This is a genomic window from Serratia sp. ME47 (assembly GCF_903970925.1).
In the GTDB taxonomy this organism is placed as follows: Bacteria; Pseudomonadota; Gammaproteobacteria; order Enterobacterales; family Enterobacteriaceae; genus Serratia; species Serratia ureilytica.
The window spans coordinates 1-57671 of the sequence record NZ_CAJCKE010000012.1 but is presented as its reverse complement, the minus strand read 5'-3'; the positions used below and the strand labels follow the sequence as shown (position 1 = coordinate 57671).

The window sequence follows — 57671 nt, the reverse complement described above, 5'->3', positions numbered from 1 at the left end:
CAGCTGGAACACCACGCTCGACATGATAACGCCGATAAACACCGCTTTAATCGAGATCAGGTTGTAGCGAAACTGCGGCCGCATCTCTTCGATGATAAACAGAATGCCGGCCAGCGGCGCGTTGAACGCGGCGGACAGCCCGGCGGCGGCCCCGGTCGCCAGCAGCGAATGGCGCGCCTCGGCGCCGCGAATGCGCAGCACGTCCAATACCATGCGCCCGACGTTGCCGCCCATCTGCACCGTAGGCCCTTCGCGCCCCAGCACCATGCCCGCCCCCAGCGTTCCCATGCCGCCGATGAATTTCACCGGTATCACGCGCCACCAGCGCACCGGCCGCAGCTCCTCCAGCGCGCCTTCGATCTCCGGGATGCCCGAACCGCCCGCCTCAGGCGCAAAGCGCCGCACCAGGTAATAACCCAGCGCCGCCAGCGCGGCGGACAAGATAAACGCCAGCGGCCACACCAGGATCCAGAAGTCGGCGACCTGCGCCAGCGAAGCCAGCCGCTGCTGCTGCACCCACTCAACCGCTTTATCGAAGGCCACGCCGAGCAAACCGGCCAGCGTCCCCACCAACGCGGCCATCAACAGGATCGCCACCGGCGTTTTATCGCGGCGGATAAACTGGCGCACCGCATCGCTGCGGCTAAGACGCGGGCTCAACGTCCCGACTGGCTGTGATTGTGATTCTGTCATCGCGAGTGATTCGTCAGGTAATTTGTAATACAAATAGGCAGGGCGATAATTCTACCCCAACCCGGCGGCGGGCGCTGCCGTTAATGGTATCTGACTGTGATCGTTTCATAACGCGGCGCTCTCCTCTAGAATAGCGCGGTCAAATCATTCAAAAGAGAATCCAGGAGCCGATTTATGAGCCTACACAGCAAGTCCGAAAGTCTGTACGCCCAGGCGCAACAGTTGATCCCCGGCGGGGTAAACTCTCCGGTGCGTGCATTCACCGGCGTGGGCGGTGTGCCGCTGTTTATCGAGCGTGCAGACGGGGCTTACCTGTTCGATGCCGACGGCAAGGCCTATATCGACTATGTCGGTTCCTGGGGACCGATGGTGCTGGGGCATAACCACCCGGCGATCCGCGACGCGGTGATCGAAGCGGCGCAGCGCGGCCTGAGCTTCGGCGCGCCGACCGAGATGGAAGTCAAAATGGCGCAGCTGGTCACCGAGCTGGTGCCGACGATGGATATGGTGCGCATGGTGAACTCGGGCACCGAAGCCACCATGAGCGCCATCCGCCTGGCGCGCGGCTATACCAACCGCGATAAAATCATCAAGTTCGAAGGCTGCTACCACGGCCACGCCGACTGCCTGCTGGTGAAAGCCGGCTCCGGCGCGCTGACCCTCGGCCAGCCGAACTCACCGGGCGTGCCGGCCGACTTCGCCAAACACACCCTGACCTGCACCTATAACGATCTGGATTCGGTGCGCGCCGCCTTCGAACAGTACCCGTCCGAGATCGCCTGTATCATCGTCGAGCCGGTCGCCGGCAACATGAACTGCGTGCCGCCGCTGCCGGAATTCCTGCCGGGCCTGCGCGCCCTGTGCGACAAGTACGGCGCGCTCTTGATCATCGACGAAGTGATGACCGGCTTCCGCGTCGCGCTGGCCGGCGCGCAATCCTATTACGGCGTCGAGCCGGATCTGACCTGCCTCGGCAAAATCATCGGCGGCGGCATGCCGGTGGGCGCCTTCGGCGGCCGTCGCGAGGTGATGGACGCGCTGGCGCCCACCGGCCCGGTCTACCAGGCGGGCACCCTGTCCGGCAACCCGATCGCCATGGCGGCGGGCTACGCTTGCCTGACCGAAGTGTCGCAGGTCGGCGTGCATCAGACGCTGACCGAACTGACCGAGATGCTGGCCGCTGGCCTGCTGCACGCGGCGCAGGAAGAGAATATTCCGTTGGTGGTCAACAACGTCGGCGGCATGTTTGGCCTGTTCTTCACCGACGCGCCGGCGGTCACCTGCTACCAGGACGTGATGCAGTGCGACGTGGAACGCTTCAAGCGCTTCTTCCACCTGATGCTGGAAGAGGGGGTGTATCTCGCGCCGTCCGCCTTCGAAGCGGGTTTCATGTCCGTGGCGCACAGCAAGGAAGACATCCAGCGCACCATCGACGCCGCGCGTCGCTGCTTCGCCAAGCTGTAATCCCGGCCGGATGGCCAAAAAGAAACGGGCGCCGAGGCGCCCGTTTTGTTTTTCACGGCGGTTTACAGCAGCGTGCCGTAAATGGTCAACAGCGCCACCACCACCACGATGATCATCGTCACCTTGCGCGCCAGCGTCACCGCCGCCCGCGGCGTTTGCACCGGATCCATATGCGGATCGCGCGCCAGCGAGAACTGCGCCAGCCGCGTCAACACCTGATACGACGACGAATGCCGATCGCCGAGCGAGGCGAACCAGGCCGGCAACGCGCGCTCGCCGTGGCCGAACAACGCATAGGCCACCCCGGCCAAACGCACCGGGATCCAGTCCAGCCAGTTCAGCAGATGATCGATGCCCGACTGCGAACGCTCCAGCGGCGTATTGTGGCGCGCCAGCCAGGTTTGATAGGCGCGAAGGAAGGCATATCCCGCCAGCGCGATCGGCCCGTACGGCCCAAAGACCACGAACCAGAACAGCGGCGCCAGGTAATAACGGAAGTTGACCCACAGCAGCGCGTTTTGCAGCTCGCGCAGACGCAGCTCTTCACTGCAGTCCACCGGCAAACCGTGGATCAACGCCAGCTCTTCCGCCATCTGATCGCTGGCATGGGTATCCCCCTGCCGCGCCGCTTTCAGGTAGGCGCGATAGTGTTTGCGCTTGATGCCGGCGCCGACGCACAGCAGATCGATGACGATCCACAGCAGCAGCGTCACCACGCCGAAGAATAACCCGTGCGACAACCACAGAACGCCCCAGACGATCACCATCCAGGCGGCGGTCATCGCCAGCGTCTGCGCCAGCGAAACCCGATGCAGCCGCTGAAATACCACTTCGAGGCGATGATCCAGCTGCCAGTGTTCCCCCAGCTTGAACAGGCGCTCCCAGGCCAAAACCAGCAACAGCGTAAACAGCGTCATTAGCGATTCCTCTCCCTTTTTCTTGTCTCAAGCATAGCGTCGGCGGGCGCGCCGCGTTGTTCCAGAGATGCCAGATAGCGATCCCAATCGAACGCCGGCCCGGGATCGGTTTTGCGGCCGGGGGCGATATCGCAATGCCCGGCGATATGCGCCGCCAACGGCGGATAATGTTCGGCCAGCAGCGCGGTGACCGCCTGCAGCGTGCGATATTGCGCCTCGGTGTAGGCTAACTGGTCGGTGCCTTCCAGCTCGATGCCGATGGAGAAATCGTTGCACCGTTCGCGCCCCTGATACAGAGAAACGCCCGCGTGCCACGCGCGCTGGTCGAAGGGCACATACTGCACGATCTCCCCGTCGCGGCGGATCAGGCAGTGCGCAGACACTCGCAGCTGATGGATCTCGGCGAAATAAGGGTGCTGCGCGGGATCGAGCGTGCCGGTGAACAGCTGGTCGATATAGGGGCCACCGAATTCGCCGGGCGGCAGGCTGATGTTATGGATGACCAGCAGCGAGGGCGGCTCGTCATCCGGGCGCCGATCGCAGTGCGGCGAAACCACTCGCGTCACCCCGACAATCCAGCCATTTTCCAACTGCATCAGACACCTCTCTGCGGTGGTACTTATTCCTGCAACAGAGTAGCATGTTCCCCTACGAACTAACCGTCCATTTCGGAGTTTTCCATGCCGACACGCCGCTACAGTGCCGACCGTCGCCGCACCGAGCTTCTTGAACGTATTGAAAGTGATATTCCCTATTCCGTCGCCCAGGCGCTGCGCGAAGACCTGGGAGGTGAAGTTGACGCCGGGCGCGATATTACCGCGCAATTGTTACCGGCGGACAAGCAGGCCGAAGCCACCGTCATTACCCGCGAAGCCGGCGTGTTCTGCGGCCGCCGCTGGCTGAACGAAGTCTTTATTCAGTTGGGCAACCAGGTGCAGGTGGAGTGGCTGGTGGCAGACGGCGACCGTCTGATACCGAACCAACCGCTTTGCCGTCTGCGCGGCCCTGCGCGGGTGCTGTTGACCGGCGAGCGCACCGCGCTGAACTTTGTGCAGATGCTCTCCGGCGTGGCGACCGAGGTCAGCCGCTACGTGGCTCTGCTGGAAGGCACCCAGACTCGCCTGCTCGATACCCGCAAGACCTTGCCCGGCCTGCGCACCGCGCTGAAATACGCCGTGCTGTGCGGGGGCGGCAGCAACCACCGGCTGGGGCTGTCCGATGCCTTCCTGATCAAGGAAAACCACATCATCGCCTCCGGCTCGATCAAAAACGCGGTGGAAAAAGCCTTCTGGCTGCACGCCGACGTGCCGGTGGAAGTGGAAGTCGAGTCGCTCGATGAGCTGCAGCAGGCGCTGGACGCCGGCGCCGACATCATCATGCTGGACAACTTCAGCGTCGAGATGATGCGTCAGGCGGTCGCCCAAACCCAGGGCCGCGCCCAGCTGGAGGTGTCCGGCAACGTCACCAGCGAGACGCTGCGCACCTTCGCCGAGACCGGCGTGGATTACATTTCGGTCGGCGCGCTGACCAAACATGTGACCGCGCTCGATCTGTCGATGCGCTTCAAATGATCCCCTCGCCCCCGGCCGCCGCCGGGGGCGTTACCGCAGATTTGCGAAGCCCCTCGCACCGTTTTTCCCTCCGCTGCAAACGACATCAATACTGATGGAAGCACGCCGAGAAACGCGTAAAACCCGCTCGCCGTTCCCCCGCGCAAACCGCTACCGTTGTTTTCCACACCCTTATGGAGGAAACAACGCATGGAAACGCAACGCGGCTTTAGCCTGATCGAACTGATGGTGGTGATCGCCATCATCGCCATCCTCAGCGCCATCGGCATTCCCGCCTACCAGCGCTACATCCAGAAAGCGGCGATGACCGACATGCTGCAAACCATGGCGCCATATAAGCTGGCGGTCGAGTTGTGCGTGCTGGATGAAGGCGCGCCCGCCGGCTGTGAAGCCGGCAGCAAAGGCATTCCCAGCGGCGGCGCGTCGCGTTACGTCAGCGGGGTGAAAGTCGTTAAAGGCGTCATCACGTTGACCGGCGCCCAAACGCTGCAGGGGCTGGCGGTGGCGTTAACCCCCAAGTCGAACGCCGATGGGCTGACCCGCTGGACCCGGCTGTGCAGCAGCGAAAACGCGACGCTGGTTGAGGTGTGCCGGGAAGTCTTCCGCTTCGACGACGCGGCGGAGTAACGGCGATGAACGCGCAAATCAGCGAAGAGGTTCACACCCTGTGTCGGCGCTATCAGGCGCTGGCGTTGAGCGAGGACCCGACCACCCTGACGGTCGCGCTCAGCGAAGAAGCGCCACAGGGGCTGCTGGCGGCGCTGCGTTTCGCCACCGGCAAACGCATCCATCTGGAACAATGGCCGGCGGCCAGGTTGGAGCTGGCGCTTAACCAGCGCCACGAACCGCTCTCGGCGCCGCTGGCGGCCGAAGAGGACACAACCGACATCGCCTACCCCGACGACGGCGATGCGCCGGTGGTGCAATTCATCAACCAGACGCTGCGCCTGGCCATCCAGCGCCGCGCCTCGGACATCCACTTCGAGCCTTTTCGGCAGCATTTTCGCATTCGTCTGCGCATCGACGGCGTGCTGCAAACCCTCACCTCACCGCCGCCGCAGCTGGCCGCGCGCCTCATCGCCCGGCTGAAGATCCTCGGCCAGTTGGATATCGCCGAGCGCCGTCAGCCTCAGGACGGGCAGCTCAGCCTGACGCTGGACAGCGCGCGCTATGCCATGCGTATCGCCACTCTGCCGACGCTGCACGGCGAAAAGGTTGTGCTGCGCGTTCAGCAGGGCGAGCAACAAGAACTGCCGCTGGATCAGTTAGGCATGAGCCGGGCGGATCTGGCGCGCTACGCGACGGCGCTGGCTTGCCCGCAAGGGTTGATCCTGGTGACCGGCCCGACCGGCAGCGGCAAAACGGTGACGCTGTACAGCGGTCTGCGCCAGTTGAACGATGCGCAGAGCAACCTGTGCAGCGTCGAGGATCCGGTCGAGATCCCGCTGTTCGGCGTTAATCAGACCCAGATCAACGCCAAAACCGAGCTGAGCTTCGCCCGGGTGTTGCGCGCCCTGCTGCGCCAGGATCCGGACGTCATCATGGTCGGCGAGATCCGCGATGCGGAAACCGCCGAGATCGCGGTCAAGGCCGCGCAAACCGGCCACCTGGTGCTGTCGACGCTGCATACCAACTCCACCGGCGAAACCCTGACGCGGCTGATGCACATGGGGATCCCCGGCTACCTGCTCGCCGGCTGTCTGAAGCTGATCGTCGCGCAGCGGTTGGTGCGCAGACTGTGCCGCCACTGCCGCTATCCGCACAGCCAGCCGACGCATTTTCCCAGTGCGATCTGGCCGGAACCGCTGACCGTCTGGCGCGCCGATGGCTGCGAGCATTGCTTCGGCGGTTACTATGGGCGCATCGGCGTGTATGAACTGTTGGCCATTACGCCGGAAATACAGGCGGCATTGCTGGTGAACGCCGCTCCCAGTCTGCTGGCGGATATCGCCCGCGAACAGGGGCAGCTTTCGCTGCTGCAGGCGGGCCTGGCGCTGGCAGCCGAAGGCACGACCTCGCTGGAAGAACTGTACCGCGTGATCGACGTCGTCCAGCCTGGCATAGCCGCACCATGAAAGCGCGCCGGCTGTTTCTTTGGCAGGCTTTCGACGCGCAGGGCGCCTTACGCCACGGCGAACTGATGAGCGAGGAAAAACGGCAGGTGAGCCGGTTGCTGATCGAACAAGGCCTGCAACCGTGCCGAATCGGGCACGGCAAACGCGTTACGCCCGGCCAATGGCGTGGAGAACCGTTAATCCACTTCACCCGCCAGCTCGCCACTCTGCTGCAGGCGGGGTTGCCGCTGGTCAATGCGCTGCAGTTGCTGGCAGCAGAGCATCCTTCGGCAGCCTGGCGCTGCCTGTTGCGCCAGCTGGCCGACCAGGTGCGCGAAGGGCAACCGCTTTCCGAAACCCTCGCCGAACAACCGGGGATTTTTCCCCTGATCTATCGCCAGCTGATCGCCATCGGTGAACTGACCGGCAACCTCGATCGCTGCTGCCTGCAGCTGGCGCAACAACAGGAGGCCCAGTTGCTGCTGCGCCGCAAGGTGACCAAAGCGCTGCGTTATCCCCTCTTCATCTGCGCAGTGGCGCTGATGGTCAGCGTGTTGATGCTGGTGATGGTGCTGCCGGAATTCGCCAAGGTTTATCAATCGTTCGATGCGCCGCTGCCCTGGTTTACCCAAGGGTTGCTGGCGTTGTCTGCGCAGTTGATCGCCACCGGCCCCTATCTGGCGCTGCTGCTGGGCGCGTCGCTGTTCGGCTATGGCCGCTGGCTGCACCCGCGCCCGCCGTGGCGCAGACGTGAACAGGCACTCTTGCTGCGCCTGCCGCTGATCGCCCGGCTGGTGAGCGGCGGCGCGCTGAGCCAAACATTTCGCATCCTGACCATGACCCAACGCGCCGGGCTGACGCTGGTGGAAGGGTTGAACGCGGCGGCGTTGGCGGCTGACCATCTGCTGTACAAACAGGCGCTGGAGCAGATGCAACGGCAGATCGCCGAAGGCGAAGCCTTTCATCATGCCCTGGGCCTGCAACCGCTGTTTCCGCCGCTGTGCCGGCAGCTGGTGCGGGTGGGCGAAGAGTCCGGTTCACTGGACGCCTTGCTGGATAAATTGGCGCAGTGGTATGAACGGCAAACGCACGAGCTGGCCGATACGCTGGCGCAAACGCTGGAGCCGCTGCTGATGCTAGTGGTAGGTGGGATTGTCGGCGCGTTGGTGATCGCCATGTATCTGCCTATCTTTCAACTGGGCAGCGTATTGGGATAAGGGAAAAAGGATAGCGGGCGCCGCGGTGCGCTGCGCCCGAATGCAAGGTGCGGCTTATTTGCTGCCGAAGACGCGGTTTTCCTGCTCCGCCACACGGATAAAGGTGGTGCGCTTGGTCAGCTCTTTCAAACGCTCGGCGCCGACGTAGGTGCAGGCGGAACGCAGGCCGCCGAGGATATCGCGCACGGTGAACTCCACCTCGCCTCGCAGCGGCAGCTTGACGGTTTTGCCTTCGGCCGCGCGATACTCCGCCACGCCGCCGACGTGGCGCTTCATCGCTGACTCGGAGCTCATGCCGTAGAACAGCATGAATTTCTCGCCGTTCTCTTCCACCACGGTGCCTTCGCACTCGTCGTGGCCGGCCAGCATACCGCCCAGCATCACGAAGTCCGCGCCGCCGCCGAAGGCTTTGGCGACATCGCCCGGCACCGAGCAGCCGCCGTCGCTGACGATTTGGCCGCCCAGCCCGTGGGCCGCATCGGCGCATTCGATCACCGCCGACAGCTGCGGATAGCCCACGCCGGTCTTCACGCGGGTGGTGCATACCGATCCCGGCCCGATGCCGACTTTAACGATGTCGGCGCCGGAGAGGATAAGCTCCTCCACCATCTCGCCGGTCACTACGTTGCCGGCGCAGATGACGTGATTCGGGCAGGCTTCGCGCGCTTTCTGCAGGAAGGCGACGAAGTGTTCAGAGTAGCCGTTGGCCACGTCGATACAGATGAATTTCAGTGCCGGAGACAGGGCCAGGATCTGCTGCATTTTGGCGAAGTCGGCTTCGGAGGTGCCGGTGGACACCATCACGTGGCGCAGCACCGATTCCGGCATGCGCTGCACGAAGTCAGCCCATTGCTCGACGCTGTAATGTTTGTGTACGGCGGTGAGAACGTCGAAAGAAGCCAGGGCCTCGGCCATGCGGAAGGTGCCCACCGTGTCCATGTTAGCTGCGATAATCGGCACGCCGGACCAGCTGCAACCTGAATGCTTGAAGGTAAACTGACGTTCCAGTTCAACCTCGGAACGGCTTTTCAACGTGGAACGCTTAGGGCGGATCAACACGTCTTTAAAGCCTAACTTCAAATCTTCTTCAATACGCATGACTTATGATTTCCTGGTTAATGGCGACGGATCGCAAGGAGGATATTCGAACCTCTGCCCGACGGCTTTCCCATGGCGCGGAAAGATGACGGCGAGATTAATGCCAGTTCCAGTGACGTTATAATACGCGCTAATAATCGCCGAACAAGACTGCGAATTCGCCTTTATTTACGCTACAATCCGACAAATTTACCTGCATAATCGCAGTGTGATTGCCCGCTCATTTCTGCCGTGCCGCTGCGCTTTTTCTCGCCGCCCAAACGGGGCCGAGGCGCAAGCGCCGCCTGCCGACTTGCACTTCTGCGCGATCGCTTTATGATTCGTCTATTATTTTTTTATGAACATCGGATGCACCTAACACCATGGCCTACATTGTTGCGTTGACCGGGGGCATAGGCAGCGGCAAAACGACCGTTGCGAACGCCTTTGCGCGCCACGGCGCAGCCATTGTCGATGCCGACGTGATCGCCCGTCAGGTCGTTGAGCCGGGCACCCCTGCTCTGGCCGCGATCGCCGAGCGATTTGGTAATGAAATGTTGCTGCCGGACGGCGCGCTCAACCGCGCTGCGCTGCGTCAGCGTATCTTCAGCCACCCCGATGACAAAACCTGGCTGAACCAACTGCTGCATCCGCTGATACACCGCGAGACCCAACGCCAACTGGCGCAGGTGGCCAGCCCGTACGCGCTGTGGGTCGTGCCGCTGCTGGTGGAAAACGGCCTGCAGGATCGCGCCGATCGGGTGCTGGTGATCGACGTCGACGCCGAAACCCAGTTGGCTCGCACCATCGCGCGCGACGGCATCAGCCGCGAGCAAGCGCAGAGCATTCTCGCCGCCCAGGCCACGCGCCAGCAGCGCCTCGCCGTGGCGGATGACATTATTGACAACAGCGGCGCCGCTCAGGGGATAGAGCCACGGGTCGCCGCACTGCATCGTCGCTACCTTGAACTGGCGGCAACAGCGCCCCAACAGGATTAAACTGCATGAGTGATGTTTCCCCAACCGTTCTCTTTGAACACCCGCTGAACGAAAAAATGCGTACCTGGCTGCGCATCGAGTTTTTACTGCAACAGCTGCACGGCCAGCGCGCCCTGAGCGAAACCGCCATCGCCCTTACCTTTTTCCGCACCGTCTCCGATTTGCTGGACGTACTGGAGCGCGGCGAGGTACGCACCGAACTGCTCAAAGAGCTGGAGCGTCAGCAGCAAAAACTGTTGGCCTGGGCCGATGTGCCGGGCGTGGATATGGCGCTGATCGAGCAGTTGCGCGGCCAGTTGAAGTCGCGTTCATCGGCGCTGATGGCGGCACCGCGCCTCGGTCAGGCACTGCGTGAAGACCGGCTGATCGGCCTGGTGCGCCAGCGTCTGAACATTCCCGGCGGCTGCTGCAGCTTCGATTTGCCGACCCTGCACATGTGGATGCATGCGCCGCAGCAGGATCGCGATGCCGACGTCGCCGCCTGGCTGCAGTCGCTGGATCCGCTGAACCAGGCGCTGATCATGGTGCTGGATCTGATCCGTCAGTCGGGGCCGTTCCGCAATCAAATCAGTCTGAACGGCTTTTTCCAGGACAACGCCGAAGGGGCGGACCTGCTGCGCCTGCGCCTTCATCTGGCGCCGCAGCTTTATCCGCAAATTTCCGGCCACAAGACGCGTTATGCCATTCGTTTCCTGCCGTTGGACAGCGAACATGGCATGGTGCCTGAACGCCTGACGTTCGAACTGGCCTGTTGTTGAACTCATGAAAGCAAGCCTTCTCAGCACCGCCAGAAGGCGTAAGGAACCGTTATGACGACCGTAGTGAAATGCCCAACCTGTGGCACCGGCGTGGTTTGGGGCGAAGTCAGCCCGTTCCGGCCGTTTTGCAGCAAGCGCTGCCAGCTGATCGATCTTGGCGAGTGGGCCGATGAAGAGAAGCGCATTCCGAGCAACAGCGATCTGTCGGAAAGTGAGGACTGGAGCGAACTCGACGACCGCTAATCGCCGATTGAAGGCCTGGCGCACGCCAGGCCGATAGTGTTATTGGGCGGCGCCAGCCTGCGCCACCAGCAGTTGGATAATGCCGGCGTTGGCTTCCGGGAACTCGTCTTCACGCAGCTCCGCCTGTTTTACCCAGCGCATCGGCTGCCCCTCACGGCCAAACGGCTCGCCCGCCCAATGCTCCACCAGATAAAAATTCAGCGTCACGATGCGATCGCTGAAGCGATGTTCCACCACCTCCAGCAGTTCGGCCCGCTCGGCTTCGATACCGGTCTCTTCACGCAGCTCGCGGTTCAGCGCCTGTTCCGGCGTCTCACCCGGTTCGATCTTGCCGCCGGGAAACTCCCAAAATCCGGCCATGTGCGCGTCAGCGGCGCGGCGGGTAATAAAGATCTCCCGTTGAGCATTGCGGATGATGCCCACGGCGATATTCAGATGTTTCATCTCACCCTCCTGATGGGTGCCAAAAAACAGGGGCTCAGCAAGCTGAACCCCCGGGTATTATCGGTCAACCGCGGCCGGCATTACTGCAGGCGGCCGTGGCACTGCTTGTATTTCTTGCCGGAACCGCATGGGCAAGGATCGTTGCGGCCCACTTTGCGCTCGGCGGTCGCCGGCGCGTTCGGATCTTCGGTCACCAGCGCGTTCTCGTCGTGGTGGCTCAGCTGTTGCTGCTGCGCCAGACGCTCGGCCTCTTCACGGCGCTGCTGTTCCAGCGCTTCCACCTCTTCCGGCATCCGCACCTGTACCTTGCTCAGCACGCTGATCACTTCATATTTCAGCGATTCCAGCATGGTGGCGAACATGTTGAAGGATTCGCGCTTGTACTCCTGCTTCGGATCCTTCTGCGCATAGCCGCGCAGGTGGATGCCCTGACGCAGGTAGTCCATCGCCGCCAGGTGCTCTTTCCACAGGGAATCCAGCGTCTGCAGCATCACGCCCTTCTCGAAGTTGCGCATCATTTCGCTGCCGACCACTTCTTCCTTACGCAGGTACTGCTCTTTGGCGTTCTCCAGAATACGTTCGCGCAGCGTCTCTTCGTGCAGCTCCGGCTCTTTGTCCAGCCACTGGGCGATCGGCATCTCCAGATCGAAGTCGTTCTTCAGACGCTCTTCCAGCCCCTGAATGTCCCACTCTTCTTCCAGCGACTGCGGCGTGATGTAGTTGTCGATGGTGCTCTTGAACACGTCCTCGCGGATGCTGGCGATGGTTTCGCTCACGTCGGACACGTCCAGCAATTCGTTACGCTGGCTGTAGATGGCGCGGCGCTGATCGTTGGCGACGTCGTCGTATTCCAGCAGTTGCTTACGGATATCGAAGTTGCGGCTTTCCACTTTGCGCTGCGCGTTGGCGATCGCCTTGGTCACCCACGGGTGCTCAATGGCTTCGCCTTCTTTCATGCCCAGTTTACGCATCATGCCGGACACGCGATCCGAGGCGAAGATACGCATCAGGGCATCTTCCATCGACAGGTAGAAGCGGGATGAACCGGCGTCGCCCTGACGACCGGAACGGCCGCGCAGCTGGTTATCGATACGGCGCGATTCATGGCGCTCGGTGCCGATGATATGCAGGCCGCCCGCCTCCAGCACCGCGTCGTGGCGCTCTTTCCAGGCGGCTTTGATGGCTTCGATCTGCTCTTCGGTCGGTTCTTCCAGCAGCGCCACTTCGGCCTGCCAGCTGCCGCCCAGCACGATATCGGTACCACGGCCCGCCATGTTGGTGGCGATGGTCACCGCACCGCTCTGGCCGGCCTGGGCGACGATGTCCGCTTCCATGGCGTGGAATTTGGCGTTCAACACCTTGTGGTCGATGCCCGCTTTGGTCAGCTCTCGGGACACCACTTCGGATTTCTCGATCGAGATGGTCCCCACCAGCACCGGCTGGCCTTTGGCGGTACGCTCGCGGATGTCTTCAATGATGGCGCCGATCTTCTCTTTCTCGGTCATGTACACCAGATCCGGCATATCCTTACGGATCATCGGACGGTTGGTTGGCACCACGATCGTGTCCAGCTTGTAGATCGAGCTGAATTCGAAGGCTTCGGTATCGGCGGTACCGGTCATCCCGGCCAGCTTCTCGTACAGACGGAAGTAGTTCTGGAAGGTGATCGAAGCCAGCGTCTGGTTCTCGTTCTGGATCTCCACGCCTTCTTTGGCTTCCACCGCCTGGTGCAGACCGTCGGACCAGCGGCGGCCCTGCATGGTACGGCCGGTGTGCTCATCGACGATGATCACTTCGCCGTCTTTCACGATGTAGTCCACGTCGCGGGTGAACAGCACGTGGGCGCGCAGCGCGGCGGTAACGTGGTGCATCAGCATGATGTTGGTCGGCGAGTACAGCGATTCGCCTTCATCCATGATGCCGGCTTCCACCAGCATCTCTTCGATCAGGATCAGACCGCGTTCGGTCAGGTGTACCTGACGCGCCTTCTCGTCCACCGAGAAGTGCCCTTCACCTTTGAAGGTGTCGGAGTCTTCTTTTTCCTGGCGGATCAGTTTAGGGATCAGCTTGTTGACCTTGATGTACATCTCGGAGCTGTCTTCTGCCGGGCCGGAGATGATCAGCGGCGTACGCGCTTCATCGATCAGGATGGAGTCCACCTCATCCACCAGCGCATAGTGCAGTTTGCGCTGCACGCGCTCTTCCGGGCTGAAAGCCATGTTGTCGCGCAGGTAGTCGAAGCCGTACTCGTTGTTGGTGCCGTAGGTGATGTCGGCGGCGTAAGCTTCGCGCTTGGCCGGCGCCGGCATGCCCGGCAGGTTGATGCCGATGCTCAGGCCGAGGAACTCGAACAGCGGACGGTTGTTTTCGGCGTCGCGCTGCGCCAGATAGTCGTTGACGGTCACGACGTGCACGCCGCGGCCGCTCAGGGCGTTCAGGTAGGCCGGCAGCGTCGCGGTCAGGGTTTTACCTTCACCGGTGCGCATCTCGGCGATGCAGCGGTCGTTCAGTACCATGCCGCCCAGCAGCTGCACGTCGAAGTGACGCATGCCGAACACGCGCTTGCTCGCCTCACGCACCACGGCGAAGGCTTCCGGGATCAGGCTTTCCAGCGATTCGCCCTTCTCCAGGCGCGCGCGGAATTCGTTGGTTTTCGCTTTCAACTCGTCATCGGACAGCTTTTCCATGTCCGGTTCCATGCGGTTGATCTGCTCAACCACTTTGCGCATGCGGCGCAGGGTACGATCGTTACGGCTGCCAAAAACTTTGGTTAATAATTTCACTAACATGATGTTTGATATCTCTGTCATGACCGCCGAGCGCGGCAGTCAACTTGCTATTATTTATGGTTTTTGTGCCCAAAGGGCGAGATCAGACGAGGGCGACGGGCCCGGCGCGAATGCCCTGCACCTGCGCCACCCACAGGCCGGTCTGGTGCCGCGCCAGCGTTGGCAGCACCTCAAGGTGGGTGTGGCGAATGATGGTCGGCGGCTTCGGCTCGTGCGTCAGCAGCGCGTTGAGAGTAGAAAGCAGCGCCAGTTGCGCTACCTGCAAAGGGGGTTCCGCTTCGGCTTCGCTCTCCTGCACCCGCGCATAAACCGCCTGCGGCGCCAGCGCGAAAGAGAGGTGACGAATGACGGTGCGCAGCGCATGTTGCTGCCAATAATCTACGCTGAAGGTAGGACGGCGATGCGCGTCCTGCAGCAGGGCCAGGCTGTTGAAGGTGCCGTTGGCCGAATTTTGCCGGTTAAGGCTGGACGATGTGCTCGGCAATGCGGCCTGATCGGGTGCGCCGGACAAATTGGAAGGCGCGCCAAGCGTGGCCGCAACCATCCCTAACAGGAGATGGGGCCAGAAATAACGTCTGCCAAATTGTCGCCAACGATTTAGAATACCGATCACGAGTTTATAATCCGCCGGAGCCCATTATGCGCGATAGCCGTCCACAATTATTAGATGTCCTGTTCGACGACGCGTCTGCCGGCAGCAAAGGGCCGCTGCATAACGTCCAGCAACGCGCGGTGGCGCTGCTCAAGCTTAACCGTGCAGTGAAGGGCCTGTTGCCCGCTCCCCTGCATCCCTGGTGCCGCGTCGCGAATTTCCGACAGGGTATTTTAGTGCTCGAAACGGCAAATGCCAGTTGGATGATGCGCTTGCGCTACGAACAACCCGCTTTGCTGTCTGCACTACGAGCACAAATTCTACCATCATTGTCGTCGATCGACATCAGGATTAATCCGGCCTTGATGGCGAAAGGCAGCAACCAGGTGCAAAACGCCGAAAAAGCGCCGGAAAAACCCGTGCCGATGCGGCATTTGAGTCTGGAGAGTGCGGAAGAGCTGAGGGGATTGGCGAGCCGTAGCCCGGAGAAACTGCGCAAGATATTGGAACGGCTGGCTGCATTGGCCGGAGAGGGTACCAACACAACCAGTCGTGATAAGTAATCAGCGACACGGACTGCAAAATACCGGACTGCTGGCACCACACCATCGTGAGCCTGAATTCTCAGGCTCTGAGGGGATGCGCCTGCCGTTATTCGCAGGCGAGGAATGCAGACCTTACGCCAATACGGTGGACGGTGCCTTGAATGCCAATGGCATTTCGGCTTCGTCCTGGAAGGTCACGTATTCCCACGCTTCCTGCTTGGCCAGCACGGCCTGCAGCAGTTTGTTGTTCAGCGCGTGGCCAGACTTGAACGCGGTGAACGCGCCAATGATGTTGTGGCCGCACATGAACAGGTCGCCGATGGCGTCCAGCATTTTGTGACGTACGAATTCGTCTTCGAAACGCAGACCGTCTTCGTTCAGCACGCGGTAGTCGTCTACCACGATGGCGCAGTCGAAGCTGCCGCCCAGGGCCAGGCCGCGGGACTGCAGGTATTCGATATCACGCATGAACCCGAAGGTGCGCGCGCGGCTAATTTGACGCACGAACGACTCAGCCGAGAAATCAAGACGATAGCGCTGAGAGCTGGCGTCGATGGCCGGGTGGTTGAAGTCGATGGTGAAGTCCAGGCGGAACCCGTTATGCGGGGACAGCTCGGCCCACTTGTCGCCATCTTCAACGCGTACGGTCTCTTTCAGACGCAGGAATTTCTTCGCCGAGTTCAGTTCTTCGATGCCGGCATCCAGCAGCAAGAACACGAACGGACTGGCGCTGCCGTCCATGATTGGGATTTCAGCGGCGTCGACTTCGATGACGATGTTGTCGATACCCAGCCCAGCCAGCGCGGCGTTAAGATGCTCAACGGTCGAAATACGCACGTCATGCTCATTCACCAGGCAAGTACAGAGCATGGTATCACGCACGGATTTTGCATCAGCCGGAAAATCAACCGGTGGATTCAAGTCAGTGCGACGATAGATGACCCCGGTATTAGCCGGCGCTGGGCGCATTGTCAGCGTGACTTTCTTGCCGGTATGCAAACCGACGCCAGTCGCCTGAACAATACGTTTTAATGTCCTTTGTTTGATCATCGTTTTATCTCGCAATGTTATCCATCCTACCAGCCAAGCATACAGCATGGCTGGCGGGACAGTTTAGCACAAAGAGCGGAGATTCCAAATTCTCAGGATATTCTTAGTCTGCCTGTTTACGCAGGAAGGCTGGAATATCAAGATAGTCGGGCTCTTTATTCGGCTGCGCAGCTTGGTCGTTGACCACCTTCGCGGCAGGTTTCACTTCCTGCGGCAGAGGCGACATGCCGTGCTGCTGATAACGGTGATCCATCACCGGCTGGCTGGCCTGCTTATTGGTCACCAGGGTGATTTCAGGACGCTTGTCCATACCGATACCGGTTGCAACCACGGTTACGCGCAGTTCGTCGTTCATTTCCGGATCCAGCGAGGTACCGATAACCACGGTGGCGTTGTCGGAAGCGAACGCACGGATGGTGTTACCCACGGTTTCGAACTCATCCAGACGCAGGTCGAAGCCGGCGGTGATGTTGACCAGTACGCCGCGCGCGCCGGACAGGTCGATGTCTTCCAGCAGTGGGCTGGAGATCGCCATTTCGGCCGCTTCTTCGGCGCGGTCTTCACCGCAAGCCACGCCAGAACCCATCATCGCGTAGCCCATTTCGGACATCACGGTGCGCACGTCGGCGAAGTCGACGTTCATCAGGCCCGGACGGGTGATCAGCTCGGCGATACCCTGCACCGCGCCTTTCAGCACGTCGTTGGCCGCGCCGAACGCGTCCAGCAGGGAGATGCCGCGACCCAGAACTTTCAACAGCTTGTCGTTCGGGATGGTGATCAGTGAGTCCACGTGTTTGGACAGTTCAGCGATACCCTGCTCCGCGAATGCCATGCGCTTTTTGCCTTCGAAGTTGAAAGGCTTGGTCACCACGGCCACGGTCAGAATACCCAAATCTTTAGCCACTTCAGCCACCACTGGCGCCGCACCGGTACCGGTGCCGCCGCCCATGCCGGCTGCGATGAAGACCATGTCTGCGCCGTCCAGCGCTGCGCGCAGGGCTTCGCGGTCTTCTTCCGCTGAATTGCGACCCACTTCCGGGTTCGCGCCCGCACCCAGACCTTTGGTAATACCGCTACCAATCTGGATGGTTTGGCCAACCGCCGTTTTGCGGAGCGCCTGGGCGTCCGTGTTCACAGCGAAGAATTCAACACCTTCGATGCGCTCGCGCACCATGTGTTCAACGGCGTTGCCACCGCCGCCGCCGACGCCGATGACTTTAATCACCGCGTCATTGGTTAGTTCCATTGGTTCAAACATAGTTTCTCTCCGTTTTGTGCCTGTCGCTGCGAGATCATAAAAAGATTACTCAGCATGATCTCTTTGTTGAAACATTAAAACTCTTTTCTCAGCCAGCTATTGATGCGTTTAAACCAATTGCCCACCGAGGCGCGTTTTTCTACTTCTGTCTCACCGCTCAGGTGAGACTCTTTTCCATAGTGCAGCAGACCTACCGCCGTCGAGTAGTAAGGCTCCTGCGCATAATCCGTCAGACCCGTGATGTTCAAGGGTTGGCCGATGCGTACCTGGGTGTGGAACACCCGTTGCGCACAGGCTGCCAGGCCATCAATCTGGGCGGCGCCACCGGTCAGCACGATACCTGCCGCCAGATGATGCTTAACCCCTTGCTGACGCAGTTGCTCCTGCAATTGCAAAATTTCATCGTTAACCAGATTCAACAGTTCGGTGTAGCGTGGCTCAATGACTTCAGCCAGCGTCTGTCTTTGCAGACTGCGCGGAGGACGTCCCCCGACGCTAGGCACCTCTACATTCTCATCCTTGCTAACAATCGACCCAAGCGCACAACCGTGTCGAACTTTAATCGCTTCCGCGTCGGTCGGCGGCGTGCCGAAGGCGTAAGCGATATCGCTGGTGACCACGTTCCCGGCGTAAGGGATCACTTTGGTGTGGCGCAGCGCACCGCCGGTGTACACCGCCATATCCATGGTGCCGCCGCCGATATCCACCACGCAAACGCCGAGTTCGCGTTCATCTTCGGTCAGCACCGCGTAGCTCGCGGCCAGACCGGCGAAAATAAGTTGGTCAACTTTCAGGCCGCAACGTTCCACGGCCTTGACGATGTTCTTCGCCATATCGTTATGGCAGGTAATCAGATGCACCTTGGCCTGCATGCGCACGCCGGACAGCCCAACCGGGTTTTTGATGCCTTCCTGATAATCGATGGCGTATTCCTGAGGAATCACGTGCAGGATGCGGTGTTCGTCGCGCACGCGCACCGATTTGGCGGTGTGCACCACGTTCTCCACGTCGTCCTGCGTCACTTCCTCTTCCGAGATAGGCACCATGCCGATTTCGTTCTGGCAGCTGATGTGTTTGCCCGACAGCGCCAGGTACACCGACGAGATCTGGCAGTCCGCCATCAGCTCGGCCTGATCGATGGCGCGCTGTACGCACTTCACCACCGACTCCAGGTCGTTTACGCCGCCCTTATCCATGCCGCGAGACGGGCAGCTGCCCACCCCGATAATGTTGACCATGCCATCGGGCAGAACTTCCCCTACCAACGCGGAGACTTTTGCAGTACCGATCTCCAGTCCAACTACCAGTTTTCTGTCCGTCGACTTGATCATTGTTGTTTTGCCTGTGCCTGATTCTGTTGCTGATTACTGTTTTGCTGACCGCCAAGCGCCTGCGGATCGACCAACACCGGAGCCCACCCTACCGAAGCGCCGGACTCGTAGCGCAAATCGACATAGCTGACACGCTTGCTCTCCGCCTGGCCCTGCTGCTGCAATACCGGGTAAAGCTCGATAAACCGCTGCAAACGCCCGTTGCGGTCATCGCGCCCCAGCTCAAGCCGGACATCGTTGTCCAGCGCCAGCTGCCAGGAATGGCGCGCGGTCATCGCCGCCATTTTCAGCGTATATTTGCTGGCCGCCAACGTGGCGCTCATCGCCCGATAGCCTTCCAGCACATCCTGCTCGCTCCCTTCCGGCCCGTAGAGCAGCGGCAACTTCTGCTTGCCCGCCCGCTCCGCCGGCACGCTGAACGCTTTGCCCTCGGCGTCCACCATGTGCAAATCGTTCCAGCGCGCCACCGGGACATACTCCACCAGATGGATCTTCAGCTCATCCGGCCATTGTTTGCGCACGCTGGCCTGCTTGATCCACGGCAGACGTTCGATCTGCTGCTGGATAACGTCCACATCCTGCGTCATAAAGGTGCCGGGCGCGCCCAGCGCCAGGATCGCCTGACGAATATCATCGTTGGTGGTGTAATGGCGTTCGCCGGTCACCACCAGCCTTGAGAGCGGCAGGCGACTGGCGTCTTTCATCCAGCCAAGCACCGCCCAACCGCTCCACACGACCGTTCCCAACACCATCAGCAGGAAAATCATTCCCGCCAACTGGGTTCCATTGCTGCGGCGCGGGCCGTTATCCACCTCGCGATCGCGCGCATTCAGGGCAGCTTGCGACATATCAGTCGGCCAACTCCAAAATTCTCGCCACTAGCTGCGAGAAGCTTAATCCAAACTGGCGCGCCGCCATCGGCACCAGGCTATGACTGGTCATGCCCGGAGAGGTGTTTACCTCAAGCAGATAGAAGCTGCCATCGCTGTCTTGCATCACGTCGACGCGGCCCCAGCCGCTGCAGTCCAGACCGCGGTAGGCGCGCAGCGCCAACGCCGCCATCTCGGCTTCCTGCTCGGCGCTCAAACCGCTCGGGCAGAAGTACTGCGTATCGTCCGAAATGTACTTGGCCTGATAGTCGTAAAACACGCCGGCCGGCTGGATGCGGATCGACGGCAACACCTGGTCGCCCAGCATCGCCACGGTGTATTCCGGGCCGCTCAACCACTTCTCCACCAGCACATCGTCGTCATGGCGGAAGGCTTCTTCCAACGCCGCTGCCAACGCCGCGCTTTCGGTGACCTTGCTCATGCCGACGCTGGAGCCTTCACGGCTCGGCTTGACGATCACCGGCAGGCCGAGATCCGCCACGCGCGCCAGCAGCGCCGCTTTTTCGGCGCCGAGATACAGCTGGCGATTCAGCGCCACGTAAGGCGCCACCGGCAAGCCCATCGATTGCCACACCATCTTGGTGCGCCATTTGTCCATGGTCAGCGCCGAGGCCATCACGCCGCTGCCGGTATAAGGCAACTCGAGAAACTCCAGCAGCCCCTGCAGGGTGCCGTCCTCGCCGCCGCGGCCGTGCAGCGCGATAAACACTTTGGTGAACCCCTGCTCTTTCAGCTGGGTCACCGGGAAATCGCGGGTATCGACGCCATGCGCATCGATACCGGCTTCGCGCAACCCGGCCAGCACCGCGGCGCCGGACTGCAGAGAAACGTCACGTTCAGCGGAGGTGCCACCCAGCAGAACTGCAACTTTATCAACCATGGTGCTCCTCCTCTTTCTTCGGCGGCTGCAGCTTCAGCTCGGCCAGTTTACGGGCGATTTTGCCCACGTTGCCGGCGCCTTGCACCAGCACCAGGTCTTCATCCTGCAACAGCTGCGCCAGGGTTTCCGGCACGGTATCGGCATCGGAAACCAGGATCGGATCCAGCTTGCCGCGGCTGCGGATGGTGCGGCACAGCGAGCGGCTGTCCGCGCCCGGGATCGGCGCTTCGCCGGCGGCGTACACGTCGAGCATCAGCAGCACATCCACCTGCGACAGCACGTTGGCGAAATCGTCGTACAGATCGCGGGTACGCGTGTAGCGGTGCGGCTGGAAGATCATCACCAGACGCTTGTCCGGCCAACCGGCGCGCGCCGCTTTCAACGTGGCGTCCACTTCGGTCGGATGGTGGCCGTAATCGTCCACCAGCATCGCGCTGCCCGCTTTGCCGTTGACCGGCTCCAGCGGAAACTCGCCGAGGAAATCGAAGCGGCGCCCGGTGCCCTGGAAGCCAGCTAGCGCGCGCAGGATATCTTCGTCGTCGATGCCTTCTTCGGTCGCTACCGCCACCGCCGCCGCTGCGTTCAACGCATTGTGGCGGCCCGGCGCGTTCAGCGTCACCGTCAGCAACGGTTTGTCCTGACGGCTCAGGGTAAAGTGCCCCTGCGGCCCAATCTGCCGGTAGTCTTCGATGCGCACGTCGGCATCTTCACTGAAGCCGTAGGTGGTGATATGGCGACCCACGCGCGGCAGCAGCTCACGCACCACCGGATCGTCGATGCACATCACCGCGCGACCGTAGAACGGCAGGTTGTGCAAGAAATTGATAAACGTCTGCTTCAGGTTCTCGAAGTCGCCCTGGTAGGTGTCCATGTGGTCGGCTTCGATGTTGGTGACCACGGCCACCATCGGCTGCAGATGCAGGAACGACGCATCGCTCTCATCCGCTTCCGCGATCAGATAACGGCTGGACCCCAGTCGTGCGTGGGTGCCCGCCGCCTTTACCAGCCCGCCGTTAACGAAGGTCGGGTCCAGGCGGGCTTCGGCGTAAATGCTCGAGACCATCGCCGTGGTGGTGGTTTTGCCGTGCGTGCCGGCGATAGCGATGCCGTGGCGAAAACGCATCAGCTCCGCCAGCATTTCAGCGCGGCGGATCACCGGGATGCGCGCTTCACGGGCGGCGACGATCTCCGGGTTGTCGGCGGAGATGGCGGTAGATACCACCACCACACTCGCATCCAGCACGTTTTCCGGACGGTGATTGAAATAAATCGTCGCCCCGAGCGCGCTCAACTGCTGGGTCACCGGATTTGGCGCCAGGTCGGAGCCGCTGATCTGATACCCTTCGTTTGCCAACACTTCGGCGATACCACCCATGCCGGCGCCACCGATGCCGACAAAGTGAATGTGCCGGACGCGACGCATCTCGGGCACGATAGTACGTAGTTTCGCCAGTTGTTGTGTATTCATCACTCTCTCTAATCCGGATCCGGTATCCCGGCCTACATCACATTGCTTTTATTCAGGTTCGGCGCGCCGAACCCCTGCACTCGTTACTTGGCGAGCCGCACCAGCTCCGCCGCCACGCGCTCGGTGGCGTCCGGAATGGCGACCGCGCGCGCTTTCTCGGCCATGGCCAGCAGCGTCTTGCGATCCCAGCTCGCCAGCAGTTCGGCCACCACATCGGCGTTGAACTGCGGCTGTTCGATAATCTTCGCCGCGCCGGCTTCTTCCAGCGGGCGTGCGTTCCAGTACTGTTGACGATCCTTGTGCATGAACGGCACGAAAATCGCCGGCAGCCCCGCCGCCGCGATTTCGCTGACGGTCAACGCGCCGGAGCGGCAGACCACCACGTCGGCCCAGGCATAGGCGGCGGCCATGTCGTCGATGAACTCGGTCACCTTGTGCTGCGTCTGCCCTACCCTCTCGTAGTCGCGCAGCACCGTTTCCAGCGCGCCCTTGCCAACCTGATGCCAGAGCGTAATTCTATCGCCCAAACGCGCCGCGACTTCAGGAACTGTCTGATTCAGCACGCGGGCGCCCTGACTTCCGCCAATCACCAGCACGCGGATCGGGCCTTCGCGCCCTTGCAACCGCTCCGCCGGCAACGGCAGCGCCAACACGTCGGTGCGCACCGGGTTGCCCACCACCTCGGCGTTCGGGAACGCGCCGGGGAAGGCCTGCATCACTTTGGCGGCGATGCGCGCCAGCCAGCGGTTGGTCAAGCCGGCAATGCCGTTCTGCTCGTGCAGCACCACCGGGATGCCGCACTGCCAGGCCGCCAGGCCGCCGGGGCCGGAAACGTAACCGCCCATCCCCAGCACCACATCCGGCTGATAACTGCGCATGATGGCTTTCGCCTGCCGCACCGCCTGCCAGATCCGCAGCGGCGCCGTCAACTGGGCCTTCAGGCCCTTGCCGCGCAGGCCAGAGATGCGGATAAAATCAATCTCGATCCCGTGCTTCGGCACCAGATCGGCTTCCATTCGGTCTGCGGTTCCGAGCCAGCGCACCTGCCAGCCCTGCGCCATCAGATGATGCGCGACCGCCAGCCCCGGGAACACGTGCCCGCCGGTACCGCCTGCCATCACCATTAAACGCTTAGGTTTCCCGCTCATCCCTTACCTCTTCACAAACGCCTGAGCCTTGGTCAGGCGCGTTTCATAATCAATTCGCAGCAACAGCACGATCGCCGTCGACATAATCAGCAAGCTCGAGCCGCCGTAACTGATCAGCGGCAGCGTCAGACCTTTGGTCGGCAGCATGCCCGCGGCGGCGCCGACGTTAACCAGCGCCTGGAAGCTGAACCACACGCCGATCGCGCAGGCCAGGAAGCCGGAGAAGCGTTGGTCGATCTCCAGCGCGCGGCGCCCGATGGACATCGCGCGAAAAGCGACGAAGAATACCATTAACAGGGCTAAAACCACACCGATATAGCCCAGTTCTTCACCCAAAATGGAGAAGATGAAGTCGGTGTGCGCTTCCGGCAAATACTCCAGTTTCTGCACCGAGTTGCCGAGCCCCTGCCCCCAGAACTCGCCGCGGCCGAATGCCATCAGCGACTGGGTCAACTGGTAGCCGCTGCCGAACGGGTCGGCCCACGGGTTCCAGAACGAGGTCACGCGGCGCATACGGTACGGTTCCGCGATAATCAGCAGCACCACGGCGAACACGCCGGAGCCGATGATCGCCAGGAACTGCCACATTTTCGCGCCGGCCAGGAACAGCATCGCCAGCGTGGTGATGAACAGCACCACCACGGTGCCGAGATCCGGCTGCGCCAGCAGCAGCACCGCCAGCACCACCATGACGCCCATCGGCTTACAGAAGCCCCAGAAGTTGCTGCGCACCTCTTCCACCTTGCGCACCAGATAGCTCGCCAGGTAGCAGAACAGCGACAGCTTGGACAGCTCCGCCGGCTGAATACGCAGCGGGCCGAGCGCGATCCAGCGCGAGGCCCCGTTCACCGAGCTCCCCACCACCAGGACGATCAGCAGCATCACGATCGACATCAGCAGCATCACGTTGCTGTAGCGCTGCCAAACTTCCATCGGGATGCGCAGCGTCACCAGCGACAGGCCGAACGCCAGGCCGAGGTACAACGCATCGCGTTTGGCGAACAGGAACGGATCGTCCGCCAGGCGTTGGCCGATCGGCATCGACGCCGAGGTCACCATCACGAAGCCGATAATCGCCAACCCGAAGGTCAGCCACAGCAGGGTGCGATCGTACAGCACCATGTTGACCGCGTCGTTGTCGCGCGCGCCGGTCACCCAGTCTTTCAGCCGTTCTGTCAGCCCGAAGTTCGGCAAGCGTAGTTTCATCCGCCAAGCTCCTGCGCCAGGCGGGCGAACTCATCGCCGCGCACTTCAAAATTACGGAACTGATCGAGACTGGCGCAGGCCGGCGACAACAGCACCATATCGCCGGGCTGTACGCGGCCGGCGATGGTGCGCATCGCCTGCTCCATGGTCTCGGTCAGCGTCGCCACTTCCGGCCGCAGCTGCGCCAGCTGGGCACCGTCGCGGCCAAAGCAATACAGCCGCACGTTGTCGCCCTGCAGATAGCGCGCCAGCGGCGAGAAATCGGCGGACTTGCCGTCGCCGCCCAGCAGCAGATGCAGCGTGCCGTCCACCTGCAGGCCGTTCAGTGCCGCTTCGGTGCTGCCGACGTTGGTGGCTTTGGAATCGTTGATCCAACGCACGCCGTTGTTCTCCCAGGCCAGCTGGAAGCGGTGCGCCAGGCCGGTGAAGGTGGTCAACGCCTTCAGGCTGGAGGCTCGCGGGATATTGACCGCATCCGCCAACGCCAGCGCCGCCAGGGCGTTGGTGTAGTTGTGGCGGCCGGTCAGCTTCATCTCGCGCGTGTTCAGCACCTTCTCACCGCGCACCCGCAGCCAGGTTTCGCCCTGCTGACGGTTCAGGTGATAGTCGCCCACGTCCGCCCCGAAGCTGACGCAACGTTCGTCGGCGCCGCGCACCGGCATGGTCAGCGCATCGTCCGCGTTCACCACGCACACCGCGGCGTTTTCATACACGCGCAGCTTGGCGCCGCGATACTGCTGCAGGCCAAACGGATAGCGGTCCATATGATCTTCGGTCACGTTCAGGATGGTCGCCGCCGCCGCCCGCAGGCTATGCGTCGTTTCCAACTGGAAACTGGACAGCTCCAGCACATAAAGCTGACATTCCTGGCGCAACAGGCTCAGCGCCGGCAGGCCGATATTGCCGCCCACGCCCACCGCCCAACCGGCGGCTTTCGCCATCTCGCCCACCAGGGTGGTGACGGTGCTCTTGCCGTTGGAGCCGGTAATCGCCACGATCGGCGCCTGCGCCTCGCGGCAGAACAGTTCGACGTCGCCGACGATTTCCACGCCGGCGTCAGCCGCGGCGCTCAATGCCGGGGTCGCCAGCGCGACGCCCGGGCTGGCGACGATCAGATCCGCCGCCAGCAGCCAGTCCTGGTTCAAATCGCCCAGATGGCGCTCCACGCTTTCAGGCAGTTTGTCCAACCCTGGCGGCGCGATACGGGTATCCATCACGCGCGGCGTCACGCCGCGCGCCATGAAGAAATCGACACAGGACAGGCCGGTGAGGCCCAACCCGATGATGACGACTTTTCTACCCTGATAGTCTGCCATGATTAACGCACCTTCAGCGTTGCCAGGCCAATCAGCACCAGCATCAGCGAAATGATCCAGAAGCGCACGATCACGCGCGGCTCCGGCCAGCCTTTCAATTCATAGTGGTGGTGAATCGGCGCCATGCGGAAAATGCGTTGTCCGCGCAGCTTGAACGATCCCACCTGCAGGATCACCGACAGCGTCTCTACCACGAATACGCCGCCCATGATCACCAACAAAAACTCCTGGCGCAGCAGCACCGCGATGGTGCCCAGCGCGCCGCCCAGCGCCAGCGAACCGACGTCGCCCATAAACACCTGCGCCGGGTAGGTGTTGAACCACAGGAAGCCGAGGCCGGCGCCGACGATGGCGGTGCAGACGATCACCAACTCACCGGCATGACGCAGATACGGAATATGCAGGTAGTTGGCGAAGTTCATGTTACCGGTCGCCCAGGCCACCAGCGCGAAACCGGCCGCCACGAATACCGTCGGCATAATCGCCAGGCCGTCCAGACCGTCGGTCAGGTTGACCGCGTTGCTGGTGCCGACGATGACGAAATAGGCCAGCAGGATGTACAGCAAGCCCAACTGCGGCATCACGTCCTTAAAGAACGGCACAACCAGCTCGGTGGCTGGCGTGTCTTTTCCTACGGCGTACATGGCGAATGCGACAATCAGCGCAATCACCGACTGCCAGAAATACTTCCAGCGGGCGATCAGCCCTTTGGTGTCCTTACGCACCACCTTGCGGTAGTCATCGACGAAACCGACGATGCCGTAACCCACCAGCACAAACAGCACGCACCAGACATACGGGTTGGACGGGTAGGCCCACATCAGCACCGAAATGGTGATGGAGGTCAGGATCATGATGCCGCCCATGGTCGGCGTGCCGCGCTTGCTGAAGTGCGACTCGGGGCCGTCGTTACGCACCACCTGGCCGAAGGACATTTCTTGCAGACGCTTGATCACCCGCGGGCCCATCCACAGCGACAGGAACAGCGCGGTCAGCAGGCTGACAATGGCTCGGAACGTCAGATAAGAAAAGACGTTGAAGCCTGAGTAATACTTGACCAAATGCTCGGCCAGCCAAACTAACATGGTGCTTTCTCCTGTAACGCGCGTACTACCTGCTCCATTGCGGCACTACGTGAACCTTTGATTAACACGGTGATGACCGCATGTTCCGACAGTAATTCCGCCACGCGCGCGATCACTGCTGTCTTGTCCTGATAATGTTCGCCGTTGCCGGAAGCCTCGCTCAGCACGCGGCTCAACCCGCCGACGCTGATCACTTTATCGACCCCGGCCTGGCGGGCGGCTTCACCCACCTGACGGTGGCACTCTTCCGCTTCTGCGCCCAGCTCGGCCATATCGCCGACCACCATCACGCGGTAGCCCGGCATCTCCGCCAGCACCTGCGCCGCCGCAGTCATCGACCCGACGTTGGCGTTGTAGCTGTCGTCCAGCAGCAGCTTGCCTTCGGCCAGCGCCACCGGGAACAAACGCCCCGGCACCGCCTGCAGTTGTTTCAACCCCTGACGCACCGCTTCGAGGGTGGCGCCCACCGACATCGCCAGCGCCGTGGCCGCCAACGCGTTGGCCACGTTGTGGCGCCCCGGCAGCGGCAGCGCGATCTCGGCGGTGCCGAACGGGCTGTGCAGCGAAAACTGCGTGCCTGCGCCGTTCACCCGCACGTCGTGCGCGAAGAAGTCCACGCCTTCGGCCGCCTGCGGCGAGAAGCGCCAGACGGTTTTGCCGCCCAGCATGCTCTGCCAGTGCGGCCAGTCGTTGTTATCGGCGTTGATGATCGCCACGCCGTCGGCCGGCAGGCCGGTAAAGATTTCACCTTTCGCCTGGGCGACGCCGGCCAGCGATCCGAAGCCTTCCAGGTGCGCCGCCGCCAGGTTGTTCACCAAAGCGGTCTGCGGACGCGTCAATGCGGTGGTGTAAGCAATTTCGCCAATGTGGTTAGCGCCCAGCTCTATCACGGCAAAATCATGCTGCGGCTCCAGACGCAACAGCGTCAACGGCACGCCGATGTCGTTATTGAAGTTGCCGGCGGTATACAGCACTTCGCCGCATTCACGCAGAATGGCGGCGGTCATTTCTTTCACCGATGTCTTGCCCGAGGAGCCGGTCAGCGCCACCACGCGCGCCGGCACCTGCTGACGCACCCAGGCGCCAAGCTGCCCCAGCGCCAGACGAGTGTCTTTCACCACCAGCTGCGGCACGTCCACCAATAAGCGCTTACTGACCAGCAACGCCCCGGCGCCTGCGGCTACGGCATCCGCCGCAAAGTCGTGAGCGTCGAAACGCTCGCCTTTCAGCGCCACAAACAGGCAACCGACGGTCACCTTGCGGGTGTCTGTCGTCACCTCGACAATTTGGCAATCGGCGCCGATAGATTCAGCGCTCAATACCTCAGCCAGTGTCTGAAGAGAGACAGGGATCATGCCAGCACCCCCAGCAGTCGGGCGACCGTCGTGCGGTCGGAGTAATCCAGGCGGCGGTTGCCCACCAGCTGATAATCTTCGTGGCCTTTGCCCGCCACCAACACCACATCCTGCTCCTGCGCCTGCATGATGGCGCTGGTCACCGCTTCGGCGCGGCCGTGGATCACCAGCGCCTGCCCGGCATCCAGTAATCCGGTCAGGATATCGTTGATAATCGCGCGCGGCTCTTCGGTACGCGGGTTGTCATCGGTGATCACCACGCGATCGGCGAACTGCTCAGCGATGCCGCCCATCAGCGGACGCTTGCCCTTGTCGCGATCGCCGCCGCAGCCGAAGACGCACCACAGCTGCCCCTGGCAGTGCAGGCGCGCCGCTTCCAGCGCTTTCTCCAGCGCATCCGGCGTGTGGGCGTAATCCACCACGACCGTCGGTTTGCCCGGCGCGTTAAACACTTCCATGCGGCCGCAGACCGGCTGCAGACGGTTGCCGGTTTCCACCAGCGCCTCCAGCGGGTAGCCCAGCGACAGCAGCGTCGCCAATGCCAACAGCAGGTTGCTGACGTTGAAAGCGCCCATCAGGCGGCTTTCGATCTCGCCGTCGCCCCAGCTGGAGCTGAACCGAACCGTGGCGCCGTTATCGTGATAATCGACCGCCGTGGTTTTCAGCCAGCGGCCGTGGCAGCCCGGCTGCAGGTTGCCCTGCATCGTCACCGCCACCGCATCCGGCAGCTTGCTCAGCCAGCGCTGGCCGACTTCATCGTCGGCGTTGATGATCGCCTGCCCCACATTGTGGGCGGCGAACAGCGACCATTTGGCCGCCTCGTAATTGGCCATGTCACCGTGGTAATCCAGGTGATCGCGGCTCAGGTTGGTGAAGACCGCGGCAGCGAACGGCAGCGCCGCCACCCGGTGTTGCACCAAACCGTGGGATGAGACTTCCATCGCGGCGAAGGTCGCGCCCTGTTCCGCCAAGTCGTTTAATACGTGTTGAACATCCACCGCAGAACCGGTGGTATTCTCGGTCGGGCAGACCTGACCCAGCAGACCGTTGCCGACGGTGCCCATCACCGCGCTGGTTTCGCCCAGCAGTTGGCTCCACTGCGCCAACAACTGCGTGGTGGTGGTTTTGCCGTTGGTGCCGGTCACGCCGACCAGGCGCAGACGCTCGCCCGGCTGATGGTAAAAACGCCCGGCCAGCGCGGAAAGGCGCTGGTTCAGTTGGCTCAGGTAGATCACCGGCACGCCGTGCATCTCAACGATGGTGCCGTCTTCGGCCTGACCGTCAGCTTCGGCGATCACGGCGGCGACGCCCTGCGCGATGGCCTGCGGAATATAGCGGCGTCCATCCGTTTGATGGCCGACCACGGCGACAAACAGATCCCCGGCAGCCGCAACACGGCTGTCTAATGTCATTTCCCGCAGCGCGCGCCCGGGCGCCGTCGGCACCCACGGGGCGAGTAAGTCGCGCAAATTACGATCTGCCACCTGAACCCTCTTTCTTGTTAATCACTAATTCGCTTTTGTCACCGGTAGGCAACGCGTCAGGCTCGACGTTCATGGTGCGCAATACGCCGCCCATGATGGCGCCGAACACCGGCGCGGAGATTGCGCCACCATAGTATTTCCCACCCTGCGGGTCGTTGATGACGACCACCAGGGCAAAACGGGGGTTACTTGCCGGCGCGACGCCGGCGGTATAAGCGATGTATCGGTTGACGTATTTGCCGTCCGGGCCCACTTTTTTCGCGGTACCGGTTTTGATGGCGATACGGTATCCCTTGATGGCGGCTTTCACGCCGCCGCCGCCCGGCAAGGCCACGCTTTCCATCATGTGCACCACGGTGCGCACCAGAGGTTCAGGGAAAACGCGTTCGCCGGCGACCGGAGGGTCAACCTTGGTGATCGACAATGGGCGATACACGCCCAGACTGCCGATCGTTGCATAGACTCGCGCCAACTGTAACGGAGTTACCATCAGCCCGTAGCCGAAAGAGAAGGTGGCCCTCTCTATGTCAGACCACCGTTGTTTTTTTGGGTATATGCCACTGCTTTCTCCGACCAGCCCCAAATTGGTCGCTTTTCCCAGCCCAAAACGAGAGTAAGTATCTACTAACGCTGAGGACGGCATCGCTAACGCCAGCTTTGAAACACCGACGTTACTCGACTTCTGCAAGATCCCGGTCAATGACAGCTCCGAGTACCGCGCCACGTCTTTGATCTCGTGGCCCTGAATGCGGTACGGGATGGTGTTCAGCACGCTGTTTTCTCTCACCACGCCGTTTTGCAGCGCGGTCATCACCACCATTGGCTTCACGGTTGAACCGGGTTCAAAAATATCGGTGATAGCACGGTTACGCATGGTTTCTTTCGGCGTACCGGCCATGTTGTTCGGGTTGTAAGACGGGCTGTTGGCCATCGCCAGCACTTCGCCGGTGTTCACGTCGATCAACACCGCAGTGCCCGATTCGGCCTTGTTGAACGCCACGGCGTTGTTCAGCTCGCGATACACCAGCGCCTGCAGTCGCTCATCGACGCTCAGCACCAGGTTATGCGCCGCCTGGCTATCGACGGAGGAGATATCTTCAATCACTCGGCCGAAGCGGTCCTTGCGCACCGTTCTCTCGCCCGGTTGCCCGGTCAGCCAGCGATCGAAGCTCTTCTCGACGCCTTCGATGCCTTGCCCGTCGATGTTGGTCACGCCGATGATGTGCGACGTCACCTGCCCCGCCGGGTAGTAACGGCGCGACTCCTGCCGCAGGTAGATCCCCGGCAGCTTGAGTTTGTGGATGTAATCGCCGATCGCCGGGTTAACCTGGCGCGCCAGATAAACGAAGCGCCCTTTCGGGTTGGCGTTGATGCGGTTGGAGAGTTGGTCCAGCGGGATGTTGAGCGCATCGGAAAGCGCTTTCCAACGGCTGTCCAGCGTGATGCCGCCGCGTTCGTTCAGCTCTTTCGGATCGGCCCACACCGCATTCACCGGCACGCTGACCGCCAACGGGCGGCCGGCGCGATCGCTGATCATGCCGCGCGCGGTCGGCACTTCCTGCACGCGCAGCGAACGCATGTCGCCTTCTTTCACCAGACGATCGGGGTTGATGACCTGCAGGTACGCGACGCGCAGCATCAGGCCAACCATCGCCAGCAAAATGCAGCCGCACAGCAACGCAAAACGCCAGCTGACAAAGCTGGCCTGATCTTCCTGGCGTCTCAACTTACCGGGGCGCGCTGCTTTCATGCGTTTCCTTTCTACTCCGTGTCATTATTCCGGTTAAACCATTCATTGTTTAACGATGATATTTTCCTGCGATGGATCAACGTGTTGCATCTGCAGTTTTTCTGTCGCGATACGTTCAACCCGGCTGTGATCGCCGAGGGCGTTCTCTTCTAAAATCAGGTTGCGCCACTCGATATCCAGCGCATCGCGCTCCAGAACCAGCTGCTCGCGTTCGGCGGTCAGCAGGCGGGTGCGGTGCGCGGTGGTCACCACGAAAATCGCGGAGACCAGTGACGCAATCAGTAAAATCATGGGGATCTTGGCGTTGCGCAGCAGATCGCCGCCAATCACCCCGACCAGGCCGTGACGTTCGTTGCCAATCACGCGGGCATCCTCTCAGCAATGCGCAGCACCGAGCTGCGCGCACGCGGGTTGTCCGCCACTTCCGCTTCCGACGGCATCATTTTGCCCAGCGCTTTCAGCGTTCGCCCGCCCATGCCGCGCAGTTGCTCCTCGGTCAACGGAATGCCCGCCGGCACCTGGGCGCCGCGGCTGTGGTGTCGCATAAAGCGTTTGACGATGCGGTCTTCCAGCGAATGGAAGCTGATGATCGACAAACGGCCCTGCGGGGCCAGCACTTCCAGCGCGCCGTCGAGCGCACGCTCGATCTCTTCCAGCTCGCTGTTGATATAAATGCGGATCGCCTGGAAGCTGCGCGTCGCCGGATGCTTGTGCTTTTCACGGAACGGGCTGGCATCGGCGATCAGATCCGCCAGCTCTTTGGTGCGCGTCATCGGCTCCACGCGGTTTCTTTCGACGATGGCGCGCGCGATGCGCTTGGCGAAACGCTCTTCGCCGAAGGTTTTCAGCACCCAGGCGATGTCGTCCGCTTCGGCCTTCATCAGCCACTCTGCGGCAGACAGGCCGGTGGACGGATCCATGCGCATGTCCAGCGGGCCGTCGCGCATAAAGGAGAACCCGCGCTCCGCGTCGTCAAGCTGCGGCGAGGAAACGCCCAGATCGAGCAGAACGCCGTCGATCTTGCCCACCAGCTCGCGCTCCCGCACATAGTGCGACAACTCGGAAAATGGGCCGTGTACGATGGTAAAACGAGGATCTTCAATAGATTTGGCGGCTGCAATCGCCTGAGGGTCACGGTCAATTGCCAGCAAGCGCCCTTCCGGCCCCAGTTGGGACAGAATCAGACGAGAATGGCCACCGCGACCAAAAGTACCGTCGATATATATGCCGTTGCTGCGGATATTGAGGCCGTTGACGGCTTCGTCCAGCAGGACGGTGGTGTGTTTATAGTTTTCCAACATGCTTATAGCGACAAGTCCTGTAGCCGCTCAGACAACGGTTCCTGAGTCGACTGTTCAGCGTCAATATCATCCTTGACTTGTTGATACCAGGTCTGTTCATCCCACAGTTCAAACTTGTTGAACTGACCGACCAGCATCACTTCTTTCGTGAGCCCGGCGTGTTGCCGCAGCGTACTGGCTAACAGCAAACGACCGGCACTATCCATCTGACACTCACTGGCATGTCCCAACAGCAGGCGCTGAACGCGGCGCTCGGCGGGATTCATGCTCGACAGACGTGATAATTTTTGTTCAATAATTTCCCATTCGGGCAAAGGATAAAGCAGCAGGCAGGGCTGATGGAGGTCAATGGTACAGACCATTTGGCCTTGCGATTCCTCGTTGAGCAATTCCCGATATCGGGTAGGTACGGCGAGCCGCCCTTTGCTGTCGAGGTTGACCATCGTCGCTCCACGGAACATTCCTGAGCTACCCCTTAGTGACCGTTTTCACCACTTTACCCCACAAATTCCCACACAATGGAGTTTACGGAGGGTATGAAAACCTTGTCAAGCCAGAGCGCCAGCGCTTTGGCAATATTTCTCTGGTCATTTTGGGAGCTGACTCGCGAAAGAAACTCTGATTATTCGACGATTAAAAATTAACACCATGATAAACGGAGAGAATTTTCTAGGCGGAAAGAATCTGATTAAAAACCTGACGAACTGGCGATTAATTAACTCATTACTTCCTTCTGCAAGCCATGTCTCATTTTTCAGCTCGGCAATCTCAGGGCTGTAACCGCTGCCGCCCCGCGCGCGCCAAGGCTCGGCGCCTGACGAGTCGACCGCAGAATAAGGCTATAACTCCTTGAGTTAATAACGCTCAATCGTTATTCACCGTGAAACTGCGCGCTATTTTACTTCAATTTGCACCGCCATGATGAGAGCACGGCGAAAATAAATGGCTCGGATATTACGAGCAGAAGTAATTTCGATTTAAATCAATTTGGTAAGATTATTCCCAAAACACCTGTTTACAATTATGGTTTCATTTTCTTACACCTTTATTTCCACAATTTTTGCCGGAAAAATCCCCCCGCGGACACAAAAAATCGCAACAGCATGTTTTTAATAGATTTATTTAAAAACACCGATTTTAATCTCTCCATCCCTTCCTGCGCCCCGGCCCTGCGGGACAAAAACCGAACAAATGTTAAAAATAAAAATATAAACCTAGTTAAAAAACACAAATCAGATCAGTAAACTATATAAAAAGCAAAAAACCAGAATTAACAACCACAAATTATAAAATTAACAGCATATTAACACAAAAGGAGAGATACATGCTTTCGCCCGCCGCACACTGGCGCAGCGCCGCTGCCGATACGTTTGCACTGGTGGTGTACTGCTTTATCGCCGGTATGGCGATTGAAGTGTTAATCTCCGGCATGAGCTTCAAGCAATCCCTCTCTTCACGCCTGTTGTCGATCCCGGTCAACATTCTGATCGCCTGGCCTTATGGCCGCTATCGCGATCTGTTTATCCGCACGGCGCGCCGTTGCCCGCACGGCCAGTTCCTACTGCGCAATCTCGCCGATCTGCTGGCCTATGTCAGCTTCCAGTCGCCGGTTTATGCTGCAATTTTATGGAGCGTGGGCGCTGACGGCCAACAAATGCTGGCGGCGGTAACCAGCAATGCGCTGGTCTCCATGGCGATGGGCGTGGTGTATGGTTACTTCCTGGAGTACTGCCGGCGGCTGTTTCGGGTGGCAGGTTACGTCTAAAGGAGCCCGCCAACGCGGGCCCCTGTCAGCCAAACTACTTGCGGCTGAGACTGCCGCGGCGGAACAGATTGCGGCGAATGCGCGTCAGCCCCGGCTTGGGTTTACGCGGTTCGTCCAGGCTGGCCAACACCAGTTCCAGCACGCGCTCGGCCACGTCGCGATGGCGCTGCGCAACCGCCAATACCGGGCACTCAAGGAAATCCAACAGTTCATGATCGCCGAAGGTGGCGATCGCCAGATCGGTCGGCAAGCGGCCGCGTTGCTTCAGCGTCACGTCCATCACGCCCTGCAATAAAGAGAACGACGTGGTAAACAGCGCCTGCGGCATCGGGTGCGTTTTCAACCATTCGGCAAACAGCGCGCCGGCGGCTTCGCGTTCGTAGCTGTTGGCGTACAGGTAATCGACGTGGCGGGGATCCTCTTGCCAGGCCTGGCGGAAGCCCTGCTCACGCAGGAAGCTGACCGAAAGCTCCGGCAAGGCGCCCAGGTACAGCACCGACTCCGCCGGGAAGGTGCGCAGCTCCTGCGCCAACGCAAAAGCGTCTTCCTGATCGGCGCCCACAACGCTGATGAAATGCTCGCGATCCAGCGCGCGATCCAGCGCGATGATCGGCAGCGGATCGTTGGCCCAGCGTTGATAGAAAGGATGCTCCGGCGGCAAGGCGGTGGAGACGATGATGGCGTCCACCTGACGCTGCAGCAGGTGCTCAATGCAGCGCATTTCGTTGTCCGGCTGATCTTCGGAACAGGCGATCAGCAATTGGTAGCCACGCTGGCGCGCCTGGCGCTCCAGGTAGTTGGCGATGCGGGTATAGCTGGTATTTTCCAGATCCGGGATCACCAGGCCGATAGAACGGGTGCGCCCGGCGCGCAGCCCCGCCGCGACGGCATTCGGGTGATAGTTATGCTCCCTGACCACGGCCATCACTTTCTCGACGGTTTTATCGCTGACACGATACTGCTTCGCCTTGCCGTTGATGACATAACTGGCCGTCGTGCGCGAAACGCCCGCGAGACGCGCGATTTCATCCAGTTTCACATTAACCCCTTAATGACGCTGAAAATAGAAGTGAAGGCTGTGCTCGGATTAACCATGGCATCCCGTGCGGTTATTCAATCCAGCCTCTGCGATCTAACAGCAGAAAACACTACCTAGCAACCGCTTTTGCCGAAAGGTGCCGGCAATCGGGCAAAAAAGGCCGAAAAACAAAGGGCGCAGCCACGCCGCGCCCCCAATTATTCGCCGCCAGACCGCGCTCAGCGCATGATTTTGTCGCCGCGCGACACGCCGACCACGCCGGAACGCGCCACTTCCACAATCTCCGCCACTTCACGCACCGCGCTCAGGAAGGCGTCCAGTTTGTCGCTGGTGCCGGCCAGCTGCACTGTATACAGCGTCGCCGTCACATCGACGATCTGGCCGCGGAAAATATCGGCGCAGCGTTTCACCTCTTCACGGCCGTAGCCGCTGGCCTGCAGCTTCACCAGCATGATCTCGCGTTCAACGTGAGCGCCCTGCACCAGCTCGCTGACGCGCAACACGTCCACCAGCTTGTGCAACTGCTTCTCAATCTGCTCCAGCACTTTCTCGTCGCCGACGGTCTGGATAGTCATGCGCGACAGCGTCGGATCGTCGGTCGGCGCCACCGTCAGGCTCTCGATATTGTAACCGCGCTGGGAGAACAACCCCACCACGCGCGACAGGGCGCCGGATTCGTTTTCCAGCAAGACAGATAAAATACGGCGCATGATCAGGTCCTCTCCGTTTTGCTAAGCCACATTTCGTCCATGCTTCCGCCGCGGATCTGCATCGGGTAGACATGTTCGGTTTCATCGACGGTCACGTCGACGAACACCAGCCGCTCTTTTTCCGCCAGCGCCTGCGCCAGCTTGCTTTCCAGCTCATCCGGCGTGCGGATGGCGATGCCGACATGGCCGTAAGCCTCGGCCAGCTTGACGAAGTCCGGCAGCGAATCCATGTAAGACTGCGAATGACGGCCGGAATAAATCATGTCCTGCCACTGCTTGACCATGCCCAGATAGCGGTTGTTGAGGTTCACCACCATCACCGGCAGGTTATATTGCAGCGCGGTGGACAGCTCCTGAATATTCATCTGAATGCTGCCGTCGCCGGTCACGCACACCACGGTTTCCTCCGGCAGCGCCAGCTTGACGCCCAATGCCGCCGGCAGGCCGAAGCCCATGGTGCCGAGGCCGCCGGAGTTGATCCAACGGCGCGGTTTGTCGAACGGATAATAGAGCGCGGCGAACATTTGGTGCTGGCCGACGTCCGAGGTCACATAGGCGTCGCCTTTGGTCAGGCGATGCAGGGTTTCAATCACCGCCTGCGGCTTGATGGTGCCGCTGTTTTTGTCGTAGCCCAGGCAGTCGCGGGCGCGCCACTGCTCGATAGACTGCCACCAATCGCGCAGCGCATCGTGATCCTGCGCTTTGTCGTCCTGCGCCAGCAGCTCCAGCATCTGCACCAGCACCTGCCTGGCATCGCCGACGATCGGGATGTCGGCGTCCACCGTTTTGGAGATCGAGGTCGGATCGATATCGATGTGCAGCACGGTGGCGTCCGGGCAGTACTTGGCCAGATTGTTGGTCGTACGATCGTCGAAACGCACGCCGACGGCGAAGATCACGTCGGCATGGTGCATGGTTTTATTAGCTTCATAGGTGCCGTGCATGCCGAGCATGCCGACGCTCTGGCGATGAGTGCCGGGGAAGGCCCCCAACCCCATCAGGCTGCTGGTCACCGGCAGGTTCAGCTGCTCCGCCAACGCCAACAGTTCGGCTTCGCAACCGGCGTTGATCGCGCCGCCGCCGACGTACATAACCGGCTTTTTGGCCGCCAGAACGGTTTGCAGCGCGCGTTTGATTTGCCCGCGGTGTCCCTGCACCGTCGGGTTGTAAGAACGCATGCTCACGTCCTGCGGATAGGCATAAGGCATCCGCACCGCCGGGCCGACGATGTCTTTCGGCAGATCGATCACCACCGGGCCGGGGCGGCCGCTGGAGGCCAGGTAAAAGGCCTTCTTCAACACCGCCGGGATGTCTTCGGTGCGTTTCACCAGGAAGCTGTGTTTCACCACCGGCCGAGAAATCCCCACCATATCGCACTCCTGGAAGGCGTCGTAGCCGATCAGCGAGCTGGGCACCTGCCCCGACAGGACGACCATCGGGATCGAGTCCATATAAGCGGTAGCGATACCGGTAATGGCGTTGGTGGCGCCGGGGCCGGAGGTCACCAGCACCACGCCCACTTCGCCGGTGGCGCGCGCGTAACCGTCGGCCATGTGCACCGCACCTTGCTCGTGGCGCACCAGAATATGATCGATCCCTCCGACCGTATGCAGGGCGTCGTAGATATCGAGCACCGCCCCGCCGGGGTAGCCGAATACATGTTTAACGCCCTGATCGATCAACGATCGGACGACCATCTCGGCTCCTGACAACATCTCCATGGGTTTGCCTCCAGGCTTGCTTATTCTTCTCTGGCGCCGGAACGTAGCGCCTGCTGCGGGGCAATGCCCCTAAATTTTTATGGGTTGTCGCTATCGAATTAACATAACGTCAGAATATGGGGCAGGCAAACGGCAAAATGGCTTAACGACGGCGGGGTTATTGCCAAGCGGCTGGAGATCGCGACTTTATAAAAACAATGCGCTAGCCCCAGGGGCGTCAGGCTAGGCATTGTTTCGAACAGAGGGGAAATTACAGAACTAAATCAGGCGAAGAATATGCCGTTTTTTTCGCCGAACCCGCGGTCCGGCGGCGGCCTCAGCCCTGTTCCTGATACATGGAGTCGATTTCACGCTGATAGCGCTGCAGGATCACTTTGCGGCGCAGCTTCAGCGTTGGCGTCAGCTCCCCCAACTCCATGGAAAAGGCCGCCGGCAGCAGCGTGAACTTCTTCACCTGCTCGAAGCGCGCCAGCTCCTTTTGCATCTCGCGCAGACGCTTTTCGAACATCTCGAGGATTTCACCGTTGCGCAGCAGCTCCAGGCGATCCTGATACTTCAGGTTGACTGACTTCGCGTACTCTTCCAGCGACTCAAAGCACGGCACGATCAGCGCGGAAACGAACTTGCGCGCATCGGCGATGATCGCCACCTGCTCGATAAAGCGGTCCTGCGCCAGCGTGCCTTCCAGCATCTGCGGCGCGATGTATTTGCCGCCGGAGGTTTTCATCAAATCCTTAAGGCGCTCGGTGATGAACAGATTGCCCTCTTCATCGATCGCCCCGGCGTCGCCGGTTTTCAGCCAGCCGTCTGTGGTAAAGGTCGCGGCGGTTTCCAACGGTTTGTTGAAATAGCCGCGCATCACGATCGGCCCGCGCACCTGGATTTCATTTTCTTCACCGATGCGCACCTCGACCTCCGGCAGCGGTTTGCCGATAGAGCCGAAGCGGAAATGCCCTTCTTCCCAGCAGGACACGGTCGCACAGGTTTCGGTCATGCCATAGCCGTACTTGATATTGACGCCCATCGCCTGGAAAAACAGGATCACATTGTCATCCAGCTTAGCGCCCGCCGCCGGCAGGAAGCGCACCCGGCCGCCGAGGATGCCGCGCAGCTTGCTCAATACCAGCTTGTCGGCCCAGCGATGAGAGAGTTCGAACAGTTTACCCAACGGTTTGCCGGCCCGCTCCTGAAGGAACTTGCGCTCCCCGCAGACGATCGCCCAGTGGAACAGCGCGCGGCGCAGCCAAAGCGCGCGCGCCACTTTTTCATGCACCGCGCTGAAAATCTTCTCGTAGAAACGCGGTACCGCGCACATCAGCGTCGGGCGAACCTGCCCCATCGCTTCCCGCACCCAGTCGGTGTTCGGCAGGAAGACGTTCTGCGCGCCGGAATGCATGACAAAGAAGCTCCAGGCACGCTCGAACACATGCGACAGCGGCAGGAAACTGAGCGACACATCCTCTTCGCCGACCGTCAGTCTCTCATCATGCAGGTAGAGCTGCGCCGCCAGGTTGCGGTAATCCAGCATCACCCCTTTGGGCTCGCCGGTGGTGCCCGAGGTATAGATCAGGGTGAAGAGGTCCTGCAGGTCGCACTCTTCAATGCGCTGCCGACGTTGAGCGATAAAAGCCGTCGGATCGGCGGCATGCTCGAAGGCGCTCAGGTGTCGCGCTATCTCGCAGCCGCGCAGGTCGGCATCTTGGTCAAACACGATAATATGGCGCAGCTGTGGGCAAACGCCGCGCAGCGCGATGGCCGCGTCCAACTGCGCCTGTTCGCCGACGAACAGTATGCGAATGTCGGCGTCGTTGATGACGAAGGCCGCCTGCGCCGGCGTATTGGTGGAATAGAGCGGCACGCTGACGCCGCGCAGGTGGAGAATCGCGAGATCGGCCAGCGACCAGGCCATGCCGTTATTGGCGAAAATGCCGATGCGCTCTTGCACTTCGGCCCCCAGGGCCAACAGCCCGGCGGCAATGCGATCGATGCGAACGGCGGCCTCTTCCCAGGTCAGTTGAAACTCGCCGTTGGGCGACCATTGGCGAAAAGCTGTGCGATCGGCTCGGTGGGTGATTTGATGCTGTATACGATGGATCAAATGGTATTGCAGCAGATTAGTGATCATAGTGCTCTAAGCCTGAAATGAATCATACAGTTAAGCCTGAACGACGCCTTACGGCCCTCATCTCAGCTTACACGTGTTTACTTTTTTCCGCGCAGTCTACCTACTCTCAGGCAGGGGGAAAAGCGATTTCAGCGTAGAAGTGTGAGCCAAAACTCAGGCCGGCTTTCGCGCTTTCATGGGTTGGACAGAACGGGAAGGAAAAGGTTTGCTGGCGGCAATAAAACGCGGCCCATCCGGGCCGCCGCATCGAGTTAGTTAAAAATACCAGTCGTAAAGTAAAAATCAGAATATTAATTTATATTAATTATTTTTGGTAAACGAACCAACTCACCCTGAAAATAAGTTATTTAATCGCCGCAAAACCAAGAAACATCTTAATAAAAACCCAGATAGTTCTTAGTTTTTATCATGAGAAAAAAAACGCTCAGTTGAATATTATCTTTATATATCCCCATTTTTTATCGCTTTACTTTGGGTTACCCGCCTCAATCAGGACGGACTTCATCCACTGGTGCCCTTTATCCCGTTCGGAGGATTCATGCCAGGAAAGATAGCAGGTCGCTTTATTGTGATTGGCGCACAAAGGAACCGCCTTTATTTTCAACGCCTCCGTCTGTTGCCGCACCAACCAGGCGGGCGCAATCGCCACCATTTCCGTTTGCGACACCATATTCAACACGCTGTAGAGATCCGTGCACTGTTGTGTCACGGCGCGCAGCATCGGCTCCTCTAAATAGAAAGGTTTACTGAACGATCCAAAACTTTCCAGGGAAACCGCCGCATGCTGTTCGGCCAACATGTGTTCCGGCGTCACCTCCTCCCCTATTCGCGGGTGCGCCTGCGCAACCGCCAGCACTAATTCGTCGTCGAACATCGCCAGGCTGCGAAACTCCGCCGACTCGAAACGGCTGTAGCCGATGACAAATTCGACGTCCTGATAACGCAATTGATGTTCAATATTATTGTTAATGTATGACTTTATTTGCAGGTTAAGCTGCGGCGCTATCTGTTTGACGTGATTGATTATCCCGGCGCCCAGACGCAAATCGAGCGGGCTGCACAGGGACAGGGAGAACGCTCGCGTGCTGGTCAGCGGCTCAAACTCAGATCCCGGCAACTCATTTTGCACCAGCTGCAGCGCTTGCCGCACCGGCCCGAACAGCTGCCTGGCCCGCATGGTGGGCTGGATCCCGCGCCCGCAGCGCACGAACAGCTCGTCGTTGAACATCACCTTCAGACGCGCTACCGCGTTGCTCACCGCCGGCTGCGACATCCCTAACGAATTAGCGGCTCGCGTAATATTTTGCATTTGCATCACGGCGTCAAACACCGTCAGCAAATTAAGATCGACGCTGCGCAAATGGATGTCCGCCGGCTCTTTAACCATGGCGATTTCTGAATCATATTCAGCCATATTTCACTCCACTAAATCCTGTGTAGATAATCTAATCCTTATGCTCGACAAACAATGAAACGCCGCATTGTCTTATCTTTGCACGACAAATCCTGCCATTACCGTCATCAGCCGATAAAAAACCTCGTGTTATCGACACGATTTAAGTCGTATATGGAATGCATATCAGTCACTTCTACCGTCAGCAGGAAGAATGCCACCTGGGTGGTACTAATAATTAGGTATTAACAATGATTAATACAATTAAACAACGTAACCCCACTGTATGAGACAAACTATAAAAACACATCATAAGCAATCAAACCATCTAAAAACATCAATCGCTTTGTGTAAAATCGCATTATTTTGTTATATTATGACTAAAACAATCAATTAATCATATGAATTCAATTTAAATCATTCGTATTAAAAATATTATTTTGTTTCCTCCCGTGATTAATCCTCCTTATTTTTTCATCACAAATCTTAACCCAACAAAATCCAGAAGCAATTAGCGCAGTATATATTCGATTCGTTTATGCTAAGCAGCACGCAAACTGCTCCCATTTTTTCTCTATAGCACCGCATTTTTACCGAATGATCCTCTGTTGGGACGCATAGCCGGTGCATTGTCCCCGCATTCAATCAGGTGTTGACATCGCCAGGCCAATCACGTATCAAATTAGGCAGACACCCAATTTAAGAGAAGCTGAACCATTATGATCCGTACTCACCGTCTACTAGGCCTACTACTTAACGCATCTTGTTTGCGCGGTATGCCTGTGGACGAAGTTCGGAGCTGACTCAGCCGATCACCCATAAGAAACCCGCGCTACTGCGCGGGTTTTTTTTTGCCCGCTTAGCGTGAAATCAACACGATAAGGAATGCACCGATGAGCCAACAAGTCATTATTTTCGATACCACGCTGCGTGATGGCGAACAGGCATTGCAGGCCAGCCTGAGCGTAAAAGAGAAGATTCAGATTGCGCTGGCGCTGGAAAGAATGGGCGTTGACGTGATGGAAGTCGGCTTCCCGGTCTCTTCGCCGGGCGATTTCGAATCGGTGCAAACCATCGCTCGCCAGATCAAGAACAGTCGCGTCTGCGGCCTGGCCCGCTGCGTGGACAAAGACATCGACGTGGCCGCCGAAGCGTTGCGCGTCGCTGAAGCGTTCCGTATCCACGTGTTCCTGGCCACCTCCACCCTGCACATCGAATCGAAGCTGAAGCGCTCGTTCGACGAAGTGTTGGAGATGGCAGTACGCTCGGTCAAACGCGCCCGCAACTATACCGACGACGTGGAATTCTCCTGCGAAGACGCCGGCCGCACGCCAATCGACAATCTGTGCCGCGTGGTCGAAGCCGCCATCAACGCCGGCGCCACCACCATCAATATTCCGGACACCGTCGGCTACACCACGCCGAACCAGTTCGGCGGCATCATCACCACCTTGTATGACCGCGTGCCGAACATCGACAAAGCCATCATCTCCGTACACTGCCACGACGATTTGGGCATGGCGGTCGGCAACTCCATTGCCGCGGTCCAGGCCGGCGCCCGTCAGGTGGAAGGCACCCTGAACGGCATCGGTGAGCGCGCCGGCAACTGTTCGCTGGAAGAGGTGATCATGGCGATTAAGGTGCGCCAGGACATCATGAACGTGCACACCAACATCAATCATCAGGAAATCTTCCGCACCAGCCAGATCGTCAGCCAGCTGTGCAACATGCCGATCCCGGCCAACAAGGCGATCGTCGGCGCCAACGCCTTCGCCCACTCCTCCGGCATTCACCAGGACGGCGTGCTGAAGAACCGCGAAAACTACGAAATCATGACCCCGCAGTCGATCGGCCTGAAAGACGTGCAGTTGAACCTGACTTCCCGCTCCGGCCGCGCGGCGGTGAAACACCGCATGGAAGAGATGGGCTACCAGGAGCAGGACTACAACCTGGATACCCTGTACGCCGCCTTCCTGAAGCTGGCCGACAAAAAAGGCCAGGTGTTCGACTATGACCTGGAGGCGCTGGCCTTCATCAACAAACAACAGGAAGAACCGGAACACTTCAGCCTGGGTTACTTCAGCGTGCAGTCCGGCAGCAGCATCATGGCCACCGCCTCGGTGAAACTGATCTGCGGCGGCGAAGAGAAAGCCGAAGCCGCCACCGGCAACGGCCCGGTCGATGCGGTCTATCAGGCGATCAATCGCATCACCGATTACCCGATCGAACTGGTGAAGTACCAGTTGACCGCCAAAGGCCATGGGCGCGATGCGCTGGGCCAGGTGGATATCGTCGTCTCTTATAACGGCCGTCGTTTCCATGGCGTGGGTCTGGCGACCGACATCGTCGAATCCTCCGCCAAGGCGATGGTGCACGTGTTGAACAATATTTGGCGCTCACAGCAGGTAGAAAAAGAAAAACAGCGTCTGCAGCAAAACAAACATCAAAATAATCAGGAAACGGTGTGAACATGACGAAGACTTATCACATTGCCGTCTTGCCCGGAGACGGTATCGGCCCGGAAGTAATGGCTCAGGCGCGCAAAGTGTTGGACGCGGTGCGTCAACGCTTTGACATTCGCATCACCACCGCCGAGTACGACGTCGGCGGCATCGCCATCGATCGCCACGGCAGCCCGTTGCCGGCGGCGACCGTCGCCGGCTGCGAGCAGGCCGACGCCATCCTGTTCGGTTCGGTGGGCGGCCCGAAATGGGAACACCTGCCGCCGGCCGAGCAGCCGGAACGCGGCGCGCTGTTGCCACTGCGCAAGCACTTCAAACTGTTCAGCAACCTGCGCCCGGCCCGCCTGTATCAAGGGTTGGAGGCGTTCTGCCCGCTGCGCGCCGATATCGCCGCCCGCGGCTTCGACATTCTGTGCGTGCGCGAACTGACCGGCGGCATCTATTTCGGCCAGCCGAAGGGCCGCGAAGGCCAGGGCATGCAGGAGCGCGCCTTCGACACCGAGGTGTATCACCGTTTCGAGATTGAACGCATCGCGCGCATCGCCTTCGAATCCGCCAGCAAGCGCCGCCACAAGGTGACGTCGATCGACAAGGCCAACGTGCTGCAAAGCTCCATCTTGTGGCGTGAAGTGGTCAATCAGGTCGCCAAGGATTACCCGGAGGTGTCGCTGTCGCACATGTATATCGACAACGCCACCATGCAGCTGATCAAGGATCCGTCCCAGTTCGACGTGCTGCTGTGTTCCAACCTGTTCGGCGACATCCTGTCCGACGAGTGCGCGATGATTACCGGCTCGATGGGCATGCTGCCGTCCGCCAGCCTGAACGAGCAAGGCTTCGGCCTGTACGAACCTGCGGGCGGTTCCGCGCCGGATATCGCCGGCAAAGGCATCGCCAACCCGATTGCGCAGATCCTGTCCGCCACCCTGCTGCTGCGTTACAGCCTGGGCGCCGATGAAGCGGCCGACGCCGTGGAGCGCGCCATCAACCAGGCGTTGGAACAGGGCTACCGCACCGCCGATCTGGCCGGTGACGGCAAAGCCGTCAGCACCGATGAAATGGGCGACATCATCGCTCGCTTTGTAGCTCAGGGGGCATAACATGGCCAAGACCTTATACCAGAAATTGTATGACGCCCACGTGGTGCACGAAGCGCCGAACGAGACGCCGTTGCTGTATATCGACCGTCACCTGGTGCACGAAGTCACGTCGCCGCAGGCGTTCGACGGCCTGCGCGCCATGGGCCGGAAGGTGCGCCAGCCCGGCAAAACCTTCGCCACCATGGATCACAACGTGTCGACCCAGACCAAAGACATCAACGCCAGCGGCGAGATGGCTCGCATCCAGATGCAGGAGCTGATCAAGAACTGCGCGGAATTCGGCGTTTCGCTGTATGACCTGAACCACCCGTTCCAGGGCATCGTGCACGTGATCGGGCCGGAGCAAGGCATGACGCTGCCGGGCATGACCATCGTCTGCGGCGATTCACACACCGCGACCCACGGCGCCTTCGGCTCGCTGGCGTTCGGCATCGGCACCTCCGAAGTGGAGCACGTGCTGGCAACCCAGACCCTGAAGCAGGGCCGGGCCAAAACCATGAAGATTGAGGTCACCGGCGACGCCGCCGAGGGCATTACCGCCAAAGACATCGTGCTGGCGGTGATCGGCAAAACCGGCAGCGCCGGCGGCACCGGCCACGTGGTGGAGTTCTGCGGCAAGGCGATCGAGGCATTGAGCATGGAAGGCCGCATGACCCTGTGCAACATGGCGATCGAAATGGGCGCCAAAGCCGGGTTGGTCGCGCCGGACGACACTACCTTCGCCTACCTGAAGGGGCGTCAGTTCGCACCGACCGGTGAAAACTGGGAGCAGGCGGTCGCTTACTGGCGCACGCTGAAGTCCGACGCCGACGCCCAGTTCGATACCGTGGTGACGCTGCGCGCCGAAGAGATCGCGCCGCAGGTCACCTGGGGCACCAACCCTGGCCAGGTGATCGCCGTCAATCAGGCGATCCCGGCGCCGGAATCGTTTAACGATCCGGTTGAGCGCGCCTCCGCCGAGAAAGCGCTGGCCTACATGGATTTGAAGCCGGGCATCAAATTGACCGAAGTGCCGATCGACAAAGTGTTCATCGGTTCCTGCACCAACTCGCGCATCGAAGATCTGCGCGCGGCGGCGGCGATCGCCAAGGGGCGCAAGGTCGCCAACGGCGTGCAGGCCATCGTGGTGCCGGGCTCCGGCCCGGTGAAGGCCCAGGCGGAAGCCGAAGGGTTGGACAAAATCTTTATTGAAGCCGGTTTCGAATGGCGCTTGCCGGGTTGCTCGATGTGCCTGGCGATGAACAACGACCGTCTGAATCCGGGCGAGCGCTGCGCGTCCACCAGCAACCGTAACTTCGAAGGGCGCCAGGGCCGCGGTGGGCGCACCCACCTGGTCAGCCCGGCAATGGCCGCCGCGGCCGCCGTCGCCGGTCACTTCGCTGACATCCGTGATATTCACTAAGGGGCTAACGTGGCTAAATTTACTCAACATACCGGCTTAGTGGTGCCTTTGGATGCGGCCAACGTCGACACCGACGCCATTATTCCCAAGCAGTTTTTACAGAAGGTGACCCGGACCGGTTTCGGCCAGCACCTGTTCAACGACTGGCGCTTCCTCGACGATGCCGGCCAGCAACCCAACCCGGAGTTCGTGCTGAACAAACCGCGCTATAAAGGCGCCAGCATCCTGTTGGCGCGGGAGAACTTCGGCTGCGGCTCCTCGCGCGAACACGCCCCTTGGGCGCTGACCGACTACGGTTTCAAAGTGGTGATCGCGCCGAGCTTCGCCGATATCTTCTACGGCAACTCGTTTAACAACCAGCTGTTGCCGGTCACGCTGAGCGAGCAGCAGGTGGATGAGCTGTTCAAACTGGTTGACGCCAACGAGGGTACGGAGTTCGTGGTGGATCTGGAGAACCAGACGGTCAACGCCGGTGGCAAAAGCTATCCGTTCGAAATAGACAGCTTCCGCCGCCACTGCATGATCAACGGGCTGGACAGCATCGGCCTGACGCTGCAGCATGAAGCGGACATCTCCCGCTACGAAGCGCAGCAACCGGCGTTTCTGAATTAATCCCCTTCACCCGCCGCCCGGCGGGTGAATTTTTTCCTCACCAGTAGCCCAGCAGCTTCCACCATGCGCCGCCGATCACTATCCAGATCAGTAGGTTAACCACGCTCATCACCCATCCCGCTTTCCACCACTCCCCCAACGTCACATAGCCGGAGCCAAAGATGATCGGCGCGGTGCCGGTCCCGTAATGCGTCAGCGACATCATCAGCGAAGAAGAGAACGCCAGGATCAGGCCCAGCAGCGCCGGTGGCGCGCCGAGCGCGATGCCGGCAGCGAAGAAGGCGGCGAACATCGCCGTTACATGCGCGGTGGTGCTGGCGAAGAAATAGTGAGAATACAGATAAATGATGGTCAGCAAGATCGTGCCGCCCACCCAGCTCATGCCCATATGGTCGATGCCGTTGCCGACGGTCTGCGACAGCCAGCCGATCAGCCCCAGCTTGCCGAGGAAACTGGCCATCATCACCAGCGCCGAGAACCACACGACGGTATCCCAGGCCCCTTTATGCTTCAGCACATCCTCCCAGCTCAACACCCCGGTAGCCAGCAGCACCGCCAGGCCGATCAGCGCCGCGGTGGTAGGATTGACCGCCAGCGCCGGGCCGAAAATCATCGCCGGAATGCCGGCCCACAGCACCAACAGCAGCGCGAACACCGCGAGAGTAATTTTCTCCGGCAGCGTCACCGGCCCCAGCGCCTGCAGCTTTTCGCAGGCGAAACGCGGCGCGTCCGGGGTGCTTTTCACCTCCGGCGGGTACAGCAGATAAATGACCAGCGGCATCACGATCAGCGAACACAGCCCCGGCACCAGGGCGGCGATCGCCCACATCGACCAGGACAGTTCGAAGCTGCCGTGGGTGCCTTTGGCGATCAGGCTGACAATCAGCGGGTTAGGCGCCGTGGCGGTGATAAACATCGCCGAGGTGACCGGGTTAATGTTGTAGTTCACCAGCGACAGATAGCGGCCGATCTTGCCGGAGGTATTGAGCTCGGGTTTGGAACCAAAGCTGTCGGCGATCGATTTCATGATCGGGTGAATGATGCCGCCGCCGCGCGCGGTGTTGCTCGGCGTCACCGGCGCCAGGGTGGTTTCCGCCAACGTCAATGCGTAGGCGATGCCGAGCGTTTTTTTACCGAACAGCGAGATAAAGTAGTAACCGATGCGCGCGCCCAGCCCGGTTTTGTTCAGGCTGAGGGAGATCATGATAGAAAAGCCGATCAGCCAGATCAGCTGGTTGGAAAAACCGCTGAGCGCGTCGTCCAGCGCGGCGCCCGGCTTGCCGGGATTGGTGACGCCGGTCACCGCCACCAGGGCGATGGCAATCACCGAGACTGCGCCGATCGGCATCGCCTTGCCGATGATGGCGATGATAGTGCCGATAAACAGCGCCAGCAGCTGCCAGGCGTTGGGCGCAACGCCCTCCGGCACGGGAATGAGGAACCAGATGATCAGCGTGGCGGCAAGGGCGCACAGGGAAGGAAGCGGTTTGAGCGGTGTGAGTTTATCCATAACGTTCCCACTGTTCTAAACAACAAGGCGGCATCTCAATAGCGAGACGGGCGTGGACGCAACGATCGCGCTCCATATGCCTTCAGCTTGGGCGTCCGCTTCAGCCTTCTCAATGACTTGCATCAAGAATGCCGTCGTTTGACCTCACACTTCACGCACTTTGGCGCTCATCCAGAGCGCCGCCAGCGCCAGCAGCGCCGCCATCCAATACACCGAGCCATGACCGAGGTTCTCCACCAGCGCGCCCTGCAGCACCCCGGCCAGGATCACCCCGGTCGAGATGCTGTTGGTGAACAGCGTGGTGGCGGCGCCCGGTCGGCCCGGCATCAAATCTTGAAAATAGAGCATGCCGATACCGGCGACGATGCCGATAAACACCGCGTTGAGCAGTTGCAACGCGATCAGGGTCGGCTTGGTCGCCAGCACCGTCAGCCCGAGGTAAAACAGCACGCCCGCCGCCACCGCCAGCAGCATCATGTTGCGCTTGCCGAAACGTTTGACGTAGTAACCGGCCAGCAGCATCGCCGGGATCTCCAGCCCGGCGGCGGTGCCCATCAGCACCCCGGCCAGCCCCTCAGGCAGGCCGAGATCGGCGGTAATATACAGCGGCATGTCGATGATATACATGGTGTTGCAGGTCCACATCAGCATCGAGGCGATAAACAGCAGACGCACGTCGCGATTGCGCCAGGCGCTGGCGGGCGCAATCGGCGCGGATGCGCCGTCCCGCAGCCCGTCGCCGTCCGCCGCGCGCGGCACCGAAGGCAGCATGAACCCGACCAGCAGCACGCAGATGGCGAAGGTGGCGGCGGCGATCAGGAACATCACGGTAAAGCCGTAATTCAGCGCCAGCGCAAACGACAGCGGCGGGCCTATCACCCACGCCAGCGAAAGCTGGGCGCGCATCACCGAACTGAACATCACCACTTCACGCGCCTCGCTGTCGGCGTATTCCCGCGCCAGCGCGAAGATCTGCGGCATGGCGGTGTTGGCAACGGCGGACATCAACACCCCGGCGGTGATCAGCGTCAGGTAGTCGCGGTTGAAAGCGAACAGCAGGCAGTTGCCGACCGCCATCAGGCAGCACAGCAGGATCAGCCTGCGCCGATCGCCGCGGGTGTCGGAACGTTTGGCCAGCAGGAAGCTGACGACGATGCCGGCCACCGCGTTGGCGGTGTAAAACAACCCGACCCACAGCGGCCGCACCTTAACTTCGGTGGTCAGAAACAGGCTGAGCGTCGGCGTCAGCAACGCGCCGGCGATGCCGGAGAGAAAAGCGATCAGCAGGAAGGCGGCAAAGATGGGGTTGATGCGCAGTGATAACCGTCTCAGGCGTTCCATATCCTCTTCCCTGATCCCAAAGCAGAAGCAAAAACCTTAGGTCACGGCGAGGAAAATGCAAGTCCATCGCCCTAACCGCAAATAAAAAAACCAGTGGGGCGACCCACTGGCTGGTGAAACAGCACCATTACTCAGAAACTTTTATGCCGCAGCGCCTTACAGGTGCTCGCGATACTGCTTGTCGCTCATCTCTTTGATATCCCATTGCGTCAGGTGCGCCAATATTGCCAGCCGCGCCTGCTCGGGCACCACGCTCAGCCAGTCGGCGTGCTGCCGACGCACCGCGCTGAAATAGCGCTGATAGAACGATTTGGATAAGAAAGCTTTCATGATTGCGCCCTCCCCTTTCATCGATGAAAATTATCGGCGTAATATAGGGAAAGAAAAATTGACGAGTTGAGACAGGAGTGTTCCTCTTTTATGTCCACGTCCAGATTGCAGCAGCAGTTCATCCGTCTGTGGCAACGCTGCCACGGTGAAACCACCGACACCACGCTGCAGGCACTGGCGGAGGCGCTGAGCTGCTCGCGGCGCCACGTGCGCTCCCTGTTGAGCGCCATGCAGCGGGAGGGCTGGCTCACCTGGCAGGCGGAGTCGGGACGCGGCAAGCGTTCGCGGCTAACCTTTCATTACACCGGCCTGGCGCTGCAGCAACAGCGGGCCGAGGAGCTGCTGGAGCAGGATCGCATCGATCAGTTGGTGCAGCTGGTGGGCGACAAAAACGTGGTGCGCCAAATGCTGCTGTCGCAGCTGGGGCGCAGCTTCCGTCAGGGGAAACATATCCTGCGGGTGCTCTACTATCGGCAGTTGTACAACCTGCTGCCCGGCTCGGCGCTGCGGCGTTCCGAGACCCATTTGGCGCGTCAGATCTTCAACGGCCTGACGCGCATAAATGAGGAAAACGGGGAACTCGAATCCGATCTGTCCCACCATTGGCAGGCGCTGACGCCGCTGCACTGGCGGTTTTACCTGCGCCCGGCGATCCATTTTCATCATGGCCGCGAGCTGGAGATGGCGGACGTCATCAGCTCGCTTTCGCGTCTGACCTCACAACCGCTGTTCTCGCATATCGAAAGCGTCACCTCGCCGACGCCGTTCGTTGTCGACGTGCATCTGCACAGCCCCGACCACTGGCTGCCCTGGCTGCTGGGCAGCGTGCACGCCATGATCCTGCCGCGCGAATGGCGCGATCTGCCGGACTTCACCCGCCATCCGATCGGCACCGGCCCCTACCGCGTGGTGCGCAACCTTCCCAGCCAGATGAAGATCCACGCCTTCGACGACTATTTCGGCTACCGGGCGCTGATCGATGAGGTCAACATCTGGGTGCTGCCGGAGTTCTCCGAAGAACTGGTGCACTCCGGCGTACAGCTGCAGGGCGATGAAACCGGCAACAGCGAGCTGGAAAGCCGGCTGGAAGAAGGCTGCTACTTCCTGCTGTTCGATCAGCGCTCTCCCTTGGCGGCCGATCCCGCCATGCGCAGCTGGCTGTGCGAATTGATCAACCCCATTTCGCTGCTGAGCCACGCCGGGCCGCTCTACCAGCGCTATTGGTCGCCGGCGTACGGCCTGCTGCCGCGCTGGCACCACAACCGCGCGCTGGCGCAGCAGCCCAAACCGGCGGGGCTGACCGAACTGACGCTGACTCACTTCAATGAGCATTCGGAGTTCCACGCCATCCGCCAGGCGATCGAGCCGCTGCTGGCGCAGCACGGCATCCGCCTGATCGTGCAAAGCGTGGATTACGCGACCTGGCACCAGGGCGACGCGCGCAGCGATCTGTGGCTCGGCAGCGCCAACTTCTATCTGCCGCTGGAGTTTTCGCTGTTCGCCACGCTGTACGAGCTGCCGCTGATGCAGCATTGCATGAGCGAGGACCTGGCGCAGGATGCGGCGCTGTGGCGCGCCAACCGTCTGCCGCTGGCAGAGTTCTGCCAGCGCCTGGTCAGCAATCACCAACTGCATCCGCTGTTCCACCACTGGCTGCAGCTGCACGGCCAGCGCAGCATGCGCGGCGTGCGAATGAACACCCTCGGCTGGTTCGACTTCAAGTCAGCCTGGTTTGCCCCGCCGGAGGCATAAGCGCCTTTCGCCCAAGTCGGTTAATCTTTACAATAGCGCCGTCTCAACGGGGTGCGGAGAGTCGGGCCGCGTGATAAGCCCGATTTTCCGCTGAGAGCACACCCGTCGAACCTGATCCGGTCAATACCGGCGGAGGGATTTGAGCCCAGCGAACCGGCGACGCCGCCTCGCCCCCTCAGATGCCCTTGCCCCCTTATTTTTCAGGAGTGCAACGTGGTCAAAAAATATCTGCCCTGCTTATTGCTGCTGTGCGCCGCACCGGTGTTCGCCAAGCCGACGCTGACGGTTTACACCTACGATTCCTTCGCCGCCGACTGGGGCCCAGGCCCGGCGGTGAAAAAAGCCTTCGAAGCCGAGTGCGACTGTGAGCTGAAGTTCGTGGCGCTGGAAGACGGCGTCTCACTGCTGAACCGCCTGCGCATGGAAGGCAAGAACAGCGCCGCCGACGTGGTGCTGGGGCTGGACAACAACCTGCTGCAGGCGGCGCAGCAAACCGGCCTGTTCGCGCCGAGCGGCGTGGACACCGCCAAACTGACGGTGCCGGGCGGCTGGCAGGACGCGACCTTCGTGCCTTACGACTACGGGTATTTCGCCTTCGTCTACGACAAGGAAAAACTGAAGAACCCGCCGAAAAGCCTGCAGGAGCTGGTCAGCAGCGATCGTGACTGGAAGGTGATCTACGAAGATCCGCGCACCAGCACGCCGGGCCTCGGCCTGCTGCTGTGGATGCAAAAAGTGTATGGCGACAAGGCGCCGGCCGCCTGGCAGCAGTTGGCGAAAAAGACCGTGACCGTCACCAAAGGCTGGAGCGAAGCCTACGGCCTGTTCCTGAAAGGCGAAGGCGATCTGGTGCTCAGCTACACCACCTCCCCCGCCTATCATCTGATCGCCGAGAAAAAAGACCGCTACGCCGCCGCCACGTTCAGCGAAGGCCACTACCTGCAGGTGGAAGTGGCCGGCAAACTGAAGGCCGCCAAACAGCCTGAGCTGGCGGAGCGTTTCATGCAGTTCATGGTGACGCCGGCATTCCAGAACACCATCCCGACCGGCAACTGGATGTACCCGGTGATCAACACCCCGCTGCCCGTCGGCTTTGAACAGATGAACGTGCCGCATACCGCGCTGCAATACAGCGCCGAAGAGGTGGCCACACAACGCGGCGGCTGGATCCGGGCATGGCAAACCGCCGTCAGCCGCTGATCCCCCGCTGGCTCTGGCCGGGGCTGCTGGCCGCCGGCATGATCCTGCTGCTCGCCGCGCTGGCGATGGGCTCGCTGTGGCGTCACGCGCCGGACAGCGACTGGCGCGGCCTGTGGCAGGACAGCTACCTGTGGCACGTGGTGCGCTTCACTTTCCTGCAGGCGCTGCTGTCGGCGCTGATTTCGGTGCTGCCCGCCATTCTGCTGGCGCGCGCGCTCTATCGCCGCCGTTTCCCCGGCCGGCAGCTGCTGCTGCGGCTGTGCGCCATGACGCTGGTGCTGCCGGTGCTGGTGGCGGTGTTCGGCCTGCTCAGCGTCTATGGGCGCCAGGGCTGGCTGGCGACGCTGTGCGGCTGGCTGGGCGTCGAGTATGATTTCTCGCCCTACGGGCTGCAGGGCATTCTGCTGGCGCACCTGTTCTTTAACCTGCCGCTGGCCACCCGCCTGTTGTTGCAGGCGCTGGAGAACATTCCGGTGGAACAGCGCCAGCTGGCCGCCCAGCTGGGCATGAACGGCTGGCAGCAGTTCCGCTTCGTCGAATGGCCGGCGCTGCGCCGCCAAATCCTGCCGAGCGGCGCGCTGATCTTCATGCTGTGCTTCGCCAGCTTCGCCACCGTGCTGTCACTGGGCGGCGGGCCGCAGGCCACCACCATCGAGCTGGCGATCTACCAGGCGCTGAGTTACGACTACGATCTGGGCCGCGCCGCCCTGCTGGCGCTGATCCAACTGGGCTGTTGTCTGGGGCTGGTGCTGATCAGCCAACGCCTGAGCCAGGCATTGCCGGTAGGACATACCCACGCCCAGCGCTGGCGCAACTCGGAAGACAGCCTGTGGCGGCGCATCAGCGATTTTCTGCTGATCGCCGCCGCGCTGTTGCTGCTGCTGCCGCCTCTGCTGGCGGTGATCGCCGACGGCGCCAATCAGGCTATCGTCAGCGTGCTGCGCCAGCCGGTGCTGTGGCAGGCGCTGTTCACGTCGCTGCGCATCGCCCTTGGCGCCGGAGCGCTGTGCGTGGCGCTCACGATGATGCTGCTGTGGAGCAGCCGCGAGCTGAAACTGCGGCAGCAGCTGCGCGGCGGCCAAGCGCTGGAGCTGAGCGGCATGGTGATCCTGGCGATGCCGGGCATCGTGCTGGCCACCGGGTTCTTCCTGCTGCTGAACGATACGATCGGGTTGCCGCAGTCGCCCTATGCGCTGGTGATCCTCACCAATGCGCTGATGGCGGTGCCCTATGCGCTGAAGGTGTTGGAGAACCCGATGCGCGACCTCGCCGAACGTTACAACCCGCTGTGCCTGTCGCTGGATATCCGCGGCTGGCGACGGCTGCGGCTGATTGAACTGCGCGCCCTGCGCCGCCCGCTGGCGCAGGCGCTGGCCTTCGCCTGCGTGCTGTCGATCGGCGATTTCGGCGTGGTCGCCTTGTTTGGCAACGAGCATTTCCGTACCCTGCCTTTTTACCTGTATCAGCAGATTGGCGCCTACCGCAGCCAGGACGGGGCGGTGACCGCGCTGCTGTTGCTGCTGCTGTGCTTCCTGCTGTTTACCCTGATTGAACGCTTACCGGGCCGCCATGCTGACGCTTGAAAAACTGACCTATCTGTATGAACACCTGCCGATGCGCTTTGATCTGCGCATCCAGCCGGGCGAGCGCGTCGCGGTGCTCGGCCCCAGCGGCGCCGGTAAAAGCACCCTGTTGAGCCTGATCGCCGGTTTTCTGCCGGCGGCCAGCGGCCGGCTGCTGCTGAACGGCGAAGACCACACCGCCACGCCGCCGGCCAAACGGCCGGTGTCGATGCTGTTTCAGGAAAACAACCTGTTCGCGCACCTGACGGTGGCGCAGAACATCGGGTTGGGGTTGGATCCCGGTCTGCGCTTGACTGCGCAGCAGCGTCAACAGCGAGAACACATCGCCCGTCAGGTCGGCCTGGAAGAACACCTGGATCGCCTGCCGTCGCAGCTTTCCGGCGGCCAGCGTCAGCGCGCCGCGCTGGCGCGCTGTTTGATTCGCCGGCGGCCGATCCTGCTGCTCGACGAACCCTTCTCGGCGCTCGATCCGGCGCTGCGCAACGAGATGCTGCAGCTGCTGCAGACGGTGTGCGAACAGCGCGACCTGACGCTGCTGATGGTGTCGCACAACCTCGACGACGCCGCGCGCATCGCGCCGCGCACGCTGCTGGTGGTCGACGGCCGCATCTACTACGACGGCCCGACGCAGGCCCTGCTGGACGGCAGCGCCCCCGAAGCGCACGTGCTGGGCATTTCGGGTAAAGCGTGATCTGACGCGCGTTTTTTATGCTGCGCCAATAAACCTGTTGTGCGAATTTTGCGCCTGTGTTTTTATAAAAACCTGACTTTTTTTACTGATGATAAGGTTCCCTGTGATCGCATCCTCGCTGACTTCGACCCTACTAGTTACCGCGCTACCAGCCGCGGTGGTCGTCGTGCGTGTGGTGGTGGTCGTCGGCAATGCGCCGTAGGGTCCGAATCAACGCATCGATTCCCAAACCCCGCCGGCGCAAACCGGGCGGGGTTTCTTGTTTTAGCACCCTGCCCAGAAAAGCTCACCGGCCTTGAGAAAGGACAGGAACATGGCAACTTCGGGCACGCCTCAACCGAGTACCCGCTTCACCGGCGCACAATTGATCGTTCATCTGCTGGAGCGTCAGGGCATCACCACCGTCGCCGGCATTCCCGGCGGCGCCGCGCTGCCGCTGTATGACGCGCTGAGCCAAAGCACCCGCATTCACCACGTGCTGGCGCGCCACGAACAGGGCGCGGGCTTTATGGCGCAAGGCATGGCGCGCGCCAACGGCAAAGCGGCGGTGTGCATCGCCTCCAGCGGGCCGGGCGCCACCAACCTGGTCACCGCCATCGCCGACGCCAAGCTCGACTCCATTCCGCTGGTGTGCATCACCGGGCAGGTGCCTTCCTCGATGATCGGCACCGACGCCTTCCAGGAAGTGGACACCTACGGCATTTCCATCCCGATCACCAAGCACAACCATCTGGTGCGCGATATCCGCGAGCTGCCGCAGGTGATTGGCGACGCGTTCCGCATCGCCGAGTCCGGCCGCCCCGGCCCGGTCTGGATCGATGTGCCGAAAGACGTGCAGACCGCCACCATCACCCTGGAAGAGCTGCCGCCGATCGCCGTGCCGGACGCCGCCCCGAGCTTCGATCCGGCGCTGGTTTCGCAGGCCGCCGCGATGATCAATCAGGCGAAACGCCCCATCCTCTACCTGGGCGGCGGCATCATCTGCGCCGACGCCCACCGGCAGGCGCTGGAGCTGGCCGAGCGCGCCGGTCTGCCCACCACCATGACGCTGATGGCGCTGGGCGCGATGCCGGTGGAACACCCGCTGTCGCTGGGCATGCTGGGCATGCACGCCGCGCGCAGCACCAACTTCATTCTGCAGGAGGCCGATCTGCTGATCGTGCTGGGCGCGCGCTTCGACGATCGGGCGATCGGCAAAACCGAGCAGTTCTGCCCTAACGCCGCCATCATTCATGTGGATATCGACCGCGCCGAGCTGGGCAAGGTCAAACAGGCCAACGTGGCGATCCATGCCGACGTCGGCCAGGTGCTGCAACAGCTGCTGCCGCAGATCGACACGCAGCCGCGCAGCACGTGGCTGAACACCGTCAACGATCTGAAGCGCGAATTCCCGTTCAACATGCCGAACGCCGACGATCCGCTGAGCCATTACGGCCTGGTGCTGGCCGCCGCGCGCTGCGTGGACGACAGCGCCATCATCACCACCGACGTGGGTCAGCATCAGATGTGGGTAGCGCAGGCCTATCCGCTGAGCCAGCCGCGCCAGTGGCTGACGTCGGGCGGCCTGGGCACCATGGGCTTCGGTCTGCCGGCGGCGATCGGCGCGGCGTTGGCGGAGCCCGAACGTAAAGTGCTGTGCTTCTCCGGCGACGGCAGCCTGATGATGAACATTCAGGAAATGGCCACCGCGGTCGAGCACGATCTGGACGTGAAAATCATTTTGATGAACAACCAGGCGCTGGGGCTGGTGCACCAGCAGCAAACCCTGTTCTACCAACAGCGCATCTTCGCCGCCGCCTATCCGAAGCGTACCGACTTCCTGAAAATCGCTGCCGGATTCGGGCTGGATACCTGCGATCTGAACGCCGCGGAAGATCCTCAGGCGGCACTGGCTGAGGCGATCCAGCGCCCGGGTCCCTGCCTGAATGAGCCAAGGACACCCCTATGACCCCCGATTTGTTATTGCGCATTCTGTTAACCGGCGCCGGCGCCACCCTCTGCATGGATTTGTGGGCGTTGCTGCTGAAGCGGCGCTTCGGCATCCCTTCCCT

General features: G+C 60.9%; 50 protein-coding genes, 1 pseudogene and 1 riboswitch (1 of these 52 running past the window's edge). Of the genes and pseudogenes, 20 read left to right on the top strand and 31 right to left on the bottom strand.

The features are described 5' to 3' along the window. Positions 1–693, bottom strand: partial view of a H(+)/Cl(-) exchange transporter ClcA gene (gene clcA / locus H7A77_RS13660; protein ID WP_033641864.1) — the 5' portion only. It extends 747 nt beyond the left edge of the window; only the first 693 of its 1440 coding nucleotides appear in the window; the start codon lies at positions 691–693; its stop codon lies off the left edge, out of view. 174 nt (positions 694–867) lie between these two features. Here clcA and hemL point away from each other — a divergent pair, with 174 nt between their 5' ends. Further along, positions 868–2157 (top strand): glutamate-1-semialdehyde 2,1-aminomutase, encoded by a 1290-nt coding sequence (gene hemL, locus H7A77_RS13655; RefSeq protein ID WP_015376661.1) that lies wholly within the window; start codon positions 868–870, stop codon positions 2155–2157. 62 nt (positions 2158–2219) lie between these two features. On the opposite strand, the gene ampE is transcribed toward hemL, so the two are convergent. Together ampE and ampD are read right to left on the bottom strand one after the other, a co-directional pair. Continuing rightward, positions 2220–3074: a beta-lactamase regulator AmpE gene (gene ampE, locus H7A77_RS13650; protein WP_182074310.1), complete on the bottom strand. Its 855-nt coding sequence runs from the start codon at positions 3072–3074 to the stop codon at positions 2220–2222. Continuing rightward, positions 3074–3670 (bottom strand): 1,6-anhydro-N-acetylmuramyl-L-alanine amidase AmpD, encoded by a 597-nt coding sequence (gene ampD, locus H7A77_RS13645; RefSeq protein WP_025301585.1) that lies wholly within the window; start codon positions 3668–3670, stop codon positions 3074–3076. The genes ampE and ampD overlap by 1 nt, the downstream gene beginning before the upstream one ends. 84 nt (positions 3671–3754) lie before the next feature. Between ampD and nadC the strand changes: the two genes are divergently transcribed. The 4 genes from nadC (at position 3755) to hofC (ending at position 7916) form a co-directional block, all read left to right on the top strand. Beyond that, on the top strand, positions 3755–4645 hold the full coding sequence (nadC, locus tag H7A77_RS13640; protein WP_025301584.1) for a carboxylating nicotinate-nucleotide diphosphorylase: 891 nt from the start codon (positions 3755–3757) through the stop codon (positions 4643–4645). Between the two features lie 189 nt (positions 4646–4834). Beyond that, complete coding sequence (gene ppdD / locus H7A77_RS13635; protein WP_182074309.1) at positions 4835–5272, top strand: prepilin peptidase-dependent pilin; 438 nt, start codon at positions 4835–4837, stop codon at positions 5270–5272. Between the two features lie 5 nt (positions 5273–5277). Next, complete coding sequence (gene gspE / locus H7A77_RS13630; protein WP_182074308.1) at positions 5278–6720, top strand: type II secretion system protein GspE; 1443 nt, start codon at positions 5278–5280, stop codon at positions 6718–6720. After that, positions 6717–7916, top strand: a complete 1200-nt coding sequence (hofC, locus tag H7A77_RS13625) for a protein transport protein HofC (protein ID WP_147838129.1) — start codon at positions 6717–6719, stop codon at positions 7914–7916. Before gspE ends, hofC begins: the two co-directional genes overlap by 4 nt. Positions 7917–7970: 54 nt before the next feature. Here hofC and H7A77_RS13620 read toward each other — a convergent pair whose 3' ends face one another. Then, complete coding sequence (locus tag H7A77_RS13620) at positions 7971–9014, bottom strand: GMP reductase (RefSeq protein ID WP_015376656.1); 1044 nt, start codon at positions 9012–9014, stop codon at positions 7971–7973. Positions 9015–9376: 362 nt separating this feature from the next. Between H7A77_RS13620 and coaE the strand changes: the two genes are divergently transcribed. From coaE to yacG, 3 genes are read left to right on the top strand one after another with little or no spacing between them, the layout of a single operon-like run. Continuing rightward, positions 9377–9991 (top strand): dephospho-CoA kinase, encoded by a 615-nt coding sequence (coaE, locus tag H7A77_RS13615; protein ID WP_089191185.1) that lies wholly within the window; start codon positions 9377–9379, stop codon positions 9989–9991. Positions 9992–9996: 5 nt separating this feature from the next. Continuing rightward, the gene (gene zapD, locus H7A77_RS13610) at positions 9997–10749 is read left to right on the top strand and encodes a cell division protein ZapD (protein ID WP_033641859.1); all 753 of its coding nucleotides are present in this window, start codon (positions 9997–9999) and stop codon (positions 10747–10749) included. 51 nt (positions 10750–10800) lie between these two features. Next, positions 10801–10992, top strand: coding sequence for a DNA gyrase inhibitor YacG (gene yacG / locus H7A77_RS13605; RefSeq protein WP_025301578.1), 192 nt, complete (start codon positions 10801–10803; stop codon positions 10990–10992). A 39-nt stretch (positions 10993–11031) separates the two neighbouring features. Here the strand turns inward: yacG and mutT are convergent, their stop codons facing one another. The 3 genes from mutT to secM form a co-directional block, all read right to left on the bottom strand. Continuing rightward, entirely contained in the window at positions 11032–11436 is a 405-nt protein-coding gene (gene mutT / locus H7A77_RS13600) for an 8-oxo-dGTP diphosphatase MutT (protein ID WP_033651668.1), read from the bottom strand. A gap of 80 nt (positions 11437–11516) precedes the next feature. After that, a complete protein-coding gene (gene secA, locus H7A77_RS13595) occupies positions 11517–14225 on the bottom strand; it encodes a preprotein translocase subunit SecA (protein ID WP_033641857.1) in 2709 nt (902 codons plus the stop codon). A gap of 82 nt (positions 14226–14307) precedes the next feature. After that, positions 14308–14838 (bottom strand): secA translation cis-regulator SecM, encoded by a 531-nt coding sequence (gene secM, locus H7A77_RS13590; protein WP_033641856.1) that lies wholly within the window; start codon positions 14836–14838, stop codon positions 14308–14310. A 26-nt stretch (positions 14839–14864) separates the two neighbouring features. On the opposite strand from secM, the gene H7A77_RS13585 reads away from it, so the two are divergent. Then, on the top strand, positions 14865–15380 hold the full coding sequence (locus H7A77_RS13585) for a DUF721 domain-containing protein (protein WP_004932751.1): 516 nt from the start codon (positions 14865–14867) through the stop codon (positions 15378–15380). A 114-nt stretch (positions 15381–15494) separates the two neighbouring features. Here H7A77_RS13585 and lpxC read toward each other — a convergent pair whose 3' ends face one another. The 16 genes from lpxC to mraZ form a co-directional block, all read right to left on the bottom strand. Further along, entirely contained in the window at positions 15495–16412 is a 918-nt protein-coding gene (lpxC, locus tag H7A77_RS13580; RefSeq protein WP_004932754.1) for a UDP-3-O-acyl-N-acetylglucosamine deacetylase, read from the bottom strand. 103 nt (positions 16413–16515) lie between these two features. Further along, entirely contained in the window at positions 16516–17670 is a 1155-nt protein-coding gene (ftsZ, locus tag H7A77_RS13575; protein ID WP_004932757.1) for a cell division protein FtsZ, read from the bottom strand. 74 nt (positions 17671–17744) lie between these two features. After that, entirely contained in the window at positions 17745–19001 is a 1257-nt protein-coding gene (gene ftsA / locus H7A77_RS13570) for a cell division protein FtsA (protein ID WP_004932758.1), read from the bottom strand. Then, the gene (ftsQ, locus tag H7A77_RS13565; protein WP_004932761.1) at positions 18998–19849 is read right to left on the bottom strand and encodes a cell division protein FtsQ; all 852 of its coding nucleotides are present in this window, start codon (positions 19847–19849) and stop codon (positions 18998–19000) included. Before ftsQ ends, ftsA begins: the two co-directional genes overlap by 4 nt. Position 19850: 1 nt before the next feature. Beyond that, positions 19851–20771 carry a D-alanine--D-alanine ligase gene (locus H7A77_RS13560; RefSeq protein ID WP_182074307.1) on the bottom strand — a complete coding sequence of 307 codons (921 nt, stop codon included), beginning with the start codon at positions 20769–20771 and terminating at the stop codon, positions 19851–19853. Further along, on the bottom strand, positions 20764–22239 hold the full coding sequence (gene murC / locus H7A77_RS13555) for a UDP-N-acetylmuramate--L-alanine ligase (protein WP_025301571.1): 1476 nt from the start codon (positions 22237–22239) through the stop codon (positions 20764–20766). Before murC ends, H7A77_RS13560 begins: the two co-directional genes overlap by 8 nt. 83 nt (positions 22240–22322) lie before the next feature. After that, positions 22323–23387: an undecaprenyldiphospho-muramoylpentapeptide beta-N-acetylglucosaminyltransferase gene (gene murG, locus H7A77_RS13550; protein ID WP_004932773.1), complete on the bottom strand. Its 1065-nt coding sequence runs from the start codon at positions 23385–23387 to the stop codon at positions 22323–22325. Between the two features lie 3 nt (positions 23388–23390). Beyond that, positions 23391–24593 carry a cell division protein FtsW gene (gene ftsW, locus H7A77_RS13545; protein WP_015376649.1) on the bottom strand — a complete coding sequence of 401 codons (1203 nt, stop codon included), beginning with the start codon at positions 24591–24593 and terminating at the stop codon, positions 23391–23393. After that, positions 24590–25909, bottom strand: a complete 1320-nt coding sequence (murD, locus tag H7A77_RS13540) for a UDP-N-acetylmuramoyl-L-alanine--D-glutamate ligase (protein ID WP_033651671.1) — start codon at positions 25907–25909, stop codon at positions 24590–24592. The genes ftsW and murD overlap by 4 nt, the downstream gene beginning before the upstream one ends. Positions 25910–25911: 2 nt before the next feature. Further along, positions 25912–26994, bottom strand: a complete 1083-nt coding sequence (gene mraY / locus H7A77_RS13535) for a phospho-N-acetylmuramoyl-pentapeptide-transferase (protein ID WP_004932782.1) — start codon at positions 26992–26994, stop codon at positions 25912–25914. Then, positions 26988–28349, bottom strand: coding sequence for a UDP-N-acetylmuramoyl-tripeptide--D-alanyl-D-alanine ligase (gene murF, locus H7A77_RS13530; RefSeq protein WP_182074306.1), 1362 nt, complete (start codon positions 28347–28349; stop codon positions 26988–26990). Before murF ends, mraY begins: the two co-directional genes overlap by 7 nt. Next, complete coding sequence (gene murE, locus H7A77_RS13525) at positions 28346–29833, bottom strand: UDP-N-acetylmuramoyl-L-alanyl-D-glutamate--2,6-diaminopimelate ligase (RefSeq protein ID WP_182074305.1); 1488 nt, start codon at positions 29831–29833, stop codon at positions 28346–28348. The genes murF and murE overlap by 4 nt, the downstream gene beginning before the upstream one ends. Next, the gene (locus H7A77_RS13520) at positions 29820–31583 is read right to left on the bottom strand and encodes a peptidoglycan glycosyltransferase FtsI (RefSeq protein ID WP_004932790.1); all 1764 of its coding nucleotides are present in this window, start codon (positions 31581–31583) and stop codon (positions 29820–29822) included. The genes murE and H7A77_RS13520 overlap by 14 nt, the downstream gene beginning before the upstream one ends. Positions 31584–31625: 42 nt before the next feature. Continuing rightward, positions 31626–31946: a cell division protein FtsL gene (gene ftsL / locus H7A77_RS13515; protein ID WP_033651674.1), complete on the bottom strand. Its 321-nt coding sequence runs from the start codon at positions 31944–31946 to the stop codon at positions 31626–31628. Continuing rightward, the gene (gene rsmH / locus H7A77_RS13510; RefSeq protein ID WP_004932794.1) at positions 31943–32884 is read right to left on the bottom strand and encodes a 16S rRNA (cytosine(1402)-N(4))-methyltransferase RsmH; all 942 of its coding nucleotides are present in this window, start codon (positions 32882–32884) and stop codon (positions 31943–31945) included. Before rsmH ends, ftsL begins: the two co-directional genes overlap by 4 nt. Positions 32885–32886: 2 nt before the next feature. Continuing rightward, positions 32887–33345 (bottom strand): division/cell wall cluster transcriptional repressor MraZ, encoded by a 459-nt coding sequence (gene mraZ, locus H7A77_RS13505; protein WP_004932796.1) that lies wholly within the window; start codon positions 33343–33345, stop codon positions 32887–32889. 863 nt (positions 33346–34208) lie between these two features. Between mraZ and H7A77_RS13500 the strand changes: the two genes are divergently transcribed. Further along, positions 34209–34649 (top strand): L-alanine exporter AlaE, encoded by a 441-nt coding sequence (locus tag H7A77_RS13500; RefSeq protein WP_108680168.1) that lies wholly within the window; start codon positions 34209–34211, stop codon positions 34647–34649. A 34-nt stretch (positions 34650–34683) separates the two neighbouring features. Here H7A77_RS13500 and cra read toward each other — a convergent pair whose 3' ends face one another. The 5 genes from cra to leuO form a co-directional block, all read right to left on the bottom strand. After that, entirely contained in the window at positions 34684–35688 is a 1005-nt protein-coding gene (gene cra, locus H7A77_RS13495) for a catabolite repressor/activator (protein WP_004932801.1), read from the bottom strand. Between the two features lie 218 nt (positions 35689–35906). Then, positions 35907–36398, bottom strand: coding sequence for an acetolactate synthase small subunit (ilvN, locus tag H7A77_RS13490; protein WP_004932806.1), 492 nt, complete (start codon positions 36396–36398; stop codon positions 35907–35909). A gap of 2 nt (positions 36399–36400) precedes the next feature. After that, complete coding sequence (gene ilvI, locus H7A77_RS13485) at positions 36401–38119, bottom strand: acetolactate synthase 3 large subunit (protein ID WP_182074304.1); 1719 nt, start codon at positions 38117–38119, stop codon at positions 36401–36403. A gap of 316 nt (positions 38120–38435) precedes the next feature. Continuing rightward, positions 38436–40244 carry a long-chain fatty acid--CoA ligase gene (locus H7A77_RS13480; protein ID WP_182074303.1) on the bottom strand — a complete coding sequence of 603 codons (1809 nt, stop codon included), beginning with the start codon at positions 40242–40244 and terminating at the stop codon, positions 38436–38438. Positions 40245–40710: 466 nt separating this feature from the next. Continuing rightward, a complete protein-coding gene (leuO, locus tag H7A77_RS13475; RefSeq protein WP_033641849.1) occupies positions 40711–41658 on the bottom strand; it encodes a transcriptional regulator LeuO in 948 nt (315 codons plus the stop codon). An 872-nt stretch (positions 41659–42530) separates the two neighbouring features. Here leuO and leuA point away from each other — a divergent pair. From leuA to leuD, 4 genes are read left to right on the top strand one after another with little or no spacing between them, the layout of a single operon-like run. Continuing rightward, positions 42531–44105: a 2-isopropylmalate synthase gene (gene leuA, locus H7A77_RS13465; protein WP_033641848.1), complete on the top strand. Its 1575-nt coding sequence runs from the start codon at positions 42531–42533 to the stop codon at positions 44103–44105. Positions 44106–44107: 2 nt separating this feature from the next. Then, complete coding sequence (leuB, locus tag H7A77_RS13460) at positions 44108–45199, top strand: 3-isopropylmalate dehydrogenase (RefSeq protein ID WP_164106939.1); 1092 nt, start codon at positions 44108–44110, stop codon at positions 45197–45199. A 1-nt stretch (position 45200) separates the two neighbouring features. Beyond that, positions 45201–46601 (top strand): 3-isopropylmalate dehydratase large subunit, encoded by a 1401-nt coding sequence (gene leuC / locus H7A77_RS13455; protein ID WP_033651676.1) that lies wholly within the window; start codon positions 45201–45203, stop codon positions 46599–46601. A 9-nt stretch (positions 46602–46610) separates the two neighbouring features. Then, positions 46611–47213, top strand: a complete 603-nt coding sequence (leuD, locus tag H7A77_RS13450) for a 3-isopropylmalate dehydratase small subunit (RefSeq protein WP_025159634.1) — start codon at positions 46611–46613, stop codon at positions 47211–47213. 37 nt (positions 47214–47250) lie between these two features. On the opposite strand, the gene H7A77_RS13445 is transcribed toward leuD, so the two are convergent. The 3 genes from H7A77_RS13445 to sgrT form a co-directional block, all read right to left on the bottom strand. Beyond that, entirely contained in the window at positions 47251–48723 is a 1473-nt protein-coding gene (locus H7A77_RS13445; RefSeq protein ID WP_047572680.1) for a DASS family sodium-coupled anion symporter, read from the bottom strand. Positions 48724–48867: 144 nt separating this feature from the next. Continuing rightward, the gene (locus tag H7A77_RS13440) at positions 48868–50064 is read right to left on the bottom strand and encodes a sugar efflux transporter (protein WP_033641845.1); all 1197 of its coding nucleotides are present in this window, start codon (positions 50062–50064) and stop codon (positions 48868–48870) included. 156 nt (positions 50065–50220) lie between these two features. Continuing rightward, on the bottom strand, positions 50221–50394 hold the full coding sequence (gene sgrT / locus H7A77_RS13435) for a glucose uptake inhibitor SgrT (RefSeq protein ID WP_071883530.1): 174 nt from the start codon (positions 50392–50394) through the stop codon (positions 50221–50223). A gap of 90 nt (positions 50395–50484) precedes the next feature. Between sgrT and sgrR the strand changes: the two genes are divergently transcribed. The 6 genes and pseudogenes from sgrR to ilvB all read left to right on the top strand — a co-directional run. Continuing rightward, the gene (gene sgrR, locus H7A77_RS13430) at positions 50485–52146 is read left to right on the top strand and encodes an HTH-type transcriptional regulator SgrR (RefSeq protein ID WP_047025197.1); all 1662 of its coding nucleotides are present in this window, start codon (positions 50485–50487) and stop codon (positions 52144–52146) included. 37 nt (positions 52147–52183) lie between these two features. Next, a riboswitch (TPP riboswitch) is annotated at positions 52184–52302 on the top strand. Positions 52303–52359: 57 nt separating this feature from the next. Then, positions 52360–53346, top strand: coding sequence for a thiamine ABC transporter substrate binding subunit (thiB, locus tag H7A77_RS13425; protein ID WP_042783680.1), 987 nt, complete (start codon positions 52360–52362; stop codon positions 53344–53346). Beyond that, positions 53322–54929, top strand: coding sequence for a thiamine/thiamine pyrophosphate ABC transporter permease ThiP (gene thiP / locus H7A77_RS13420; protein WP_182074302.1), 1608 nt, complete (start codon positions 53322–53324; stop codon positions 54927–54929). Before thiB ends, thiP begins: the two co-directional genes overlap by 25 nt. Beyond that, on the top strand, positions 54916–55620 hold the full coding sequence (gene thiQ, locus H7A77_RS13415) for a thiamine ABC transporter ATP-binding protein ThiQ (RefSeq protein WP_089194280.1): 705 nt from the start codon (positions 54916–54918) through the stop codon (positions 55618–55620). The genes thiP and thiQ overlap by 14 nt, the downstream gene beginning before the upstream one ends. 88 nt (positions 55621–55708) lie before the next feature. Further along, positions 55709–55822, top strand: coding sequence for an ilvB operon leader peptide IvbL (gene ivbL / locus H7A77_RS13410; protein WP_154747116.1), 114 nt, complete (start codon positions 55709–55711; stop codon positions 55820–55822). Between the two features lie 111 nt (positions 55823–55933). After that, a pseudogene (gene ilvB / locus H7A77_RS13405) lies at positions 55934–57544 on the top strand (acetolactate synthase large subunit); the annotation flags it as partial. Between the last annotated feature and the right edge of the window lie 127 nt (positions 57545–57671).

Coding starts and splice junctions, on each gene's coding strand:
- hemL (WP_015376661.1), top strand. CDS start 868: ATGAGCCTACACAGCAAGTCCGAAAGTCTGTACGCCCAGGCGCAACAG.
- ampE (WP_182074310.1), bottom strand. CDS start 3,074: ATGACGCTGTTTACGCTGTTGCTGGTTTTGGCCTGGGAGCGCCTGTTC.
- ampD (WP_025301585.1), bottom strand. CDS start 3,670: ATGCAGTTGGAAAATGGCTGGATTGTCGGGGTGACGCGAGTGGTTTCG.
- nadC (WP_025301584.1), top strand. CDS start 3,755: ATGCCGACACGCCGCTACAGTGCCGACCGTCGCCGCACCGAGCTTCTT.
- ppdD (WP_182074309.1), top strand. CDS start 4,835: ATGGAAACGCAACGCGGCTTTAGCCTGATCGAACTGATGGTGGTGATC.
- gspE (WP_182074308.1), top strand. CDS start 5,278: ATGAACGCGCAAATCAGCGAAGAGGTTCACACCCTGTGTCGGCGCTAT.
- hofC (WP_147838129.1), top strand. CDS start 6,717: ATGAAAGCGCGCCGGCTGTTTCTTTGGCAGGCTTTCGACGCGCAGGGC.
- H7A77_RS13620 (WP_015376656.1), bottom strand. CDS start 9,014: ATGCGTATTGAAGAAGATTTGAAGTTAGGCTTTAAAGACGTGTTGATC.
- coaE (WP_089191185.1), top strand. CDS start 9,377: ATGGCCTACATTGTTGCGTTGACCGGGGGCATAGGCAGCGGCAAAACG.
- zapD (WP_033641859.1), top strand. CDS start 9,997: ATGAGTGATGTTTCCCCAACCGTTCTCTTTGAACACCCGCTGAACGAA.
- yacG (WP_025301578.1), top strand. CDS start 10,801: ATGACGACCGTAGTGAAATGCCCAACCTGTGGCACCGGCGTGGTTTGG.
- mutT (WP_033651668.1), bottom strand. CDS start 11,436: ATGAAACATCTGAATATCGCCGTGGGCATCATCCGCAATGCTCAACGG.
- secA (WP_033641857.1), bottom strand. CDS start 14,225: ATGTTAGTGAAATTATTAACCAAAGTTTTTGGCAGCCGTAACGATCGT.
- H7A77_RS13585 (WP_004932751.1), top strand. CDS start 14,865: ATGCGCGATAGCCGTCCACAATTATTAGATGTCCTGTTCGACGACGCG.
- lpxC (WP_004932754.1), bottom strand. CDS start 16,412: ATGATCAAACAAAGGACATTAAAACGTATTGTTCAGGCGACTGGCGTC.
- ftsZ (WP_004932757.1), bottom strand. CDS start 17,670: ATGTTTGAACCAATGGAACTAACCAATGACGCGGTGATTAAAGTCATC.
- ftsA (WP_004932758.1), bottom strand. CDS start 19,001: ATGATCAAGTCGACGGACAGAAAACTGGTAGTTGGACTGGAGATCGGT.
- ftsQ (WP_004932761.1), bottom strand. CDS start 19,849: ATGTCGCAAGCTGCCCTGAATGCGCGCGATCGCGAGGTGGATAACGGC.
- H7A77_RS13560 (WP_182074307.1), bottom strand. CDS start 20,771: ATGGTTGATAAAGTTGCAGTTCTGCTGGGTGGCACCTCCGCTGAACGT.
- murC (WP_025301571.1), bottom strand. CDS start 22,239: ATGAATACACAACAACTGGCGAAACTACGTACTATCGTGCCCGAGATG.
- murG (WP_004932773.1), bottom strand. CDS start 23,387: ATGAGCGGGAAACCTAAGCGTTTAATGGTGATGGCAGGCGGTACCGGC.
- ftsW (WP_015376649.1), bottom strand. CDS start 24,593: ATGAAACTACGCTTGCCGAACTTCGGGCTGACAGAACGGCTGAAAGAC.
- murD (WP_033651671.1), bottom strand. CDS start 25,909: ATGGCAGACTATCAGGGTAGAAAAGTCGTCATCATCGGGTTGGGCCTC.
- mraY (WP_004932782.1), bottom strand. CDS start 26,994: ATGTTAGTTTGGCTGGCCGAGCATTTGGTCAAGTATTACTCAGGCTTC.
- murF (WP_182074306.1), bottom strand. CDS start 28,349: ATGATCCCTGTCTCTCTTCAGACACTGGCTGAGGTATTGAGCGCTGAA.
- H7A77_RS13520 (WP_004932790.1), bottom strand. CDS start 31,583: ATGAAAGCAGCGCGCCCCGGTAAGTTGAGACGCCAGGAAGATCAGGCC.
- rsmH (WP_004932794.1), bottom strand. CDS start 32,884: ATGTTGGAAAACTATAAACACACCACCGTCCTGCTGGACGAAGCCGTC.
- mraZ (WP_004932796.1), bottom strand. CDS start 33,345: ATGTTCCGTGGAGCGACGATGGTCAACCTCGACAGCAAAGGGCGGCTC.
- H7A77_RS13500 (WP_108680168.1), top strand. CDS start 34,209: ATGCTTTCGCCCGCCGCACACTGGCGCAGCGCCGCTGCCGATACGTTT.
- ilvN (WP_004932806.1), bottom strand. CDS start 36,398: ATGCGCCGTATTTTATCTGTCTTGCTGGAAAACGAATCCGGCGCCCTG.
- ilvI (WP_182074304.1), bottom strand. CDS start 38,119: ATGGAGATGTTGTCAGGAGCCGAGATGGTCGTCCGATCGTTGATCGAT.
- H7A77_RS13480 (WP_182074303.1), bottom strand. CDS start 40,244: ATGATCACTAATCTGCTGCAATACCATTTGATCCATCGTATACAGCAT.
- leuO (WP_033641849.1), bottom strand. CDS start 41,658: ATGGCTGAATATGATTCAGAAATCGCCATGGTTAAAGAGCCGGCGGAC.
- leuA (WP_033641848.1), top strand. CDS start 42,531: ATGAGCCAACAAGTCATTATTTTCGATACCACGCTGCGTGATGGCGAA.
- leuB (WP_164106939.1), top strand. CDS start 44,108: ATGACGAAGACTTATCACATTGCCGTCTTGCCCGGAGACGGTATCGGC.
- leuC (WP_033651676.1), top strand. CDS start 45,201: ATGGCCAAGACCTTATACCAGAAATTGTATGACGCCCACGTGGTGCAC.
- H7A77_RS13445 (WP_047572680.1), bottom strand. CDS start 48,723: ATGGATAAACTCACACCGCTCAAACCGCTTCCTTCCCTGTGCGCCCTT.
- H7A77_RS13440 (WP_033641845.1), bottom strand. CDS start 50,064: ATGGAACGCCTGAGACGGTTATCACTGCGCATCAACCCCATCTTTGCC.
- sgrT (WP_071883530.1), bottom strand. CDS start 50,394: ATGAAAGCTTTCTTATCCAAATCGTTCTATCAGCGCTATTTCAGCGCG.
- sgrR (WP_047025197.1), top strand. CDS start 50,485: ATGTCCACGTCCAGATTGCAGCAGCAGTTCATCCGTCTGTGGCAACGC.
- thiP (WP_182074302.1), top strand. CDS start 53,322: ATGGCAAACCGCCGTCAGCCGCTGATCCCCCGCTGGCTCTGGCCGGGG.
- thiQ (WP_089194280.1), top strand. CDS start 54,916: ATGCTGACGCTTGAAAAACTGACCTATCTGTATGAACACCTGCCGATG.
- ivbL (WP_154747116.1), top strand. CDS start 55,709: ATGATAAGGTTCCCTGTGATCGCATCCTCGCTGACTTCGACCCTACTA.